This window comes from Methanobrevibacter sp., assembly GCF_045644645.1.
Lineage (GTDB): Archaea > Methanobacteriota > Methanobacteria > Methanobacteriales > Methanobacteriaceae > Methanocatella.
On the sequence record NZ_JAZRHE010000137.1, the window covers coordinates 1 to 57671 of the forward strand.

The 57671-nt window shown below is 38.6% G+C and carries 52 protein-coding genes, 1 tRNA gene and 1 pseudogene (1 of these 54 running past the window's edge); 32 read left to right on the forward strand and 22 right to left on the reverse strand.

Annotated elements, in window-relative coordinates; genetic code table 11:
- From ACKI4K_RS07925 to ACKI4K_RS07940, 4 genes are all read left to right on the forward strand, one after another.
- Nucleotides 1–1174: formylmethanofuran dehydrogenase subunit A (locus tag ACKI4K_RS07925; RefSeq protein WP_407423961.1), on the forward strand; the 1174-nt coding region annotated here is incomplete at its 5' end.
- 2 nt (nt 1175–1176) lie between these two features.
- Nucleotides 1177–2052, forward strand: a complete 876-nt coding sequence (locus ACKI4K_RS07930) for a formylmethanofuran dehydrogenase subunit C (protein ID WP_407423963.1) — start codon at nt 1177–1179, stop codon at nt 2050–2052.
- A gap of 43 nt (nt 2053–2095) precedes the next feature.
- Entirely contained in the window at nt 2096–2386 is a 291-nt protein-coding gene (locus ACKI4K_RS07935) for a DUF2097 domain-containing protein (protein ID WP_407423965.1), read from the forward strand.
- 123 nt (nt 2387–2509) lie between these two features.
- Entirely contained in the window at nt 2510–2800 is a 291-nt protein-coding gene (locus ACKI4K_RS07940; RefSeq protein ID WP_407423967.1) for a DUF2097 domain-containing protein, read from the forward strand.
- On the opposite strand, the gene ACKI4K_RS07945 is transcribed toward ACKI4K_RS07940, so the two are convergent.
- The 4 genes from ACKI4K_RS07945 to ACKI4K_RS07960 all read right to left on the reverse strand — a co-directional run bounded on the left by ACKI4K_RS07945 (nt 2801) and on the right by ACKI4K_RS07960 (nt 7612).
- Nucleotides 2801–4483: an NrpR regulatory domain-containing protein gene (locus tag ACKI4K_RS07945; RefSeq protein ID WP_407423969.1), complete on the reverse strand. Its 1683-nt coding sequence runs from the start codon at nt 4481–4483 to the stop codon at nt 2801–2803.
- Between the two features lie 85 nt (nt 4484–4568).
- A complete protein-coding gene (gene glnA / locus ACKI4K_RS07950) occupies nt 4569–5924 on the reverse strand; it encodes a type I glutamate--ammonia ligase (RefSeq protein WP_407423971.1) in 1356 nt (451 codons plus the stop codon).
- A gap of 292 nt (nt 5925–6216) precedes the next feature.
- Nucleotides 6217–7383, reverse strand: coding sequence for an aldo/keto reductase (locus ACKI4K_RS07955; RefSeq protein ID WP_407423973.1), 1167 nt, complete (start codon nt 7381–7383; stop codon nt 6217–6219).
- Nucleotides 7384–7502: 119 nt separating this feature from the next.
- Nucleotides 7503–7612 (reverse strand) — tRNA-Met (locus ACKI4K_RS07960).
- 144 nt (nt 7613–7756) lie between these two features.
- Between ACKI4K_RS07960 and ahcY the strand changes: the two genes are divergently transcribed.
- Together ahcY and ACKI4K_RS07970 are read left to right on the forward strand one after the other, a co-directional pair.
- Complete coding sequence (gene ahcY / locus ACKI4K_RS07965) at nt 7757–9007, forward strand: adenosylhomocysteinase (protein ID WP_407423975.1); 1251 nt, start codon at nt 7757–7759, stop codon at nt 9005–9007.
- 26 nt (nt 9008–9033) lie between these two features.
- Nucleotides 9034–9684 carry a DUF2119 domain-containing protein gene (locus ACKI4K_RS07970; protein ID WP_407423977.1) on the forward strand — a complete coding sequence of 217 codons (651 nt, stop codon included), beginning with the start codon at nt 9034–9036 and terminating at the stop codon, nt 9682–9684.
- 190 nt (nt 9685–9874) lie between these two features.
- Here the strand turns inward: ACKI4K_RS07970 and fen are convergent, their stop codons facing one another.
- From fen to cyaB, 7 genes are all read right to left on the reverse strand, one after another.
- Nucleotides 9875–10858: a flap endonuclease-1 gene (gene fen / locus ACKI4K_RS07975; protein ID WP_407423979.1), complete on the reverse strand. Its 984-nt coding sequence runs from the start codon at nt 10856–10858 to the stop codon at nt 9875–9877.
- A 10-nt stretch (nt 10859–10868) separates the two neighbouring features.
- Nucleotides 10869–11429 (reverse strand): chorismate pyruvate-lyase family protein, encoded by a 561-nt coding sequence (locus ACKI4K_RS07980; RefSeq protein ID WP_407423981.1) that lies wholly within the window; start codon nt 11427–11429, stop codon nt 10869–10871.
- 250 nt (nt 11430–11679) lie between these two features.
- Entirely contained in the window at nt 11680–12240 is a 561-nt protein-coding gene (locus tag ACKI4K_RS07985; RefSeq protein WP_407423983.1) for a chorismate pyruvate-lyase family protein, read from the reverse strand.
- Between the two features lie 9 nt (nt 12241–12249).
- Entirely contained in the window at nt 12250–12810 is a 561-nt protein-coding gene (locus ACKI4K_RS07990) for a chorismate--pyruvate lyase family protein (protein ID WP_407423985.1), read from the reverse strand.
- Between the two features lie 9 nt (nt 12811–12819).
- Nucleotides 12820–14073, reverse strand: coding sequence for a homoaconitase large subunit (hacA, locus tag ACKI4K_RS07995; protein WP_407423987.1), 1254 nt, complete (start codon nt 14071–14073; stop codon nt 12820–12822).
- A 9-nt stretch (nt 14074–14082) separates the two neighbouring features.
- Entirely contained in the window at nt 14083–15246 is a 1164-nt protein-coding gene (locus tag ACKI4K_RS08000) for a homocitrate synthase family protein (protein WP_407423989.1), read from the reverse strand.
- 56 nt (nt 15247–15302) lie between these two features.
- On the reverse strand, nt 15303–15845 hold the full coding sequence (cyaB, locus tag ACKI4K_RS08005) for a class IV adenylate cyclase (protein ID WP_407423991.1): 543 nt from the start codon (nt 15843–15845) through the stop codon (nt 15303–15305).
- A gap of 118 nt (nt 15846–15963) precedes the next feature.
- On the opposite strand from cyaB, the gene ACKI4K_RS08010 reads away from it, so the two are divergent.
- The 21 genes from ACKI4K_RS08010 (at nt 15964) to ftsY (ending at nt 43266) form a co-directional block, all read left to right on the forward strand.
- Entirely contained in the window at nt 15964–16989 is a 1026-nt protein-coding gene (locus ACKI4K_RS08010) for a glycosyltransferase family 2 protein (protein WP_407423993.1), read from the forward strand.
- Nucleotides 16990–17156: 167 nt separating this feature from the next.
- Nucleotides 17157–17702, forward strand: coding sequence for a TATA-box-binding protein (locus tag ACKI4K_RS08015; RefSeq protein ID WP_407423995.1), 546 nt, complete (start codon nt 17157–17159; stop codon nt 17700–17702).
- Nucleotides 17703–17715: 13 nt separating this feature from the next.
- Entirely contained in the window at nt 17716–19485 is a 1770-nt protein-coding gene (gene serB / locus ACKI4K_RS08020; protein ID WP_407423997.1) for a phosphoserine phosphatase SerB, read from the forward strand.
- A 42-nt stretch (nt 19486–19527) separates the two neighbouring features.
- Nucleotides 19528–19689, forward strand: a complete 162-nt coding sequence (locus tag ACKI4K_RS08025; protein ID WP_407423999.1) for a hypothetical protein — start codon at nt 19528–19530, stop codon at nt 19687–19689.
- Nucleotides 19690–19846: 157 nt separating this feature from the next.
- Complete coding sequence (locus ACKI4K_RS08030) at nt 19847–20767, forward strand: DUF2121 domain-containing protein (RefSeq protein ID WP_407424001.1); 921 nt, start codon at nt 19847–19849, stop codon at nt 20765–20767.
- A 233-nt stretch (nt 20768–21000) separates the two neighbouring features.
- Nucleotides 21001–23154, forward strand: a complete 2154-nt coding sequence (gene topA, locus ACKI4K_RS08035) for a DNA topoisomerase I (protein ID WP_407424003.1) — start codon at nt 21001–21003, stop codon at nt 23152–23154.
- Between the two features lie 194 nt (nt 23155–23348).
- On the forward strand, nt 23349–26075 hold the full coding sequence (locus tag ACKI4K_RS08040; RefSeq protein ID WP_407424005.1) for an STT3 domain-containing protein: 2727 nt from the start codon (nt 23349–23351) through the stop codon (nt 26073–26075).
- A gap of 49 nt (nt 26076–26124) precedes the next feature.
- Entirely contained in the window at nt 26125–27219 is a 1095-nt protein-coding gene (locus ACKI4K_RS08045; protein ID WP_407424007.1) for an OBG GTPase family GTP-binding protein, read from the forward strand.
- Nucleotides 27220–27239: 20 nt separating this feature from the next.
- Nucleotides 27240–27785 (forward strand): adenylate kinase family protein, encoded by a 546-nt coding sequence (locus ACKI4K_RS08050; protein WP_407424009.1) that lies wholly within the window; start codon nt 27240–27242, stop codon nt 27783–27785.
- A gap of 260 nt (nt 27786–28045) precedes the next feature.
- Nucleotides 28046–37315, forward strand: a complete 9270-nt coding sequence (locus ACKI4K_RS08055) for a right-handed parallel beta-helix repeat-containing protein (protein WP_407424011.1) — start codon at nt 28046–28048, stop codon at nt 37313–37315.
- Between the two features lie 396 nt (nt 37316–37711).
- Nucleotides 37712–38077, forward strand: a complete 366-nt coding sequence (locus tag ACKI4K_RS08060) for a ribonuclease P protein component 4 (RefSeq protein WP_407424013.1) — start codon at nt 37712–37714, stop codon at nt 38075–38077.
- Nucleotides 38046–38303: a YhbY family RNA-binding protein gene (locus tag ACKI4K_RS08065; protein ID WP_406532011.1), complete on the forward strand. Its 258-nt coding sequence runs from the start codon at nt 38046–38048 to the stop codon at nt 38301–38303. Before ACKI4K_RS08060 ends, ACKI4K_RS08065 begins: the two co-directional genes overlap by 32 nt.
- A 96-nt stretch (nt 38304–38399) precedes the next feature.
- Nucleotides 38400–38837: a 30S ribosomal protein S19e gene (locus ACKI4K_RS08070; RefSeq protein WP_407424015.1), complete on the forward strand. Its 438-nt coding sequence runs from the start codon at nt 38400–38402 to the stop codon at nt 38835–38837.
- Nucleotides 38838–38860: 23 nt separating this feature from the next.
- Nucleotides 38861–39217: a DNA-binding protein gene (locus ACKI4K_RS08075; protein ID WP_407424017.1), complete on the forward strand. Its 357-nt coding sequence runs from the start codon at nt 38861–38863 to the stop codon at nt 39215–39217.
- Between the two features lie 5 nt (nt 39218–39222).
- The gene (locus ACKI4K_RS08080) at nt 39223–39807 is read left to right on the forward strand and encodes a hypothetical protein (RefSeq protein WP_407424019.1); all 585 of its coding nucleotides are present in this window, start codon (nt 39223–39225) and stop codon (nt 39805–39807) included.
- 24 nt (nt 39808–39831) lie between these two features.
- Nucleotides 39832–39987, forward strand: a complete 156-nt coding sequence (locus tag ACKI4K_RS08085; RefSeq protein ID WP_004032463.1) for a 50S ribosomal protein L39e — start codon at nt 39832–39834, stop codon at nt 39985–39987.
- A gap of 12 nt (nt 39988–39999) precedes the next feature.
- Nucleotides 40000–40245: a 50S ribosomal protein L31e gene (locus ACKI4K_RS08090; RefSeq protein ID WP_297826196.1), complete on the forward strand. Its 246-nt coding sequence runs from the start codon at nt 40000–40002 to the stop codon at nt 40243–40245.
- Between the two features lie 43 nt (nt 40246–40288).
- Entirely contained in the window at nt 40289–40963 is a 675-nt protein-coding gene (locus tag ACKI4K_RS08095; protein WP_407424021.1) for a translation initiation factor IF-6, read from the forward strand.
- A gap of 25 nt (nt 40964–40988) precedes the next feature.
- Nucleotides 40989–41213, forward strand: a complete 225-nt coding sequence (gene rpl18a / locus ACKI4K_RS08100; protein WP_407424023.1) for a 50S ribosomal protein L18Ae — start codon at nt 40989–40991, stop codon at nt 41211–41213.
- 19 nt (nt 41214–41232) lie between these two features.
- Nucleotides 41233–41667 (forward strand): prefoldin subunit alpha, encoded by a 435-nt coding sequence (gene pfdA / locus ACKI4K_RS08105; RefSeq protein WP_407424025.1) that lies wholly within the window; start codon nt 41233–41235, stop codon nt 41665–41667.
- Nucleotides 41668–41775: 108 nt separating this feature from the next.
- Nucleotides 41776–43266 carry a signal recognition particle-docking protein FtsY gene (ftsY, locus tag ACKI4K_RS08110; protein ID WP_407424027.1) on the forward strand — a complete coding sequence of 497 codons (1491 nt, stop codon included), beginning with the start codon at nt 41776–41778 and terminating at the stop codon, nt 43264–43266.
- Between the two features lie 30 nt (nt 43267–43296).
- Here the strand turns inward: ftsY and ACKI4K_RS08115 are convergent, their stop codons facing one another.
- On the reverse strand, nt 43297–43674 hold the full coding sequence (locus ACKI4K_RS08115; RefSeq protein WP_407424029.1) for a hypothetical protein: 378 nt from the start codon (nt 43672–43674) through the stop codon (nt 43297–43299).
- Nucleotides 43675–43731: 57 nt separating this feature from the next.
- Between ACKI4K_RS08115 and ACKI4K_RS08120 the strand changes: the two genes are divergently transcribed.
- Nucleotides 43732–45186: a sodium-dependent transporter gene (locus ACKI4K_RS08120; RefSeq protein WP_407424031.1), complete on the forward strand. Its 1455-nt coding sequence runs from the start codon at nt 43732–43734 to the stop codon at nt 45184–45186.
- Nucleotides 45187–45371: 185 nt separating this feature from the next.
- Here the strand turns inward: ACKI4K_RS08120 and ACKI4K_RS08125 are convergent, their stop codons facing one another.
- The 3 genes from ACKI4K_RS08125 to ACKI4K_RS08135 all read right to left on the reverse strand — a co-directional run bounded on the left by ACKI4K_RS08125 (nt 45372) and on the right by ACKI4K_RS08135 (nt 47457).
- Nucleotides 45372–45587: a hypothetical protein gene (locus ACKI4K_RS08125; protein WP_407424033.1), complete on the reverse strand. Its 216-nt coding sequence runs from the start codon at nt 45585–45587 to the stop codon at nt 45372–45374.
- 45 nt (nt 45588–45632) lie between these two features.
- Complete coding sequence (locus tag ACKI4K_RS08130; protein WP_407424035.1) at nt 45633–46319, reverse strand: hypothetical protein; 687 nt, start codon at nt 46317–46319, stop codon at nt 45633–45635.
- A 112-nt stretch (nt 46320–46431) separates the two neighbouring features.
- Nucleotides 46432–47457: a hypothetical protein gene (locus tag ACKI4K_RS08135; RefSeq protein ID WP_407424037.1), complete on the reverse strand. Its 1026-nt coding sequence runs from the start codon at nt 47455–47457 to the stop codon at nt 46432–46434.
- A 122-nt stretch (nt 47458–47579) separates the two neighbouring features.
- Here ACKI4K_RS08135 and ACKI4K_RS08140 point away from each other — a divergent pair, with 122 nt between their 5' ends.
- Nucleotides 47580–47852 (forward strand): winged helix-turn-helix domain-containing protein, encoded by a 273-nt coding sequence (locus ACKI4K_RS08140; RefSeq protein ID WP_407424039.1) that lies wholly within the window; start codon nt 47580–47582, stop codon nt 47850–47852.
- A gap of 201 nt (nt 47853–48053) precedes the next feature.
- Here ACKI4K_RS08140 and ACKI4K_RS08145 read toward each other — a convergent pair whose 3' ends face one another.
- Nucleotides 48054–48539, reverse strand: coding sequence for a hypothetical protein (locus ACKI4K_RS08145; RefSeq protein ID WP_407424041.1), 486 nt, complete (start codon nt 48537–48539; stop codon nt 48054–48056).
- Nucleotides 48540–49025: 486 nt separating this feature from the next.
- On the opposite strand from ACKI4K_RS08145, the gene ACKI4K_RS08150 reads away from it, so the two are divergent.
- Entirely contained in the window at nt 49026–50612 is a 1587-nt protein-coding gene (locus ACKI4K_RS08150; protein WP_407424043.1) for a DUF2142 domain-containing protein, read from the forward strand.
- A 198-nt stretch (nt 50613–50810) separates the two neighbouring features.
- Entirely contained in the window at nt 50811–52217 is a 1407-nt protein-coding gene (locus tag ACKI4K_RS08155) for a DUF2142 domain-containing protein (protein WP_407424094.1), read from the forward strand.
- A gap of 239 nt (nt 52218–52456) precedes the next feature.
- On the opposite strand, the gene ACKI4K_RS08160 is transcribed toward ACKI4K_RS08155, so the two are convergent.
- Both ACKI4K_RS08160 and ACKI4K_RS08165 read right to left on the reverse strand, forming a co-directional pair.
- Entirely contained in the window at nt 52457–52705 is a 249-nt protein-coding gene (locus ACKI4K_RS08160) for a hypothetical protein (protein ID WP_407424045.1), read from the reverse strand.
- 753 nt (nt 52706–53458) lie between these two features.
- Nucleotides 53459–53671, reverse strand: a pseudogene (locus ACKI4K_RS08165) (CPBP family intramembrane glutamate endopeptidase); the annotation flags it as partial.
- Between ACKI4K_RS08165 and ACKI4K_RS08170 the strand changes: the two are divergent.
- Entirely contained in the window at nt 53634–53864 is a 231-nt protein-coding gene (locus tag ACKI4K_RS08170) for a hypothetical protein (RefSeq protein WP_407424096.1), read from the forward strand. The pseudogene ACKI4K_RS08165 and the gene ACKI4K_RS08170 sit on opposite strands and share 38 nt — an antisense overlap.
- Nucleotides 53865–54080: 216 nt before the next feature.
- On the opposite strand, the gene ACKI4K_RS08175 is transcribed toward ACKI4K_RS08170, so the two are convergent.
- From ACKI4K_RS08175 to ACKI4K_RS08190, 4 genes are all read right to left on the reverse strand, one after another.
- A complete protein-coding gene (locus ACKI4K_RS08175; RefSeq protein WP_407424047.1) occupies nt 54081–54695 on the reverse strand; it encodes a TetR/AcrR family transcriptional regulator in 615 nt (204 codons plus the stop codon).
- A 316-nt stretch (nt 54696–55011) separates the two neighbouring features.
- Nucleotides 55012–56763, reverse strand: a complete 1752-nt coding sequence (locus ACKI4K_RS08180) for a lectin like domain-containing protein (RefSeq protein WP_407424049.1) — start codon at nt 56761–56763, stop codon at nt 55012–55014.
- The gene (locus ACKI4K_RS08185; protein WP_407424051.1) at nt 56688–57527 is read right to left on the reverse strand and encodes a hypothetical protein; all 840 of its coding nucleotides are present in this window, start codon (nt 57525–57527) and stop codon (nt 56688–56690) included. The genes ACKI4K_RS08180 and ACKI4K_RS08185 overlap by 76 nt, the downstream gene beginning before the upstream one ends.
- On the reverse strand, nt 57524–57671 hold the 3' end of the coding sequence (locus tag ACKI4K_RS08190; protein WP_407424053.1) for a hypothetical protein. 278 nt of this gene lie beyond the right edge of the window; only the last 148 of its 426 coding nucleotides appear in the window; its start codon lies off the right edge, out of view — the gene reads right to left on this strand; its stop codon occupies nt 57524–57526. Before ACKI4K_RS08190 ends, ACKI4K_RS08185 begins: the two co-directional genes overlap by 4 nt.

Below are 57671 nucleotides of genomic sequence, written 5' to 3' on the forward strand. Positions count from 1 at the left end.
AAACCCATGTGGAAGTGAAGCATGGGGTTGGGGTATGAACGTACACGGTGTAAACGATAAAGCACCATACTTTGACGTAACTTCCAAAGAACTTATCATTGCTTTAGCAAAAGCTAATGAAATGTTGAACTTACCTCACTCTATCCACATTCACCCTAACGACTTAGGACACCCAGGTAACTACACTACCACTCTCGAAACTATGGACGCAGTAAAAGATGTTAAAAAAGGTTCCAAAGCAGCTGAAATCAGAGACCAAACTATGCACGTTTGTCACTTACAATTCCACTCCTACACTGGTAACAGTTGGAAAGATGCTGGATCTGCTGCACCAGAACTTGCTGATTACATCAACAAGCACAAGCACATTACTTGTGATGTAGGTCAAGTAACCTTGGATGAAACCACAACCATGACTGCAGACGCTCCAATGGAATACGACTTATTCAAATTATCCGGTCTTAAATGGACCAACAAGGACATTGAATGTGAAACCGCAGCAGGTATCATTCCATGTATCTACTCTGGTAAAAACCCTGTTAACACCTTACAATGGGCTATCGGTCTTGAATTATTCTTAGGAATTGAAAACCCATGGCAAGTATGTTTAACCACTGACCACCCTAACGCAGGTCCATACACCAGATATCCTAGAATCATATCCTGGTTGATGAGTAACCAAAGAAGGATGGAAATGATGGAAAACGGAGAAGTCCACAAATGGGCACAAAGAAGAACCACTCTCCCAACTCTCGAAAGAGAATACGATTTCTACGAAATCGCAACTATTTCCAGAGCTGCTCCAGCTAGAATCTACGGATTCACAGACAGAGGTGCACTTACCCCTGGTTACAGAGCAGACATTGCTGTATATGACATCAATCCTAATGATATTGACCCATCAAGAGAAGCTGCTGCAATCGAAGAAGGTTTCAATGTAGCTGAATACACTATTAAAGATGGTCAAATCTTAGTAAAAGATAAAGAAATCGTTAAAGTTAAAGAAAGTCAAAACATTTGGGTTAACGTAAAAGGATGGGAACAAAACGAACAAAAAGTTATCAACAACATCATGCCATTCTTTACTCAATACTACTCAGTTAAATGGGAAAACTACCCAGTACACGACCACTATGTATCTAACCCAATTAGAGTAGACGTTGATGGTAAATAGGGGTGTTAAGTTTGAAAACAATTACATTTGATCAAATCAAAACTTCATCAATCGCTTTAGAATTTGATGAATTAATTCCTGATGAAATTTATGCCTGGACTGAAGCAGATTTCGCTAAATATCAAGTTCCAATCGGAAACTCAAGATTCCCAATCACTGACTTCTTCGACATTACTGTAGAAGGAGAAGCTGACAGTCCTGCTGAAGTTGAAATGATTCTCAACGGAGATTTAAACAGGGTAAAATACATCGGTTGTAAAATGAGCGCTGGAAACATCGTATGTAACAGCAGTGTAGATTTACACGTTGGTGCTGAAATGTCCGGTGGATCCATTCTCGTTAAAGGTGATGCAGCTGCTCACGCTGGAAGAGAAATGTCCGGAGGATACCTTGAAATCGAAGGTAACACCAAAGAATTCACCGGTGCATCTTACATTGGTGAATGGAGAGGTATGACCGGAGGACAAATTGTTGTAGGCGGTAACGCCGGAAAACAATGTGGTGAATGTTTAACCGGTGGTAGAATCCACGTTAAAGGTGACTGTGATATCTTAGCTGGTATTCACATGACCAAAGGTATCATCGAAATCGACGGTAACGTAAACCGTTGGCCTGGTGGACAAATGAAAAACGGTAACATTGTCATTCACGGATTCCTCGGAAGATTACTCGAAGGATTTGTCCTTGACGGTATTGTAGTTGATCCTGAAGTTGACGGTGTCACTTTCGAAGGTAAATATATTAAATATACTGGAGATATTGGTCTTAACGGTAAAGGTAACCTTTACTTAGACGCTGAAGCTAACAAAGAAAAATTAGCTACTTACGGCGAATTGGACGACGAATATACTTCAATCAGAGAATACAGGAATTTATAATTCCTCTCTCTTTTTTCTTTTTTTAAATAAGCAAGGCGATAAAATGGTAAAAGAAGTTCAGATGACCTTTGATGAAGCAGTTGAATACGTTAGGAACAATGTTCATGTTAGGGACATTTTGGAAGTTTCATATAACCGTATTTTTGCTCCCGGCGAAGTGTTGGGAATAACTGAAGAAGATGAGGAAACCGGCGAAGGTCTTAGGGTAGCGATGCAGTTAAATGGCGAAATATTAAATCAATCCATTGAAATTGATTTTAATGATCTTGAAGAAGATTTAATTGAAATGCGCCATATTCATGATGATGAAGAATTGATTATCGAAATTCTTTAAACTCTATTTTTTATATTTATTTTATAATTTCTGATTTTTCACGGAAAAATTATTTTGTTTCATATTATACGAACAACTTTATATAGTAGAAAACATAATTAATGATATTGTGGAGTTGGTAACATGAAAGAGTTAGAGTTAACAACACAGGATGCTGTGAAATACTTAAAGGAAAATGTCAAAATCCATGATATTTTGGAGATATCCTACAATAGGATTTTTGCAGAAGGGGAAGTTTTAAATATGGACTTTTCAGAATACTTTGGAAAACCAGGATTTAAAATGCTAATTTCACTTGATGAAAGTGAATTGGGAGCTACAGTCGAAATAGATGTTTATGAAGTTGAAGATGATATAATAGAATTTGTTCATAAGCCTAAAAATGGTGAAGATGTGGTTGTGACTGTAATTTAGTTACAGCCTGTCCATATCCTCAAAAGGAATTAACTTTTCAATGGCCTTGACTTCAATGTCTATGCCCTTTTCCTTAATGGCGCCGATTGAATTAAGGCCGCCGCCAGCAATAACGCCGAAGTTATAGTTGTCTACTTTTGCGTTATATACCAGTTCTCTAGGTTTTCCGATTTTATAAATGGAAAATCCAATATTATTCAAAATATCCAATAAATAAACTGCATAATCACGTGCAATGTATGGAATTTCTTTTACACTGGCCAATATCTTGTTAGGGCCGATATTTCTACTGATTGAAGTAAAGTTTTTTGATAAAAATATTTTATGCGGATCCACTGTTGTACCGGTATAGGATATCAAATCGATAAACAATGGCGGTTCGGTCAGCTCCAGAAGACCACCATATTTTGGAGTACTTTTAATTCCGTTGTTGATTAAAAGTCCATCGATACTTAAACTGCATATTGTAGCTATTCCGATTTTTTCATCGTCGGTTGGATGATCTATTAATTTATAATATGGATTTATGTATTTTGGATTGTTGTTGTATGCTTCTTCCATAATGGATAATGCCGCATCAACATCGTCTTTATGTATGTATGAAATATTTGCTATGATGTCTCCTTTTCTTTTTTCAACATCAAAGTTAACTTGCTGGATTAAATTCCAGGATTTTGAAAGTAAAAATGGGAGTTTTGCATTGTTGCTGTCTTTCGGCGGTTTTAAACTATTGTGTATTGTTGATGTAAGTGGCGACAAGGTTTTAAAGTCCCTTATTTCTTCAGCTATTTTTATGTCGATTTCTTGTCCGATTTCTTTAAGCGCACAGAATGGTGTTATACCGCCGATGATTGCCATTCCAACAGTTCCATCCGGAACAGGCAATCCCAATATGTCCTTTCCTTCTTCAGAAATGGCTATCACTCCGCCGATTCCGATATTATTCAGTTTGTTAACAATGTCAATTGTCTTTTGCCTGCTGATTCCGGGAATCAATCTGAAGTTTGCAGGTATGATACCGTTGCCTTTGCTGATTACATCCAAAACGGATGTTAAATTGGAACTTGAAAATGCATCAAGGGGTGTTACAGATGTTTTTTTATAGGATATCAGTTCCGTAAATTCGACGGGGCTTGAATCTTCAATTTTTAGGAGCCCTCCATATTGCGGTTGTGTTGATATTCCTTCATTTAGGAGTATCCCATCAATGGTTGTTCCGCATAATGTTGTCACTTCGATTTCATCTTTGTTTGCAACCCTGTTTAAATTAACATAGGGGCTTACAGAAAGACCACTTTCAAAAATGCTTTTAAGTATATTAACGGATTCTTCGTTATAAATGGTCGAAGTATTAACAACCACATTCCCGCTTTGATTCATGTAGTTGAAGTCAGTCAAATAAATCATTTCTTCAAATTTTGAGTGGATGAAATCAACCTGATCATAAATCAATCCTTTCTCTAATTTTTCGCGGCCAAGGTCTGTGATTTGCCTTCCGGAATATCCCATTCTCTCGGTGTATCCTTTTTCATCTAAAATTTGCATGTGATATCTGACTGCACGTTCCCCTAAATTAAAACCTTTATTCTTTAATTCATTGGCTATTAATTTGGAACCTGTCGGCTTGTTTTGAGCACTCAATATCCTTAATATTTCAATCATTCGGTGTTCTGATTCTGACATAAAAACTCCCTTTATAAATTAAATTTAATCATAATTAACGAATTAGTTATAATTAAATTTAAAAAATAAAAAATAATATTTAGATTTAGATATCTAAATATTTTCTTTGTTCGTATCCGAATACTTGGACACGGTATTCGTCCCATTCCTGATATTTGAGTTCTAGGAATTTTTCACTGATGTGGTCACCTAAAGCCCCTAATATGAGTGGGTCTTCTTCAAGGGAATGGTAAGCTTCCCATAAACTGGATGGCAATACTTTAATTCCTTTTGCTTCCCTTTCCTCTTCGGTCATTGTGTAAATGTTATCTTCGATAGGGTCTCCCGGATCGATTTTGTTTTGAATACCGTCAATACCCGCTTCCAGCATCACTGCAAATGCAAGGTATGGGTTACATGCTGGGTCAGGGGATCTGTATTCAATACGTGTAGCTTTTCCACGGGCTGCTGGGACTCTGATTAAAGCGGATCTGTTTTTAAGACCGTATGCTCTGTATACTGGAGCTTCATAACCTGGTACCAAACGTTTGTATGAGTTTACAATAGGGTTTGTAATTGCAGTTACTGCAGGAGCGTGTTTAAGCAACCCTCCCATGAAGTGAAGCGCATCTTTTGATAGGCCGGTGTCTGAATCAGGATCAGAGAACAGGTTTTTGTCGCCTTTGAATATGGATTGGTGACAGTGCATACCACTTCCGTTCACGCCGAAGAATGGTTTTGGCATAAAGGTTACCCTGTAGTCCATTTGGTCAAAGGTTGCCATGTTATCTACAATAGCTTTAATAGCTTGTTTGAATGTAATTACAGCATCTGCAGTTTTTAATGCGTCTTTGAATTTGAATGCAATTTCGTTTTGACCAGGTGCCACTTCGTGGTGGGAAGCTTCCACTTCAAAGTCAAGTTCCTCTAGGTTTAAGGTCAGTTCTCTTCTGAAGTCAGGGCCTTTGTCGAGAGGTTCCACGTCAAAGTAGGTTGCATCATCGTATGGCATTGGATATCCGTTTTCATCAATGTCTACGATAAAGAATTCCGGTTCCGGACCGATGTTATATTTCAATCCCATTTTTCCGATTTTTGCTAGGGATTTTTTAAGCACGCTTCTTGGGTCTCCTACAAACGGTTCTTTTTCCGGAGTCCATACATCACAAATAAATCTGCATACGGCAGATTCTTCAGGTCTCCAGGATAATCTTGAGTATGTATTTATATCCGGTTTCAATACTAAATCACTTTCATTAATTCCAACGAATCCTGCAATTGAAGATCCGTCAAATAACATTCCTTCATTAAATAGGTCTTCTATGTCCTCTTTATTGAATGGAATGACAATATTTTTTACAGTACCATTAATGTCAACAAATTGTAAACGGATAAATTTAATATTGTCCTCTACCATTTGTTCAATTATTCTTTCCATTTTTTCTTCGTTAATGTCGCTCATTAAATCAGCTCCAATATTGCTGTGAATATTGAGTATAATAAAGTAGTCGGAAAATATCTTCCTACCTAGGAAATATATTTCCACCTCATTGTATATAAATGTTTTTGAAAAATAGGTAGATAATGGTAATTTATTTTTTTTGATATATTAATGTATAAGTTTTACATTTTTTAGTAAAAATAATGCTATAGATTTTAAATTTTAATAGCTATTTGTTCAAGCCATTATAAAAAACAAATAAAAAGTTGATTCAATGTTTAAATTTCATATCTGAAAAATGAATTGAATCAAATCAAAAGTGGTCAAATTCACTTCCAAAATATTCATGGACTTTAACGAGCTCTTCTGGGATATCTAACATTTGAGTGCAAAAGGGAATGCATTCTCCACATTGAATGCAGCTGTCCGCTCTTGAATCATCATCAATCAATGTGAAATATTGCATTGCACTGGCCTTAGGGTCATTCATCATATGGGCAATATTGTATTCAGTTAAACAGTTGATGATGTCCACCCCATGAGGGCAAGGCATACAGTAGCTGCATCTAGTACATTTGTTTCCTAAAAATGTCCTGTACTCTCTTGCAACTTCTCTTATGATTTCCTGGTCATGTTCATTAATCTTATCTGGAGTTGAAGCTATTTCGACATTTTGTTTAACCTGTTCAAGGCTTGTCATGCCGCTTAAGACACAGTCAACATCATCCCTGTTCCATAAGTATTGTAATGCCCATTCCAGAGGTGTTCTTTTTACTTCAGCCCTATTCCAAATATCTTGGACTGATGGGGGTATATTTTGAACAAGCCTTCCGCCTCTGAGGGGTTCCATAATCATGCTTCCAACGTTGACTTGTTTTAGATAGTCAAGCCCCATTACGCCGGATTGATAGTATTCGTCAAGATAATTCATTTGAGTTAAAACAACTTCCCATTTGGGATATTCATCAAGGATTTCAATCAAATAATCGACTTCGATATGCGAGGAGAATCCAACATGTCTTACAATGCCGCTTGAAAGGCAGTCATCTAGAAAATCTAAAACGCCTAAGTCATTTACTTTGTTCCAATCATGGACTGTAAGGGAGTGGAGCAGATAAATGTCTATATAATCGGTTTGAAGCTTTTTGAGCTGTTCGTCAAGGTAGTGGTCGAAGTCCTTTTTTCTTTCGATAGCCCATGAAGGCGATTTTGTGGAGATTAAGACATCTTCCCTATAGTTATTTTCCTTTAAAAATTTGCCTAAAAAAATTTCACTGTTTCCACTGCCTTCTAAAGTAGCGCTGTGGTATGGATAGGCTGTATCTATTAAATTAATTCCATTTTCTATTCCATAGGTTAACATTTCAGATGCTTCATCTTCAACAATCTGATCATTGGAACCTTTTGTCGGAAGTCTCATAGTTCCAAAACCCAGTCTTGAAACTTCTAAACCGGTCTTTCCAAGTGTATTGTATAACATTTTCAAATCCTCAATAGCTTAACATGACTATTTTGATTTGCAAAATATAAAATAGTTATGATTTGAAAAATGATGTTTAAAAAAAAGTGGTTAAGATGGAAAATTCCTGGGATATTGGATGCCGGGGGCGGGATTCGAACCCGCGATCTCACGGTATCCCAGGAATAAGCTAGAGCACTGCTTTATTACCCTATGAGCCGTGCGCTCTAACCAGCTGAGCCACCCCGGCATCTAACATATATACTTATCATTATCATTACATTTAAAGTTTTTGTTTTTAAGGGATTTTTTGGTTTTTTTGAGAAAAAACATTATATTTAAAAACTTATAATATAATATATTGTATTATAATATAATTTTTATAGTGATTACTATGAGTAAAGTTAAAGATATGTCATTGGCACCGGAAGGTGTTAGAAAGATTGAATGGGTTCAAAAGCATATGCCTGTTTTGGAATCCATTAAGAAAGAATATGAAGAAACTCAACCTTTCAAAGGAATTACCATCGGATCATGTTTACACTTGGAACCTAAAACAATTAATTTAGGTCTGACTTTAATGGCTGGTGGAGCAGAAGTCGCAATGACCGGCTGCAACCCATTATCCACACATGACGATGCAGTTGCGGGAGCAGCCGATCTGGGATTAAACGTTTACGGCTGGAGAGAACAGGATGATGAAGAGTATTATCAGACCATCAACATGGTTCTTGACCACAAACCGGACATAATCATCGACGATGGGGCAGACATGATTATGGTTCTTCATAACGAAAGAACAGAACTCTTAAGCCACATCAAAGGAGCTTGTGAAGAAACCACAACAGGAGTACACAGATTACAGGCAATGCATGCTGATGGAGCATTAAAATTCCCAGTCATCGCAGTAAACGATGCCTATACCAAATATTTATTTGATAACCGTTATGGAACCGGTCAGTCAAGCTTCGATGCAATCATGGGAACAACCAATATGGTAATTGCAGGAAAAACCGTAACAGTCTGCGGATACGGATGGTGCGGACGCGGATTAGCACTTCGTGCAGCAGGGCTTGGTGCCGATGTAATAGTCACCGAAGTGGATCCAATCCGTGCACTGGAAGCAAGGATGGACGGATACAGGGTGATGACCATCAGGGAAGCAGTAAAACAATCAGACCTAATCATTACAGTAACAGGCAATGCAGATATCATTTCCGGCGATGACTTCAAGTACATGAAGGATGGATGTATGCTTGCGAACTCCGGACACTTCAATGTGGAAATCAACCGTCCTGACTTGGAAGCAATTTCAACCGGAGTTAAAGAAGTGCGTGAAAGTATTGAAGAGTTCACCACCAATGACGGTCGTAAAATCTACCTTTTAGCTGACGGTCGTTTGGTAAACTTATCCGCAGCACGTGGACAAGGACACCCTGCAGAAATCATGGACATGAGCTTTGCCGTACAGGCATTGTCTGCAAAACATATCCTAGAAAACGATTTGCCGGTCGGCGTAACCAAAGCACCTGATGAAATCGACTACACTGTAGCAAGCATGAAATTAGACGCTATGGGAATCGAAATCGACTCATTAACAGATAAGCAAAAAGCTTACATGGCAAACTGGCAGGAAGGAACATAAAATTCCTTCAAATTCTTATTTTTTTCATGTCTTATTTCAGATACATAGATAATGGTGAAGGACCCGTTAAATTATTTATTGGAGGGGTCCATGGAAATGAAGGCGTAACGTCTTTGAAGTTCATTAAAAGAATTAAGGATGAAGATCTGTCGCCCGGCCAATTCTATTTTTATAATTTTGATAAAACACCTTACATTTCAACAATCAAAAAGGAATATTATGAATCTGATTTGGGTTTAAAGATACTGGACTTGATAAAATACTTTGAACCTGATTTTTACACTGAACTCCATTGTTATGACCTTCAGAATTACGATAAATTGACTTCAATGGAAAGATATGAAAAGACAGGCATTCCACCATTGATTAAAGTTGGAAATCATGTTTTGGTGTCATCTGTATCTCCGTTAATCAGAATGACTTATTTTTCAACCAGTACGGTTTGCAAAACTTTAGAATTTCCCTGTGCCGAGAAATTAAATCCTGTTGTTGTTGAAAAATATGGATTTGATGAGGATTTGGCTATTGACACTTATGAAAAACTTTTGAAGCTGATTTTAGGGTCTCCTTCAAGGCAATGTTTTGAGAGGGATATAATGAAAGATTATCCCCATCAGGTTAATTTGGCTATTCAATATGCAAAAAATGTCTTCGGTGAAGATTTTCCACCTTATTAGCTTGTCCAATAAAGCGTTAATCTTAAAAGGAAAAAATTTCTAAAAATTGCCGCAACTCAAATAGTTCTTTTTTCATATTCAGAAAAAACATATCGGCTGTTGCAGTTGTTTTGTTAAGTTCCGTTGGATTTGCAGAAATAAGACAATTCGGTTTTTTAATGGGTTGAAAATATCCATATCTTTTTTTTATTTAAAACCAGGCATCAAGGCTGCCTTGTGATGATTTGAGGTTTTTAAGTTTATCGGATGCCTTTATAACGCGGTCTTCGGAAAATCCGTGTTCATAGCATAAAAATTCAATAAGCTTATCCTGTTTTGGATTTTCCCATTTGATTTTATAGTCAGTGTTTACTTCATGATTCAGGAAAATTTCACGAACTTCATCTAAGTTGTGGGTTGATTCCTTTTGAAGTTCAGCTATTTTCTCTTTCAGTTGTCCCTTGTGGGCTAGTTTCAAAGCAGTTTTGGCACCTACTCCCTTAAGCCCTTCGCAGAAATCAGTTCCAATCAATATCCCCATGTCAATCAGTTCCTCACGGGTAATGTCCAGTTTTCTTAGAACTTTGTCCAATTCATAGAATTCCAGGTTTCCGAGGTTTGAGCTGACGGCCAGATTCCTGACAACCCTTTTGGCTCCAAACAGGAGACAGTCATAATCCTGGGAGGCCACTGCATATGCATCCCCTTTTGAAACAAGGTATGCTGCCTGCGCTTCACCTTCCCCTTTAGCTTCAATATAAGGAATTCCCATTAATGTCAACAGCTTTTTGGACGATTCAATAATTTCGGGGGATAGCTTTGATGATCTCATTGCATATTTGTGGGCTTTTTCAGTGTCCCCTTCAGCAAGCGCCTCTTTGAATATTTTTTCGGATTCTTCTCTAATCTCTCTTCTTTTTGCTTGAGTTTCGCTTTTAAGCTCGGGTGCGGTTCCATCAAAAATATAGATGGGCTTTATATCCTTTTCAATCATTGATGAGTTTCTGTATAATATTCCGCTAAGGTGTGATGTGACATTCCCGTTTTCATCGGTTAGGGGTCTTCCATCCCTTTGCCTTATGGTTGATAGGAATTGATAAAGAGTGTTAAATGCATCTATTGAAACGCTTCTCCCTTCCAGGTCTTTAAAGCTGATGGTTTTCGGTTCTACAATATCTTTTAGTTTAACACCCATGTTTTTTCACCTATTCTTTAAAGTAACTTAATGGATATGCTTCCTTAGACCAGATAACTACATTTTTCTTGTGTATCAATACATATTCGCGTGTTAATAGATTTTCATTAGTGTGGAAGAGATTTTTAAGGTGTTCATCTGGTTTTTCGATTGAAATATTTTCTATTTTTGTCAGTGTTTCTATTTCGCGCTCCAGAAGTATTCTGCCGGTAGTTATGTCTTCCCTAACTAATTTTTCAATGACAGTATCACTGCACCTGTCTTTTGGGATGTAAGATAATCCATAAACAAGCGGACGACCATATTTATGGATGATGACCTCTCTCAAATTTATTTCGTCGCCTACATTTATTTCAAGTTTTTCAGCAATGCTTTCATCCGCTTTTTCCATGTGCTGGTCTAATACGAATAAGTTGACATCGCCGTATAAGACATCCAGCATTGTAACAACGGGCCCTTCTATTGCACACAGTATCTTTTGTATGGTTGAAAGTTTTATGTCGTTTTCGTCTTCAACTTCCTTTATCTTTTCTCTAATTATGTTCGGTATGGGTTTGCTTTGCGTATTCATCTAATCACTTGAATTTGCGTATTGCTATTGTTTGCCATAATCTTTTTCAATCATAGCGGTTTCTGCACGGTATTTTTCTTAAGTGCATGTAATCATTTAATCAAAAATATATGTCCTATCCTTTTTTTCATGTGGTAGGAATTGATACGGGATGTAAAATACATCTATTGGAATGCTTTTTCCGTCAAAGTATTTATAGCTAATGGTTTTTGGCACTTCAGTATCCTTTAATTCAACGCCATTTAACCACTCATATTTTGAAATAGCTTAAAGGATATGATTCCTTAGTCCAAATAACTACATTTTTCTTGTTCATCAATACATATTCGCGGGTTAGCATGTCTTCAGTTGTTTTGAATAGTTCTGTAAGGATTGGTGTTGCTTTTTCAATTCTAATCTTATTTATTTTCCGCACGGTCTCGATATTATGTTTGTCTATTATTTTGCCGGTTGTTAGTTTTCCTTTAAGTAACTCATCAGCAATTTCATCAGTGCATCTTTCTTTTGGAATATATGACACCACATAGATTAATGGTTGTCTGCGCTTAAATACAATGGCATTTCTGTATAGCACGTCGTCCCCTTCATTTATTCCAACCAAATCAGCAACGGTCTTGTCTGCCTTTTCAAAATGCTGTTCCAACATGAATAATCTGACTTCGCCGTATAAAACATCCAAAATTGGTGTAACCGGTCCGTTTATTGTTAACAGTATTTTTTGGGTAGTTGATAGTTTAAGATTGTGTTCTTCTTCTAATTCTGTTATTGTTTCTCGAATTTCATTTTCTATGATGTTGCATTTGGGTTCCATTGTAATCACTTAAATTTCGGTAAAATGGCTTATCGGGAATACTTCCTTAATCCACATTAAAATTTCATCGCAGTTTATGATAACATAATCGCGAGCCAGCATCTCTTCATCAGTGCCGAATATCTCTTTCAATTTGTCGTCCGGCTCTTCTATGAATATGTTTCTAATTTCTCTTCTTGATTCGATGTCATGTGTTTTCAGAATCCTGCCAATGGGTATGTCTGCCCTGATTAGGTCTGAGCATATTTCGTAATTACATCTGGATAGCGGAATGTGGGATATGGCATATATTAATGGTTTGTCATCCTTGTGCATTATGACTTCCCTAAAGTTAATCTGCTCGCCAACTGGAACATTGACCAACCTTGCATGTTTTTCATCGGCCTCTTCAAAGTGCTGGTCCAAAGTGGTTAATGTAATCTTACCATATAACACATCTAAAATGGCTGTAATGGATCCGTCAGTTGTCAAAAGAATTTTTTGAGTGTTTGAAAAGGTTTTGTTGTTTTCTTGTTCTACTTCATTTATTTTATCGATTAGCGCCTTATTTGCTTCGTTTTTGTCTGTCATTTAAATCAACTATAAGTCTTTTGGATTTGTAATAACTCCAGTAATTGCTGAAGCAGCCACTACCTTTGAGTTGGATAGGTATACTGAGGAAGCTGGATCGCCCATTCTTCCCTTGAAGTTTCTGTTTGTTGTGGAAATGCATACTTCGCCTTCGGACAATACTCCCATATGTCCGCCGAGGCATGGTCCGCAGCCCGGATTGCATATTATGGCTCCGGCATCAATGAAAGTGTCGATATACCCTTCGTGCATTGCTTGCCTGTAGATTTCGCGGGAGGCAGGAAGTATCAATAATCTGGTGTCATCGTCAATTTCTTTATCTTTTAGGATTTCTGCAGCATCCTTAAGGTCGGATAATCTTCCGTTAGTGCATGAGCCGATTAGGCATTGGTCAACCGCAGTGCCTTCAACTTTTGATATGCCCTTGACATTATCCACATCATTTGGACATGCGATTTGAGGTTCCATGTCGGTTATATCAAAGTGCATTTCTTTTTCGTAATCGGAATCGCTATCCGATTTCATGATGTCTAATTCGGATTCGCTTTTACCGGTTCTTTTGCAGATATAATCAATAACTTCCCTGTTAGGTTCCATTATTCCGTTTTTTGCACCCATCTCAATGGCCATATTGCACATGGTTGCCCGTCCTTCGACACCCATGTTCTCTATTGTAGGTCCGCAGAACTCGGCAGTTTTATATGTGGCGCCGGCAATTCCGACTTCGCCGATAATGTTTAAGATCAAATCTTTTGGCGCAATATATGGATTAAATTCACCTTCAATTTCCATTTTAATGGCTTCAGGAACCATGAACCAACTTTTTCCAGTCGCCCAAACCATTGCAAGGTCTGTTGCACCCATTCCTGTAGAAAACGCTCCAAATGCACCATATGTACATGTATGTGAATCTGCACCAACAATGACCTTTCCGGGTTCGGCCAGGCCCATTTCAGGAACCACCTGATGGCAAATCCCTTCACCATGGATAAAGTTCTTAGTAATATTCTGAGTTTTAATGAATTCGCGGCAAACTTTTTGAAATTCGGCAGAGCCTATGGTGTTTGCAGGAACGTTATGGTCAAAAATAATGGCTATTTTACTTGAATCCCATACTTTATCAGCTATTTTTTCAAATGTTTTGATTGCAGGCGGGGAAGTTCCGTCATGTGACATTGCAAGGTCAACAGGAATTTCAATGATTTCCCCGGGTGTCACTTCATGGTCTACCTTTTTGGAAAGAATCTTTTCTGTAATGTTCATAATACAACCTTATTTTTTAGTATTCTTAACGATTTCTCTAAATACCTTATCATTAATGTATTTGCCTTCTTCTCTTTGCTTTTTAACCTGTCTTACGATTTCAATAAGTTCATCATCACTTACATCTAATTCGCATTCATTTAATTTGGCCCTTACTGCCCGGCATCCTGAATGCTTTCCCAAAACGAGCTGCCTTTTTTGGCCGACCAGTTCCGGGAGGTACGGTTCGTAGCACAGTGGCTCTTCGATCACTGCATCAACATGAATTCCTGATTCGTGTCTGAACACGTTGTTTCCAACGATTGGTTTGTTATAGGGGATTGGAAGCCCGCTTGCCTTTGATACGATGTCTGAAAGTTCCTTGATGTATTTGGTTTTGAATCCATAGTCCTTTCCGTACAGTATTCTCATTGCCATTATAAGTTCTTCAAGGGAGGCGTTTCCCGCCCTTTCTCCAATGCCGTTGACTGTTGTTGAAACGGCTTGGGCACCGGCCAACACTCCAGTGATTGAATTTATCACGGCCAATCCGAAATCGTTGTGCAGGTGAACTGCAAGGTCAATGTCAATGTCCTTTACAAGCTCCCTTACCATATAGTCAATACCTTGCGGTGTAATTGCTCCGGTGGTGTCGGCAATGTGGACTCTGTCTGCACCGCATTCCTGAGCCTTGCCGTAGATTCGCTTTAAAAACTCGATGTCTGTTCTTGTCGCGTCCTCTGCGGAAAATGCCACAAACAGTCCATGGTCCTTGGCATAGTCCACCGCGGTTTCGCATAGGTTGATTGCATCCTGTCGGGTAATGTGCATCTTATGGTCCAGGTGAATGTCGGAGGTTCCGACAAATGTGATGATGCCGTCAACATCACAGTCAAGTGCGGCGTCAATGTCCTGCGGCTTTGTCCTGGTCAATCCGAGAATTTTGGCATTCAGACCTTCGTTTGCTATTGCCTTCACGCTTTCCCTTTCCTTTTCGGAAACGATTGGAAAGCCCGCTTCAATTTGGTGTATCTTGAATTGGTCAAGCTTTCTTGCAATCTCCAGCTTTTCATCAAGGCTGAAGCAGACGCCAGGGGTCTGTTCCCCATCTCTTAATGTGGTATCATAAATTGTAATATCATCAGGAAATGTCAATTCACATTCTTTATTATAGTGACTTATGAAATATTGCAAAGTTAATCCCTTCTCAAAATTGCTTTAATTATTATTAATTTTATTATTAATTTATATTAATATATGTTTTCCAATAGCTCCAGATATGATGTTCTCTCAAAGCCATCTTCAATGCCCAATTTTGAAAACAACTCAAAAATGCTGTTTTGTGCATCACTGTAGTCGCTGCCGTCTTCAAGGGCAATTTCTATTTCCATATACGGATCAAGGCCTTCCACATCGTCCAGTGATATTTCAAAGTTTTCATAGGAGAAGTATTGCCTGTTTTTCCTCACGGCCCTCACCCTTTCAAAACCGATCGCTTCGAAAATGCCTGCGCATTTCTCGCTGTCGTCTATTCCCATTTCGATTTCCTTTCGGGTTTTGCTCTTTTTGTCGATTTTCGGACCCTTGTAGGTTATGAAAATTCTTTCATTACCTTCTTTTATTGTTGTCCTTATTCTCAGAGCTTCGTCGGTTTTTGCAAAGTCAACTACCGGACTGTTGAAGTATATGTCTTCCTGGAATTCCTTTTTGGTTTTCAAGGCTCCGAGTTCATTTAATCTTTTTTCAATATCTTCGAAACTGTCTATTCTTGCCTTAACTTCCACTTCTATCATACTATCAGCCATCGAATGTGTTTTAATTAATGTTTTGTTTGTCTTTTTTAATTTTTTAATTTTTTCATTTAAAATTTAAATAGGAATTAAAATAAAAAATCAACTAATGTCTGAATTCATGATATCTATAATAATTCCGGCCTACAATGCAGAGAAGTATCTGGCTCAGGCGCTGGATTCCGTTGTCAATCAAAGCATAGGCGTTGAGAATCTTGAGGTAATCATAGTAAATGACGCTTCAACCGACGGGACCCGTGAAATCATCGACAGATACTGCAGCAAACACCCTAATTTCAAGGCCATCCATCTGGAGGAAAACACCGGTGCGGCATGGGGACCCCGCAACATCGCCCTTGAGAAGGCAAGCTCAGATTACGTAATGTTTCTTGATGCTGACGATACATATGAGGAGGATGCATGTGAGGTGTTATACACAGAAATCGTTTCATCAGATGCAAACGTGGCGTTCGGAAGGTACTATAGGGTTTACGATGATTTGATGTTCAAATCATACTCCCCATATGGGGATAGCATTGATATGAAAAACGATCTGGAGTTCAATCCGAATTTTTCAGGAGCTGTCTCTTTTTTATGGAGCAATATTTTTTACAGGCTGTTTTACGGTTCGCCCGGAAAAGTAAGGGACAGGATATATATTTCAGATATCCGCCAGAATCCCGAAATCCTAAAGATTCTGCCTTCATTCTGGACAAAGATATTTAAGAGGTCAATTGTCGGTGAGTTTCCTGAGTTCGTTGCAGGCGAGGACTTGAACTTCATGCTGGATGCCTACAACAGGGGTGAAATTGTCCTTTTAAACGACAAGTTTATTACCAACTATTACATGCGTTTTGATGATGCTGAACTTTCAGTCACCAAAAATGTCAATTTCAAATTGGTTTTGGATTCAATCAGGGCATATAAATTGGCTATCGTAAAATGCAATGAGTACGGATTTGCAGAATACAATAAGATGATTAATCCTTTCCTTCTCAATTATCTAAGTCTTTTGAAAAAAGGGGACTTCACCAAATCCGAGATGAAACTACTTTTAAATGAGATAAGCGAAATCGATGATATCTATAAAAATAAAGGATTGCTCGGATTTTTGATTGTCAAGTTTATGAAGTTCTCAAGCCGATGATTATTTTATTTTTCGCGATTTTTTCTCAAAAAAATTTTTCTTATATAACATAAACATACCTTTATATACTATTTAAATTAAATATTTAATTAGTAAAAATTTAACTTACTTTTTTGTTTTCTTAAATTTTACTTACTAATTTTAATAACTTAAGTGGAGGTTTTAAATTGACCGATGTTGACATAAAAATTGAAAACATTGTTGCTTCTGCAAGCATTGGTAAAGACATAGTTCTTACTGAAGTGTCACAGGCTTTAGAAGGGGTTAATTTTAATCGTGAACAGTTTCCAGGATTAGTTTTTAAACTTAAAGATCCTAAAACCGCAGCATTAATTTTCAGCTCTGGTAAGCTTGTTTGTACTGGAGCAAAATCTATAGATGACTCAAAATTGGCAATCAAAAAGACTGTTGATTTAATGAGGACAATCGATACAGAAATTCCTGAGGAATTCGAAATTAAAATTCAAAACATTGTGGCTTCTGCAAACTTAGAATCCACATTAAACTTAGAAGCAGTAGCTTTAGAACTTGAAGATACTGAATATGAACCAGAACAATTCCCTGGTTTAGTATACAGATTATCTGACCCTAAAGTGGTTTTATTATTATTTGGTTCCGGAAAAGTTGTATGTACTGGTGCCAAAACCAAAAGCGACGCTAAACTTGGTGTCGAAAGAGCTTACGATAGATTAAGTGAGCTAGATTTAATATAATTTGGTGGTATTATTGATTAAACTTGTAGTATTTGACTTAGATAACGTTATTATTGATGGTGAAGCGATAGATGAGATAGGAAAATTAGCAAATGTTGAAGAGGACATAGCTAAAATTACTGAAAAAGCTATGCAAGGTGAAATTGACTTTGAAACTTCTATTAAGGATAGAGTACAACTTCTTGAAGGAACTTCTATTGAAGACATTGAAAAAGTTGCTTGTGATCTTCCATTAATGCCTGGCGCAGAAAAAACCATCAATTGTCTAAAAGATAAAGATGTAGATGTAGCTATCATTAGTGGAAGTTTTGATGTAGTGGGTGATAAAATTAAAGATAAACTCGGAGTTGACACAGTTTATACTAATAGTTTCACAGTCGAAGATGGTAAATTAACTGGTGAAGTGACTGGTCCTTTAGTATCCGGTTCCAAATTGGATGTATTAAAAGACCATGTCGAACAAGCAGGAATTACTTTAGATGAAGTAGTTGCTGTTGGGGATGGCGCAAACGACATTTCCATGATTGAATCAGCAGGTTGCGGAATAGCATTCAACGCAAAAGATTCTGTAAAAGAAATTGCTGATGTAGTAATAGAAGAAAAAGACTTATGCAAAGTCTTAGATGAAATCCTTAATCAATTAACCACTGATGATGCTGAAACTGAAACTGTAGAAGAAGAAATCGCTGAAGAAGCCGAAGCTGTTGAAACTGAAACTGAAGAAGTTGAAGAGGCTGAGGCTGAACCAGTTGAGGAAGACGATGCTGAGGAAGCTGAAGTTGCTGAAGAAGAAACTGAAGAAGTTGAAGAGGCTGAGGCTGAACCAGTTGAGGAAGATAATGCTGAGGAAGCTGAAGCTGTTGAAGAAGTTGAGGCTGAACCAGCTGAAGAAAAACCTAAAAAATCTAAATCTAAAAAAGATAAAGATCTTCCTAAATCCAATTTTGTTCTCGCTGACACCATGGAAGGTGTAAGAAAACAAAAAGACGAAAAAGAAGCTGAAATCTCCAAAGTTGCTGATGAAAGAGAAGAGTATAACAAAATAGCTAAGGAACAACGTAAAATTAGAGATGAGTTAAATGCATCTTTAAAAGAAAACTTAAACAAAGCTATTGAATTCAGAAACGAGCGTAATGAAATCAACAAAGCTGTTGAAGCTGCTAAAAAGGCTCGTAATGATGCAAACAATAAGATTAAAAATCTTGAATGGTCTTCTGGTAAACGTGATAAAATCAAAATAGAAAATGAAATCAAAAAGATTGATAAAATCATTGAAACTCGCGTTTTAGACATTAAAAAAGAAAATCAGCTTGTTAAAAATGCAAATGATTTAAGAAAACAATTAATGGAAATTCACGAAGACGAATCAGTTAAAAATGAAGCACAAGAGCTTAAAAAAGTATCTGAAGAAGAACACGAAAAGGTAATTGAACTTTCTGAAAAAGCTCAAGCGGCCCACGAAGAAATGCTCACCTACTTCAGAAAAACTGATGATATCAGAACTGCAGCCGACGAAGCTCACAAAAAATTCATCGAAGCTCGTAAGAATGCTTCAGCTAAACATGAAGAATTCAAAGCTATCTTAAGCGATATTCATGTTATCAACAAGAAGTTAGGTTCCAACAAACCTAAACGTAGAAAATCCGATAACAAATCTTCACCTGCTGCTAACAAAAACCGTGAAGAAAAGGAAAGGGCTGAAGAGATCTTTGAAAAATTCAAACAAGGTGGAAAAGTATCTACCGAAGAGATTTTACTCTTGCAAAAATACAACATAGGTTAAGTTATTTAACCTACTTTTTTTTACTTTTTTTAGGGTCATATTATGAGTGAAGAAAAAATTGAAACCTGTTTTATCTGCGGCAAGAAGTTTGACATGAACAAGGCAGAATTAGGTTATTATAGGAATGGCCAGTTTCCAATCTGTGATTTCTGTGCTGATTTTTATCGTTTTTATAATGAAGACCTGACCGCTAAAAAGGAATAGCTATTTTTTAATGTTGCTGTGCTTATTATTTTAATCACCAATTCGGCACAACATTTTTCTTATCAATTTTTCTTTAAACTTTATAATGTATGATTGATAGAGTAATACTAGGATTTAAAATATGTAATCATTTTAAAAAATATCAATCGGGGATATCATGAGTTTAATCATTGCATACATGGGTAAAAAGGGCTGTGTAATGGCGGCCGATAAGAGGAAAATCGCTTATTTTGGAGATAAGGAAGATTTGGATGCTTTAGAAGATGAATTGTATAATGGAACTATTCAAACCGACGATGAATTTTTGCAGAGAGCCGACGAATTAAACGTTTCAGTCAAAATCACCGACGGTGCAAGCAAACTGCTTGAGATTGGAGAGATTATTCGTGGTGAAGTAAGCTCCAAAGGAACTTTTCAAACAAAAAGAAGAAGAATTTACGGTACAACTAACGGCTTTCAGTTGGTTGAACTGTTGGGTTCCCAAACTCAATCCCGTAAAGCAGGCAATAATGGAATAATCATTTTCGGAAACAAATATGCAAAACAGTTAGCTCAGAAATTGATTTCCGCCAAATGGAAAGCTTCTCAAAATTTGATTACAATGAGGGAAGTCTTTGAGGAAATCTTAGGCGAGGTCTCTTCCAAAACACCTACCGTCGGAGATGATTTCGATATTATTGTTAAGCACCCCACCTATTCAGAGACAACCGCCCAATTGAATCTGAACAAGACAATTGACCATGACATTAAGTTGCTGGCCAGATTCCGGCAGGATCTGATTGAAAAGCTTGTCCAACAAAATTTGGAAATTGAAATGTCCTATAAAATCATCGACAACGGTGACATCGGTCGTGTTGTCGACATTGACGGCGGCGAGTTGAAGGTTCAGTTGAATGACAAGACACAGGCGGTGGATGAGAATTGGAAACAGGTAGTCGCACCAGGACAGGTTGCTGTAATGTACACTGATAATGACAACGTAAAGCTCAAGGACAAGGTCATCGTTAAGGATGAAAAGCTATGCCTCAAGAAGGACAAGTCCACTCTCAAATGTGATGTAATTTTGTGCACACTGTAATTAAAGTACCTATGAATGAATGCTCTTAAAGTGGTATTTATATCGATTTGGTAGTTTTCACCGGTATTCATTCATATCTGCTATTTCTTTCAATCCCATAATGAATTTTCGTTCAACTTCACTTTTTTTTAGCAATTTTTTCATGCTGGGGTATTACTAATTTCAGAATAGTAATATTTTTATATTAAAAATTTCATTAAAATATTCTATAAAAAAATTTTTGGGTAAATATAATGCATGAAGTAATAATTTGCGAAAAACCGAGTTCGGCGGAAAAAATAGCTAAAGCGCTTTCACCAAGCGCTAAAAAGAAAGTGTATAATAAGAAAGTTAAATATTGGGAACTTCAAAGGGATTCAAAGGATATTACAGTTTTATCCGGTGTTGGTCATTTGTATTCATTGGTTCCTGAAAAAAATAAAAGGTATAAGGTTGCCTTTGACCTTCACTGGGCTCCTTCCCATGAAGTCAGCAAAAGCAGTGCATTCACAAAAGATTACCTAAGGGCTATTAAAAAATTCGGTAAAAATGCTGATTCATACGTTCATGCTTGCGATTATGATGTTGAGGGGACATTGATTGGTTACAATGCCTTGAAATATGCATGTGGCCAGGATGCACTGAATAATGTTTCCAGAATGAAATTTTCGACATTAACTAAAAAGGATATTGTGGATGCTTATGAAAATAGGATAGACATTGACATGCATCAGGTCGATAACGGTATTGCCCGACATATCATAGATTATTACTTTGGCATGAACCTTTCCATTGCATTATCGGATTCCGTTAAGAAAACCAAGCACAGATTTTTAAAATTGTCCGTTGGTAGGGTTCAGACTCCAACATTGTCAATACTGGTAAAACGTGAAAAGGAAATCCGCGAATTTGTTCCTGAGCCCTATTGGATTATAAGGGCTATTCTTGATTTTGAGGGTATTGAAATCAAGCATGTTGAGAGGAATATATTTGACAAGGCCCGTGCTGATGAGATTTACAATAAATGTATGGGAAAAGATGCGGTCGTTGATGAAATCAAGTTTACAAAATCAAAAACAAGACCTCCTGTTCCTTTTGATTTGAGCGGTCTTCAGGCCGAAGCTTACAATGTCTTTGGTTTTTCACCAAAAAGAACTCAAAATGCAGCTCAAAATCTTTATAGTGCAGGTTACACTTCCTATCCACGTACTTCATCTCAAAAATTGCCTGAAAGTCTTGGATTTGAAAATATTTTCAGGCAACTGTCTGCAAATCCTGAGTTCAAAAAGCATATCTCCAAGCTCCCTTCCAAATTAAAACCTAACAACGGTAAAAAGGAAGATGCGGCTCACCCTCCTATTCACCCAACAGGAATACTTCCGAAATCCCTCAATAGCGATGAGAAAAAAATCTATGAGTTGATCGTTTACAGATTCATTGCAGTATTTTTTGAATCTGCCGAATTTGAGACCATGAGCGCTACTCTGGATATTGAGGATGAGAAGTTTAAGTTCAAACGCAGACGGGTTACTCATAAGGGGTGGATGGAGCATTATCCGTTTAAAAAGATAGATGATGAAAAATTCCCTGATGTTAGCGAAGGAGATTTGATGAGTGTTAAGGAACTTATTAAAGATGAAAAGGAAACCAAACCTCCCGCACGTTATAATCAGGCTTCATTAATCAAGGAACTCGAAAAGAAAAACCTGGGAACCAAGGCGACCAGGGCGGACATTGTCGATAAGTTGTATGACAGAAAGTACATTGAGGGAAGCAAAATAGAGGTTAATCAGTTAGGTGAAAACCTCATTGACACCTTGAATACCTACTGCAGTAATTTAACAAGCGAAAAGCTCACAAGAGATTTGGAAATCAAACTTGAGGGCATCAATCAAAACACATCTACTAAAGAAAGCGTTATTGATGAAGGTAAAAAGGATGTTGAAGATATTTTGGTGGACATTGATGAAAACCAAAAGGGCATCGGTTCCAAATTGTATGAGGCTTATCAGGCAACCAACATTGTTGGCGAGTGCAGCTGCGGAGGCAAGCTTGTCAAACGGGCAGGCCGTTATGGAAAATTTGTAGGATGCACTAATTATCCTGATTGTAATGTAACCTATTCCCTTCCGAGAAACGCTTCCGTAATTAAAAAGACCTGTGAAATTTGCGGTCTTCCTATGATTGCGGCCGGCAAAGGCAAAAATAGGCGTGAAATGTGTCTTGACCCTAATTGCGGCAAGGATACTTCAAAGGAATACAAACCTGAAGAGGTAGGGGCATGTCCTAAATGCGGCAAGCCACTTTTAAAAAGATCAGGCAGATTTGGCGAATTTGTTGGATGCAGCGGTTTTCCAAAATGCAAGTTCACTTGTTCACTTGAGGAACTGGAAAGCAAATTGAATTAAATTTTGCTTTTTTCTAATTTTTCAGATATACATAATATTTAATAATGGTGAATTAAATATATATTATTCAATAAAAATATTTTTTCAAGTCAAGTTTAAATATTTTTATTTGTTTCTTATAATTTTAATATAACTTGTTTAAAATTATTATTTTAGAGAATTTTAATTATTAACGAAATGAATAGAGGATTTCAATGAATAAACAAACAATTTTAACAATAGGCAAATCAATAGTCATTATTTTGATTTTACTTGCTGTTGTTTTCGCACTAAAAGCTCCCGCAGCCGATTTAAATTCTATCGGCGACAGTGTAAAAGGGGACTATATAGATTCATCAGGTCTTCCTTATTTTAGTGAAATGGATTCATATTATAACCTAAGGTTGACTGAGAATTATGTAGACTCCGGCATTTTCGGGGATGAAGTTATTAATGGAAGTGAGTGGGATATGCATAGGCTGGCCCCTGACGGTAATCAGGTTAATTATGAGGGCGCCATTGTGTATGTCACATCATGGTTACATGACATTGCGAATAGTATGCTTGGAGGAAATCATTCAGTAAAAGAAGTTGCTTTCTGGACTGGCGCATTAATTTCCACATTAGCTGTTATTCCGGTATTCATATTCGCAAGAAGAATTACTAACGATTATGGGGCAATTGTTGCAACATTACTTATAGTTCTTGCTCCGAACTACTTTGCACACACATTCCCTGGATTTTTCGATACAGATATGTTCTATTACATATTCCCGCTGTTCTTTATATTCTTCTTTATTGAGGCTTTGAGAACAGATAATATTATTTTAAAAGTTGTATATGCGATACTATCAATCATATCAATCGGATTGTTTTCGCAAGCATGGTCAGGTTACATCTTTTACATAGGTGTGATGGGCATATTTGCAGTGGTATATCTGATTGCAGGATACTTCTTTAAAATTTGGGATGACCCCGGAGATTATTCGAATAAGTTTGACTGGCTAATCCACAATAAGGATCTGCTCACTATCATAATCCTGGGGGTACTGGGTTTTATAGGACTTGTAGCTTTCAAAGGCTTTGATGGTGTCACATCATTATTCGGAAGTGTAACTTACTTGTTAAACTTACAATCCGCTTCACGTGTTGCTGGCGGTTTCCCTAATGTACTTATTTCTGTTGCAGAGATGCAGGCACCGGCATTGCTTGCGGGCGGAATGGTTTCAGCATTTATAGCAAGCACCAATGGAGTAATCAACGGTATTGGTGGAATTGCCATATTGTTTGCAGGCTTAATAGTAATGTATGTTTTAGTTTCAAGAGCATTTAAATTCCGTTCTGCAGCTCCTGTTAAAGATAGCTCCAATAAAAAACCTCAAAAAGGAAACAGATTGGCTGCTTCTAAAAAAATCGATGATGACCGTAAGTTCAAGATTGCTTTGGCCGATTTAAAGTTCGGCGGCAATAATGACATTTTGGCCGATAAACGTTTGACTGTAATGTATGCAGCACTGTTTGTTGTATGGGTAGTGGTTTCCGCAATTGCGGTAAGTAGAGGTTCAAGGTTCATCACCACTATTACAGTGCCATTCGGTTTACTTGCAGGTATTTTTGTAAGCTATGCAGGAGATTATGTTAAAAACAGATTAAATGATGACAGGTTGTTGGTTGTTGTTTTATTATTATGCGGATTTTTAGCAGCTATCCCATTGACCTTATTGAATAATGTCTATGCAATCGCATTGTTCATAGTAATTGCTGTTGCGGGTTTATTTACTATTTATGCTTTAAAACCTAAAGCATCAGTTAAGGTTCCGCTTAAGAAATACGTTGTGATTGCAGCGATTGTCATCGCACTTGTTTCTCCAACAGTTTGTGGTGCTTATCTGACTTCCTATTCTGTTGTTCCGGGTACAAGTGACCCGATGTGGAATGCAATGCAATGGATTGACGAAACTCAGCCTGAGGATACAGTCATCACATCCTGGTGGGACTTCGGTTACCTCTTTGAGATTGCTGCCGATAAACAGACAACATTCGACGGAGGTTCACAAACAGGATCAAGGGCATTCTGGCTGGGTAAGGCGATGTCTACGGATAATCTGGAACTGTCAGCGGGCATATTCAGAATGTTGGATACAACCGGTGAAAAGGCAGTCACCAAATTGGTTGAGGTTACAGGAGACACAGGCAAATCAGTTGATATATTGCTTGATATCTTACCGAAATCATCCAGTGACGCCAAGAAGACTTTAGTGGATACATATAAGTTATCCCCTGATAATGCTTCAGAGGTTATTGGATACACTCACCCTGATAATCCGCGTCCGGTAATATTTGTCGCATCTTCAGATATGCTTGTAAAAGCAGGATGGTGGAGTTACTTCGGTGGATGGGACTTTGAAAACCAATCTGCTAAAAACTTCAACTATTATGTTCCAAAAGCACAAGTGACAGTTGAACCAGGCTCCACCGGTAATTTGACCATAAATGAGGGTCAAGGAATGACTGTAAATGCAGTTATTGAAAGGGGAACTGGCAATAATACTACTTCAGCCCACATCGAATCAGTGTACACAGAGAATGGTGAAAAAATCATGATAAATGATACTGAGTATAATCCATTGAAGGCATCAAATATCATTGTAATTGAAAATGGATATCTCATGAAAAATGAGACCATCAAGGATGCGGATGATGGAAACTTCACACTATTATTAATAGGTAATGAGAATCAGTACACTCCATTCTTGATAAGCAACGAATTGGTTAACTCAATGTTCACTCGCTTGTACTTGTTCGGTGGAGCAGGCCAGGACATATTTTCCAATGTCCATACTGAGCCTGGAGTAATGTTGTTCAAAGTAAACTTTGAAAATACTGCTGCCGGCGGATCCAGTAACTCAACTAGTTCCAGCGGCAACTCAACTAATAAATAGATTAGGCCTTTCCTAATCTTTCTTTTTTTATTTATTTTTGGTGGTTTAATTGGGGATAGAAGAGAAAATAAAAGACATTGAAGAGGAGATTAAAAAGACACCATATAATAAAGCCACTTCTCACCACATTGGCAAACTTAAAGCCAAACTTTCAAAATTAAAAGAAGAATCCTTACAAAGAAGCAGTGGCGGGTCTAAAGGTCAAGGATTTCATGTTAAGAAATCTGGAGACGCAACTGTGGTTTTAGTGGGATTTCCATCTGTGGGTAAATCTACATTGCTAAATAACATTACAAATGCTGAAAGTAAAGTGGGGGCTTACCAGTTCACAACATTGGATATTGTCCCTGGTGTAATGGAGCATAAGAATGCCAAAATCCAAATCTTTGATATTCCTGGAATCATTACAGGTGCAAGCAGTGGTAAGGGAAGAGGTAAGGAAATTCTATCCGTTGCAAGAACTGCAGATTTAATATTAGTTGTTTTAGATACTTTCAATCCACAACACATTGATGTTATTGTAAAAGAGTTAAGAGCTATTGGAATCAGACCAAACGAACAGCCTCCTGACGTGACTGTCAAAAGGAAAAAGCTGGGTGGCGTAAAGGTATCCTCAACCTGCCCATTGTCTCACATGGATGAAAAGACAATAAGGTCCATCCTGAATGAATACGGTTACATCAATGCCGATGTCCTGTTTAGGGATGATGTGACAATGGACCAGTTCATTGACGTGCTTGATAGGAACAAATCCTATGTTCCAATGCTGATTTTACTGAACAAGGTTGACCTGGTTGATGATGAATATATTGAAGAATTGAAAAAATACATTCCGGATTTCATTCCGATTTCAGCGGATAAAAACACAAACATTGATGAGTTGAAGGACATCATATTTGACAATTTGGATCTTGTCCGCGTTTATTTGAAACCTCAAGGAAGAAAAGCGGATATGGAAGATCCGTTGGTAATCAAAAAAGGTTCTACTGTAATTGATGCATGCAGAAAGCTGCACAGGGAATTCGTTAAGAATTTCAGGCATGCAAAGGTTTGGGGAACTTCAGTCAAATTCCCTGGCCAAAAGGTCGGGCCGGACCATGTGCTTGAAGATGAAGATGTTTTAAGGATTATTTTGAAAAAATAATTCTTTTCTTTTTTGATATTATGAATAAAGCTATTTTTATTAGTGGAACTCCATGCACTGGAAAGACCACAGTCAGCGAACTGCTTTCGGATAAGTTAAACTGCAGACTTGTTAAAATTAATGATTTGGCAATTGAGAATGATTTTGTTTTAGGCATTGATGATGAGAAAGGCTACAAGGTCATAGATATTCCTGCACTTAATGAGAAAGTATCAGAGATTATTTCAGGCAATGATGGGATGCTCATTTTTGAAGGGCATCTTTCACATTTGTGTGATGGTGCCGATAGGGTCATTGTCTTAAGGGTCAGGCCTGAGATTTTGGAGCATCGCCTAAGGGCACGTGATTATTCCGAAGCAAAGATTCGTGAAAACCTGGAGGCGGAAGCGATGGGAATCTGCAGCGGCGAGGCTTATGAAATCCATGGTGAAAACGTATCGGAAATCGATGCAAGTGATTTGACTGTTGAAGAAATTGTTGATAATCTTATTTGTGTTATTTCCGGTGAGAAAACCTTTTCTTTTGGTGAAATTGATTTTATGGATTGGCTGATTTCAAATCATTAATATTATTTTTCAATTGTGCATTTTGAATAGGTTCATTTGTTGTATAATTATTTTGTCATTTTGTTTTCTTAAATCTTATTTTCAATGTTTATTTCTTTAATATTTTTTCTAAAATTTAGCAAAACCTAAAAAATTTTAAAATATATTTTATTTTTTTTCAAGTATGCTTAATATTTATATGCTTGTATTACATATATATCAGTTATAAAGTTAATTTTATTTTTTATTTTGTTGACTTTATAATTTGATGAAGTGATTTAATGAAGGTTAATAAAAAAATTTTTATTAGCGCGCTTCTTGTGCTTGTGATGCTAGCCGTCATGGGTACTGCAAGTGCAACTGATTCACTTGACAATGATAATATGACTGCTGAAGATGCGGTCAGCGTTGATGTGGGTGATTCTTTAGACGATTCGCTCAAATCAGCGGAAGGTGATTTGTTGAGTGAGGGGGAAGCTACTATCTATGTGGATGGTAGTTATGATGGAGACGAACAAGGAACGGAGGACAAACCTTATAAAACCATTTCTTCCGCTGTTAGTGCTGCAACTACCGGTGGAGAAACAATTTTTATAAAGGATGGTGAATATACTCAAGATACCAAATTCTCTTTCACAAAATCAATAAATTTCGTTGGTGAAAGCAGGGACGGTGTTATCATCAAGTCCACTGCAACCAATGGTGTCTTTGAGACAGTTGAAAATGGTGTTGTCCTTTCATTTAAAAATCTGAACTTTATAGATATCACTGCCGGAAGTATTGGAACATTAAATGTGGGCGGTGATAGCAATCTGGATGTAATCAACTGTACTTTTGATAACTGTAAATCAAAATACGGTGTAATGTGGATTAAAACAACAGGAACTGTAAACATAGAGGATGTTGATATATTAAATTCTGCAGCAACCACAAACAAAGGTGCAACTGCAATTTACTTCCAGGGCGCTGGAAATTACAATATTAAAAACACTCTGATTGACAATGCTCAAAATACCGTAACCGGATTCTCATATGCACCAATATATACTGTGAATGCGGAATCTAGTTTAACTGTTGACAATGTTAGAATATATAACTGCGGCGGAAATACATATGCTATGATTTATACAAATGGAATCGCTACAGTTACAAATTCACGCATTATTAACAATACAGTCCCTGGAGCTACAGGAAAATCAATTATCTATGCTGCACGAAATACATTAACCATTGAGCAAACAGTATTCGTAAACAACAGCGCTACAAATTATTTAGTATTTTGTAATACTGGTGGAACAGCTGTTTTAAACTACAATTATATTGCTAATAATACTATTACTACTTCTGGTGCTGATTTGCCTGTATATGGTGCAGGTACAAGTGGTACCAATTCAATCAATGCGGATTCCAACTACTGGGGAAGCAATGACCCGACCATTACCGGAACAACCGTAAACAATTATGTAATTGTAAATGATGCTGGCGATTATGTTTTGAACGATGGCAGTCCTTTGCCTGAAGGCAAAACAATTCCAAGTGTAGATGAACCTAGTGATGAACCTGTCGGCGATGAAAACTCTACATTCGTGTCTGTGGACGGGGATGACAGCAACACAGGTTCAGCAGACAGCCCTGTAGCTACAATCGCAAAAGCGGTTGAGCTTGCTAAAGGCAGAACTGGTGAAATCATTATCAATGAAGGTACCTATACTGAAAATGGCATTGAGATTGACAGCGATATTCCAATCTCAATCATTGGTGATGGAAATGTTGTGATTGATGGAAATGCAGATACAATCAGTATTTTCATATTAAGCAATAATCCGTCTGTCTCTTTTACTAACATTAAATTTAGAAACAGTAGAGCACAAAACGGTGGTGCTATAAAGGCTATGGGTAGTTCTAATTCCAATACTATTGTGATTAATGTAACTGTCGACCACTGTACCTTTGAGGATATGGCCGTTACAAAACAAGGTGGCGGCGGAGCAATATATCTGAAATATGCTAGTGGTTATTTACAGGTAACTGATTCCAGTTTCACTAACTTAAATGCTAGCGGTACTTGGGGTGGAGCTATTTCCGTTGGTTATTCCATCCGTGGTGGCGGTGGACTATATGTATTGATTAATGGTTCTACTTTTGAAGACTGTTCAGCAAACAATGGTGGAGCTTGTTATTTACAAGCAAGAACAGTTGATATTATGAATTCAATATTTAGTAATAACCATGCGACTGCTGACTCTGGTGCTATATACATTTACAATTCAACTGCAAGCATTGACAATTGTGAAATTTCCGATAATGATGCTGACAGATATGCTGCAGCTATTCAAGCATCATCACCTACCGGATACACATCCGAACTAACAATCACAAATTCAATCATTGAAAATAACGTAGGTGCTAGTTCAACATTGCCTGCAATTTATGTGGATAAGGTTAATTTGGATATTTCATATTCTTCAATCGTAAATGATTTGTCCGTTGGAACTTCTTCAGCAACAGCTACCGTAAACAACAACTGGTGGGGAACCAATGATCCGAGTTCAAAAACAACCGGTTCAGGCATTACTATGAACAATTGGGTCATAATGAATGTTGTTGCAGATGTAACCGAAGCAATCCCTGGGGATGAAGTAACATTAACTGTTGACTTTAATCATGTAAACACTACTGCTGGTGAAATCGAAGAATTGACTGGTGGAGTTATTCCTAAAACATACGAAGTTCAATTATCATCCAATGATGGAACAATCGTGCCTTCAACTCTCACTATTAGTGATGGCGCAACTAAAAGCGCGGTATATACTGTAGGCGACTTGTATGATATTGTTTCCGTTTCATGTGATGAAGCCCTTGTGGAATTGAGCTTTGTACCTGAAGTGCCACCATATTACGGCATCATCTATGTATCAAAAGATGGTAGCGATGACAACAACGGTTCCGAAGAGGCTCCTGTAGCAAGCATAGCCAAAGCTGTTGAACTTGCAACACTTGTCGGAGGATCACATCAAATCATCATTAATGAAGGTACATATAAGCCTGGCGCTTCAATTACCATTACTGACGATTTAACCATTACAGGTGACGGTGCTGTGGTTATCGATGCTGACGGAATCGAAAAACTAATCGACATGCCATATTCCAGTCCTGTAAAAGGATTCACTGTTGAATTGAATAATCTGGCATTAATCAATGGAAATGGAAACCAGTATGGTACCGTATACAATTATGCTGACGCTTACCTGTTCCTGAACAATGTGAACATCAGTGATTGTACCGGTTCATACCTTGGAGGCATAATCACCACTACAGGAAACACTACCATTACTGATTGTGTAATCTCTGACTGTACTGCAGGAAGAATTATCTATGCAAGTGTAGGATATAACAAGCCGATTGCCGTAACACTCGTCAATACAACATTGAAAGACAATGTCGCATTCATCGATGACGGATCAGACATCGGTCAGGGTTATGCCGCAATTGACGTATCAACCACAACAAAAAATACAGTACTCAACTTAATCGATTCCCATTTCATAAGCAACACAGGCAAATTGGGAACCGTATACACTACCAGCAATAATGTTGTAATGAATGTGGAAGGAACTGAATTCATTGACAACACTGTCCTTACCGGAAACGGCGGTGCAATCAATGGTTATTCAATGAACATCAACAATTCAACTTTCATTAACAACAGGGCTACTAAAGACTATGTAGGTAGCGTTGCAACAGGTGGCGCAATCAACATCGGAAGATTGGGAACTGCAGTCATAACCAACTCCAAGTTTGTAGGCAATTCAGCTACCGGAAACGGAAACACCATATATAACGGATGGAAACTCACAATAAACAACTGTGCAATAATAGACAATACTCAAGGCAATGTCATCTACCACAATGGTGAAGATAATGTGATGGATGCCAAATACAACTGGTGGGGAACCAATGACGACCCTAGCAGCTTAATAGGCACAGGCGAATATGAGGACGATTATGGCTATGGATATGAAGACTGCGAATTCGATGCATCCAAATGGGTTGTCATGAATGTCGTCAACAACTTGACTTCAGAAGATCCTTTAGACATCAACGATACAATCGTGTTTGCTGTTGACTTTGCTCATTATACCGATTCCACTGGCACCCTTTACGAATTAGCTGATAAGATTCCTGAAGTGGAAGTCAGTGCAGATGCAATAAAAGGATTCTTTGACAAGGATTCAGCCACTACCGAAGGCAATGCTGTCACTTTCGTATACACAGCAGACATTGGCGGCGTGGATGAAATCAACATCACATCAGCCAAAGCAGTAAATACAACTTTAATCAACATCAATGAACCTATTGTCGTTGAAGTTGTTTATGTAAGCCCTAATGGTGATGACAGCAATGTAGGTTATTTCGATGAGCCTGTAGCAACAATTGCTCATGCTATTGAAATAGCTGAAAGGGGAAAAATAGTCATCTTTGAAGGAACTTATGCTATTGATTCCACTTTAGCAATCAATAAGGACTTGGACATTCGCGGATATGAAAATGATGTTGTAACCATTGACGGTGGCTTGAAGAGAATAATCGAAAACAATGCAAACCTCAACCTGACAAATCTTGTATTTACCAATGCTAAAAATTCAAATGGAGCAGCAATTGCGAATTATGGTAATCTGACTATTGACGGTTGTACTTTCTATAACAACACTGCTACAAGCGGCACTGGTGGAAGCATTATTCTCAATTCCAAAGGCACCATGACTGTTGACAATTCCATATTCTATGATGATGTCGCTTCCAGAGGAGTTATCAATTCCGCATCAGGAACTGAGTTGACCGTCAATAATTCTGAGTTCTATGATAATGATATGACTCTTGTTGGAACTTTCACTAGCTCTACAACATTCTACGGAATTGTCTATGCAAATAGTGCGAATGCCGTCATTGAGAATACTGTATTTAGAAACAATAAGGTCAAAAATGGTGGGGCTATCTACGCCTCCAAAGCAACTTCAGCCACTACTGGCGATATAGAAGTTATTAATTGTACATTTGAAGATAACACTGCAGTCACTGGTACTGGTGGAGCATTATTCATTTCAGGTAAAACTCAAGCCAATATTGTGAACTCCACTTTCATCAATAACACAGCTTCCGGAACCACATATGCTGGTGGTGCAATTTACACAACCGGTACTTCCAAAGCGACAGTTGTCAGTTCTGTCTTCATTGACAACTACGGCTGCAACTATCAGGATGTTGAAGATGCAGGAATTTATGTAGGCGCCACTGCCACATCTTCCAGTTCACTCGACATCAGCAATTCAGTCATAATACCTAGAGAAGGTTTCACAGGCTATGCAGTAAATGCGGCAGATGGTGCAATTGTTTCTGCAGAAAACAACTTCTGGGGTGACAACTCCAAAGCAAACACCAATGCCAATGTTGAAAAATGGGTAATCATGACTGCCGATTATGACCAGGAAAAAGGCATTCTCACAGTTGCATTCAACTCAACCAACTCAACCGACGGCACCATAGCCGATTACGATGACGTATTGCCTGACGGATTCAATGTGTCCGTAAGCTCTTCATCCGGCGGATTGGATGAAACTTTACCTGTGATTGCAGGTCAGGCTTCCACTAGATACACTGCAGTTGTAGCTGACACTTTCATTGCTGTTGAATGCGCTGATGCTGAAGTAATCATTCCTGTTGTTGTGGAACCACATATCATTTATGTTGCCGTTGACGGTGACGATAACAATGACGGTTCCAAAGACGCTCCTGTAGCCACTATTGCAAAAGCAATTGAACTTGCTGATGAAGGATTAATCGTTATTCAGGAAGGTACCTACACAACTACTGATTTGGGAATCATTTCAGACGATTTGAACATTACCGGTAACGGCACTGTCGTTATTGATGCTCAAAACAGCGACCGTATCCTTTACGTTGGCAGTGATGCCAGTGTAGTATTGAAAAACTTAATCATGGTTAACGGTGCTTCCCTTGTTGACAGTGGGGCACTACTCGGCAACGCTAACGAATTGACATTAATCAACTGTACTTTAGCCAACTCATCTGCAGGTCAAAATAACGGTGGTGCAATCTATAATGTCGGTAAATTGACTATTATAAATTCAACTATCGCAAACAACACTGCAAAAATGGGAGGAGCAATATTCACTAATTCCTATGCTGAATTAACCATAATCAATTCAACATTTGAAAATAACAAAGCATTAGGCAATGACAATTCCGGCGGTGGAGCAATTTTCGCTCAGCAACTTGCTGGTTTATTCATAGACAATTCAAGCTTCATCGAAAATGAGGCATTGGATGAATCATCCGGTGGTGCAATATTTGTTTCTCATTCAGACGCTGAATACACAATCACCAATTCCAGATTCATTGCAAACCATGCTAACGGAAAAGACAATACTGGTGGTGGAGCAATCTACATGGTAGGTCTTTCAAACACCCAAAAATCCGGTAAATTGTCCATTTCAAACACCTTGTTTGAAGAAAACACTGCGGATACATGTGGTGCGGCAATCTATGCAAGGGCTACGACTGTGGATGTTTCCAATTCAGTAATATTTGCAAACAAAGACCCAAGCGGATTTGCAGTTTACGGATACAAGACAGACACTGTCACTCCTACCATAACTCTCAACGACAATTGGTGGGGTTCCAACGATGATCCTAATGACTTTGTTGGAGGATACAACTATAAACCGACACTAACAAGATGGGTTATCCTGACTGCAACCAATGACACTCCATTTGTTGAAGGCAATACCGTTAAAATCACAGTCGACCTGAACACATGGACCGATGGTGAAGAAAACGGCACTTTAGCAACTCCAATAACAATCCCAAGAGATGTTGTTATTGACACCACATCCGGCTCCATTGAAGGTGTAATGGAAAACGGTGAATTCACAACAGATTATGTTGTTCCTGAAGATTTAAAACTTGTAGCTGTAAACGTTGATATTCAATACATTGAATTATTAAAAGTTAAAACAGGAACAGTTGTTGAAATTGATAACATCACTGCATACAAAGGCGATACAGTAAACATCACTGCAACCGTCAAGTCTGAATTCGGATTTATTGTCTTCGAGGGTGAAGTGGAAGTTTACTTTGACGACGAACTGGTTGCAACCATTCCGGTTGTCACAGGCACTGCAATGCAGGAAGTTGTTATTGATAAGGAAGTAGGAGAATATAATATTTTAGCTAAATTCATTGATTTAAGCGGTGACCTTAAAGATAGTGAAGCTAATGCCACCTTAAAGGTAATTAGGGATGAAGCTACTTTAAGCATCGCAGACATTATAGTCGATGAATTCAATTTCGTAACAATCATTGTAGAAATGGAGGAAGTTCCTGAAGGCGAAATAACTTTCACTGTTGAAGGAAATGATGTCAGTTACAATGGCACTGTCCCTATTAAAGAATTCCAGGCAATTTATGATGTCCCTGAAGCTTTAGTTAGTGGTGACTACACTGTAACAGCTTCATTTGCAGGCGATAATCACTATTATCCTGCTGAAGACAGTGAAATCTTTACTGTAGAATTAATACCTGTAACCGTTGAAGTTGCAGATATCACAGCAATCAAAGACGATGTAGTCAATGTTTCCGTAACCGTCCAAACCAGTGAAGGTTTCATGAATATCGATTCCGGTGAAGTTAAAGTCTACTTCGGTGATGATCTGGTTGCAACTATTCCGGTTGTTGAAGGTGTGGCAATCCAGGAAGTCATGATCGATAAGGATAGCGGCGTATATGATATCTTAGCCGTCTACACAGATTCATCCGCCATGTATGACAGTAGCAGCGGTAGCGCTGTTTTAAATGTAACCAAAATGGATGCTAACTTAAAAATCACTGAAATTGCTGTTGATGAATTTAATAATGTAGTGATCACTGTTGAAATTGATGATAATGTTGTAGGCAGTGTGACTTTCACTGTCAGCGGTGAAGGCGCTAGCTACACTCAGGACGTTCCTATCGATGAAGGCTATGTCTTTTATGAAGTTCCTGAGGCTTTAACCAGCGGCAACTACACTGTAACAGCTTCATTTAAAGGTGATGAGTACTATTATCCTGCTGAAGACAGTGAAGTCATTTATATGTCCAGGATTGACACCAGCCTATCTGCTAAGGATATTGCTGCTGTTCATAATGTCAGCTCCAGATTCTATGTTACCCTGATGGATGTTAAGGGCAATCCTATTGTCGGTGCTAAGGTTAACCTGGTCTTAGGCCATATCAACAAGACTGTAAGAACCGATGCCAGCGGTAGAATTTCCGCATCCACTGTAAACTTGGATTCCGGTAATTACACTGCTGTTGTTTCATTTGCAGGTAATGAGATGTATAATCCTTCCAATACTACAGCTAACGTATTTGTAAAATATGATTCTGTTTTATCTGCTAATGATATTGTAGCTGTTTATAATGTCAGCTCCAGATTCTATGTTACCCTGATGGATACAGAAGGCAATCCTATTTCAGGCGCTAGGGTTAACCTGGTTTTAGGTCCTATCAATAAGACTGTAAGAACCGATGCTAAAGGTAGAATTTCCGCATCCACCAAGAATTTGGATCAGGGCAATTACACAGCACTTGTTTCATTTGCAGGTAATGAGATATATGGTCCTTCAAATACAACTGCAAACGTATTTGTAGATAAGATTGCTACAGAGTTATCCGCTGATGATGTTGTTGCACTTTATAATGTAAGTTCCAGATTGTATGTTACCCTGAAAGATGCCAACGGCAATCCTATTGTCGGTGCTAAGGTTAACCTGGTCTTAGGTCCTATCAACAAGACTGTTAAGACTGATGCTAAAGGTAGAATTTCCGCATCCACCAAGAATTTGGATCTCGGAGATTATACAGCTATGGTTTCATTTGCTGGTGATGACATATACAAACCTTCAAGCATGACAGCCAAGGTTCAAGTAAAAGCAGGAACTGTTCTATCCGCTGATGACGTTGTCGGAGTTTATAATGAAAGTTCCAAATTGTATGTCTATCTAAAGGACACAGACGGCAATGCTATTGCTGGAGCTAAAGTCAAAGTGGTTTTAGGAAGCATTACCAAGACTGTAAAAACCAATGCTAACGGTAGAATTTCCGTATCCACTAAAGCTTTAGAGCCGGGCGATTACACAGCCAAGATTTCATATGCAGGTGATGACACTTACTACAAATCAGAAACTACAGCCAATGTGTTTATAGATAAGATTGACACTACATTATCTGCCAATGATGTTGTTGCTGTTCATAATGTCGGCTCCAGGCTATATGCCACCTTAAAAGATGCTGACGGTAATGTCATTTCCGGTGCCAAAGTCAATATGGTCTTAGGCAACATCAACAAAACCGTAAAAACCGATGCAAAAGGTAGGGTTAGTGCATCTACCAAGAATTTGGATCCTGGTAGTTATACTGCTGTTGTTTCATTTGCAGGTAATGAAATATACAAACCTTCAAGCACAACAGCAAATGTAGTGGTATCCGAATAGATAAAAAGCATAAATTTGAAATTAGGAGATTATCTTATCTCTCCTACTTTTTTTATTTTTTACGATACGGCTATTGTCGTATGGATTTTTCGTTTTGATTATATCGTTTGTGATTTTTACTTTTTTTTGAAATAATCGCCTTGATGATTGCTGTTTGATTGTGTGGATTGGATTTTTATCCGATCGGGGATTTTGAAAGTGTTATTTATTTTTTTATTTTTGTTTTTTTCGAAAGATTTTTCCCAAAATCCACAACCTTTATAAATACCAATAAACATATTTATTCTTAATATTCATATTAACCTAAGGTTAACTTTAACTATGGTTTTTGTTTTAATTTGCGCAAATCATTTTAATTCAATTTTGAATATTATATCCTACAAAGGGAGGATATTTTTGAGTAGAGGAAAAAGACCGAAGTGGATGATTGATATAGCAACCGAAAGGATGGATATTCTTTTCAAGCGTGCTGAGATGGAATTCATCACCCATCCCGAGCGCTCCAACCGCTATGTTGAGCTTGCCTTAAAGCTGTCCACCAAGTACAATACCAAAGTCCCTGAAAGATGGAGGCGGAGATATTGTCGCAAATGCAAGAAATTCCTTTACCCTGGTCACAATTGCACCGTCCGGCTGGTTAACTCGGAAGTTAACATTTTTTGTGGTGAATGTGGCCATGTCATAAAGATTCCTTATCACAAGGAAAAGAAGATTAAGAGGAGAGCTAAATATGAGTCAATCAAAAAAAGAAATGATGAATAGAGCTCTTTCCGCGATGACAATTAACATTGGTAAAGGCGGCGTTAATGATAATGTCATTGAAGAAATCAAACGTCAGCTGAAGGCTAATGAAATTGTTAAACTTAAATTTGCAAAAAATATCGCTAGAGATAAAGATGATTACATCGACGAAATCGTCACAAAAACAAGAGCTCAGCTCATTGATGTAAGAGGACACGTTGCTGTAATCTATAAGAAAAAGCCTTAAACATTATAAATTTAGAGTTACAGGCCCTATTTTTTTAGGTCTTAAATTTACAGTGGATTAAGCTACAATTATTTAATAAAATATTGGAGAATTAATATGACTACTGTATTTGATGTACCTGCAGATTTATTAATTGAAAAAGTCGCAGAAGAATTTAAAAATAATGATAAAATCAATTCCCCTGCATGGTCCAATTTTGTTAAGACTGGTGTTCACAAGGAAAGAAAACCGGAAAACACAGATTGGTGGTATATAAGAACTGCTTCCATTATCAGAAGAGTTTATATGGATGGTCCTGTGGGAGTTATTAGTTTAAGAACTTTTTACGGTGGTAAAAAAGACCGTGGTGTACGTCCTGAAGTTTTCAGAAAAGGCAGCGGATCCATTATCAGAACCGCACTTCACCAATTGGAAGACGCAGGATATGTTGAAAAAGTCGAAGGTGGAAGAGTTGTTTCCCCAGCAGGAAGATCATTCTTGGATAAAATTTCTGCTGAAATTATTAAAGATATTCCTGAACTTGCAAAATACTAATTAGTTTATTTGGAGAGTTTGATATGAGCGATTTAGATGAAATCCGTCAAAAAAGAATGGCTGAACTGCAAGCTCAACAAGCCGCTATGCAAAATCAGGCACAGCAACAGGCTGCTGCACAAGCTCAACAGGCTGCAGCACAGGAGCAATTCGAAGCTCAAAAGAAACAGATTTTGGGTCAGATCATGACTCCCGAAGCCCGTGCCAGATTGGCTAATCTCAAATTGACCAAACCGGAACTTGTTAATCAAATTGAACTTCAATTGATTCAATCCGCTCAAGCCGGAAGTTTAAGAGGAAAAGTCACTGACGATCAGTTAAAAGTGCTCTTAAGAAATATTGCAGGTCAAAAGAGAGAAATCAAAATTACAAGGAAATAATATCGATGAAAGCTGGTGTATTATATAGTGGTGGCAAGGACTCATCCTTCATGGCTGTCATGCTTAAAAGATTGGGTCTTGATGTGGAATTATGCACTGCTAACTTTGGTGTTTACAAATCATACATTCCAGCGGCAAAATCCGCAGAGGCATTGGGTTTCAATCATAAGGTCATTGACTTGGACATTGACATACTGGATAAAACCTGTGATATGATATTGGATGATGGATTTCCAAACGACGGAATTAAATTTATTCACGAAAATGTCATAGAAAATGTTGCCTGTGAGTACGATATTATTGCAGACGGAACAAGACGTGATGACAGAACTCCTAAACTCAACATCAATCAGATAAGAAGCCTTGAAGATAGAAAAGATGTGCAGTATATAAATATGGACAGTTTTGGTCACAAATCTGTTAGATTAATAACATCAAACCTATTCGAAATATCCCATGAAAAGTCAAACAGGGATAACAGTTCGGATTATGAGGTTGAAATCAGGACTTTGATTGATGAGAAGGGAGGAAATTCACTGGATATATTCCCAGAACATTATCAAACTCGTGTTATCGGATATAAAAAATAATTATTATATGTTACAGGTGAGAAAATGAGTAGAAATAAACCATTAGCTAAAAAATTAAGAATGGCAAAAGCAAACAAACAAAATAGGAGAATTCCAATCTGGGCTTATGCTAAAACTAACCGTAAACTTAGATACAGACCAAAACCTAGACATTGGAGAAGGAACAGTCTTAAATTATAATGAGGGGTTATTATGGAAAGAGTTTACACAATTCCACTTAGAAATGTTAAAAATGTTAAAAGGACTATCAGAGCTCCTAGAGCTATCAGAGAAGTCAAAAACTTTTTAACCAAACACATGAAAGCTGAAGAAGTAAAAATTGATGAATCTATTAATCATGCTATTTGGGAAAGAGGTATTCAAAAAATACCTTCTAAGATTACTGTAAAAGCAGTCAAAGATGATGATGGTGTTGTACAAGCTACTTTAGCAGAATAGCTGCAGTACACTACCATACTATTGAGTGATGTGAGGTAACAATATGTTAAAAAGAGTAGATATTGTAGGAAATCCTAATGTAGGAGTGTTTATTTTGGCAACTGATGATTTGGCTATTGTTCCTTATACCCTTTTGGATGAAAAAGCGGAAATAATTAAGGAAACCTTGGATGTCGATGTTGTCAAGTCTTCTATTTCAGGAAGCAGTCTCATAGGATCTTTAGCTGTAGCCAATTCAAATGGTATCGTTGTTTCCCCACATGTTTTGGATAGAGAAATTGAACAGTTTGAAAAGCTTGGCTTAAATGTCGCTACAATTCCGGGTCAATATACTGCTGTTGGAAATATCATTGCGGCAAACGACACCGGAGCTATTGTAAGCCCATTTTTAGGCGAAGAAGCTATTCAAGTAGTTGAAGAAACCTTGGATGTAAATGTCGAAGCAACCTCAATGGTTGGAAGCGACATTATCGGTTCTTTAATCACTGTTACTAATAAAGGATTCTTGATTAGTAGCAAAGCTGTTAAAAGTGAAATCAATTTTGCTCAAGAGGTATTTGGTGTAGAAGGCGATATTGGTACTGTTGGCAGAGGCATACCATTGGTTGGAGCATGTATCATTTCCAACTCAAATGGTGCGATTGTGGCTAAAGACAGTACCGGTCCTGAAATGGCTAGAGTTGAAGAAGCATTAGGCTTTTTAGATGATGATTTTTAATTGATATAATCATGAGGGATTTAATATGATAACAAAAATTTACAGAGTTAAAGGCACTTTTGTAATGGGCGATGAATATCATGAGTTTACTAAAGAATACAAAGCTACTTGTGAAGCTGATGTAGAACAAAAAATTTACGACCGTTTCGGAAGTAAACATGGTATCAACAGGAACCAAATTTCTATTGCAGAAATTAAAGAAATTTCTCCAGAAGAAGTTCTTGACCCAATCGTGAAAGAAATTTTATAGATGCATTTAAGGTGTAAATATGGAAGATCAACAAAGACTTAACAATCTTCTTAATGAAATTAATGCATATTCTCAACAGGCTGAATTAATCAAACAGCAAATCGAATTGATTCAAGCTTCTATTTCAGAAATCGATGCATTAACCAACACTTTAGATGACATTGAAGGAAAAGATTCCGTTGAAGCTTTCGTTCCTGTAGGTGCTGGTTCTTTCATTAAAGGAGAACTTAAAAGTACTGATGAAATTATTGTAAGTATTGGTTCAGGCATTGCCATCAAAAAAGATGCAGATGGCGCTCGCGAAATCATGGCTGGGCAAAAAGAAGACTTAAAGGATAGCTTAGATAAAATGTTAGCTAACTTACAGCAGGTCACTGATGTTGTAGGCAATCTTCAAGCTCAGGCAGAGCAAATCGCAGCTGCTGCACAGGGCAACATGACTCAAATGGGATGATTATCCCAACTTTTTTTCTTTTTTTTAAGCATTTTTTTTAAATATTATGAGGATAATAAATAGTATCATTATTGATTATTTTTAACTAACTTATAAGGTTGGATTATTTTGTTTGAATCTTTAAAAAAGAAGTTTTCACGCACTAGTGAAAAGTTGGAAGAGGAGCTCATTGAAGAAGCTGAAAAAGAAGACAACCTCCAGGAAGAATCAGGTCAAAGGTTTTCATTCTTTTCATTCGGACGTAAGAATGATAAGAAAGATGATGAAGATTCACTTCCGGAATCAACAGAGGATGCAGAAGGCGGAGAAGTAGAAGAGGAAGTTGTTGAGGAGAAGAAGTCTCACTTCTGGAGCAGAAGCAAGGATGAATCTGAGGATGAGGAAGAAGTAGAGGAAGAGTCTGAGGATGATGAGGAAGGTGTTGAGGAGAAGAAGTCTCACTTCTGGAGCAGAAGCAAGGATGAATCTGAGGATGAGGAAGAAGTAGAGGAAGAGTCTGAGGATGATGAGGAAGTTGTTGAGGAGAAGAAGTCTCACTTCTGGAGCAGAAGAAAAGACAAATCCGAAGATAAGGATGCTGTTGAGGAGGACTCAGAAGAGGAAGTTGAAAAAGAAGGTGAAGGTAAAAAACACTTCTGGAGCAGAAGCAAAGATAAAAAAGAAGATGTTTCTGTTGATGGTGAGGCTAAAGGCGGATTATTCTCATTTGTTCGTGAAAAAACCATTTCCGAAAAGCATGTGGAAGACATCTTATGGGAACTTGAAATGGAACTCCTTCAGGGCGATGTGGCAATGGAAGTGGCTAACGCTGTTGTAGAAAGCGTTAAGGATGATTTGGTAGGTAAAAAAATCAAGAGAAGCAACGACATTACAGAATACACATACCTCGCTTTGAGAAACGCGGTTGCCGAAATCATTGACATCCCGGGAAAATCCATGACTGAAATGATTGAGGAGAAAAAGGCCCAGGGAGAACCTCTTGTAGTGATGTTTGTCGGAATCAACGGAACAGGTAAGACAACCACAATTGGTAAGTTGGCCAATTACTATCTTAAAAAAGGTTACACTCCAGTAATAGCCGCATCAGACACATTTAGGGCAGGAGCCATTGAACAGGTTACTTATCATGCCGACAATGTTGGCGTTAAAATCATCAAGCACAAAAAGGGCTCAGACCCTGCAGCTGTTGCATTTGATGCAGTTGAACATGCAAAGGCTCAGGGAAAAGAGCTGGTTTTAATAGACACTGCTGGAAGAATGCAGACCAATGTTAACCTTATGGATGAGATGAAAAAGATCAAAAGGGTTGCAAAACCTGATTTGGTCATATTTGTAGGTGACGCATTGACAGGCAACGATGCAACCGAACAGGCCGTCAAGTTCAATGAGGCCATCGACATTGACGGGGTTATTTTAACCAAGGCGGATGCTGACAGTAAAGGCGGAGCTTCACTTTCAATCGGCTATGTAATCAAGAAGCCTATCATGTTTTTGGGTGTTGGCCAGGGATATGACGACATCATGGAATACGATGCCGAATGGATGCTTGACCAGCTATTCAGTGAAAATGAAGATGGGGCTGAAGCGCTGGCCGAATAAAATTAATTCAGGCTTTAATCTATTTGAGGATCAGTATCTTCTTTTAGATAAAGCTTTCAATCTCTTTTTTTCTATATTCTTGTCTTTATCGGATTGATATTGTCTTTTTTGGCGATTGGTTGTTGTTTCATTATTTCTCATGATGGTTACAAGGTCAATTGAATTTCCCTTGCAGGCAAGCAGAATCCTGATTTCCTTATAGTCCTTTGTGGATGGCGCATCATAGACTACAGCATACTTGTTTCCTTCAACGTGTTGCCAGCTATTCGGCTCCTCGTTCATTAGGCAGTCATAAACATAGCTTTGAGTAAGTCCATTATCAGACAGTCTCTGCTGGAAGTGTCTGTTTTCAAAACACCAGTCAATACTTTCAGTTTCACCAATCATAAATTTGTCAAAAACATTCATTTTTTTCACTAATATTATTATATGTTGGGTTTAATATATTATACATGAGGATATATTATGGATGAAAGAGCACAATGGGATTCGTCGATTGCATTTATCTTTGCAATGGTCGGGGCGGCAGTCGGTCTTGGAAACATCTGGCGTTTTAGTTATGTGGTCTATTCAAACGGTGGAGGTTCATTTTTCATTCCATACTTTACTGCAATCGCCATCATGGGAATTCCGTTTTTAATATTGGAATATGGTGTAGGTTTCACGTTCAAGGATTCCTTTTCGAACATCGTTAGAAAGATCAAGCCGAAGTTTGAAATCATAGCCTGGATGCTTGTTCTTTTTGTTTTTGTAGTCACTATTTATTATATGGTAATTCTAAGCTGGGATCTGGTGTATCTGTTAAGCAGTTTCACTTTTAGCTGGGGAACTGATGCGGCAGCCTACTTTACTCAAACCGTTGGTGGAAGTTCAAACTTATCAAATGCAAGCTTTTTACTTATTCCCACAACAATATGCGTATTCTTACTTTGGATTGTATTGTGGTTCATCGCCCATAGGAATGTCGATAAGGGTATTGGAAAAGTTTCAAAAATACTCATTCCTGCCTTGTTTGTAATAATGGGAATAATCGTCATCTATTCGTTAACACTGCCCGGTGCGGAAATCGGAATCAGCACCCTGCTCACTCCAAATTGGGCAATGCTCTTGGATGTTAACATATGGCTTGCGGCATTTGCACAAATAATATTTTCATTAAGTATGGGCCAGGCCATTGCACTTACATATGCAAGCTATTTGCCTGAAAACTCAAAATTAATCGATAATGTGCTGATTGTGGTAGCATCCAACTCAGCCTTTGAAATATTTACCGCATTTGGTGTATTTTCAATCTTGGGCTATATGTCAGCCACTTCCGGAACCCCGATGGTTCAGCTGATTACCGAGGGCACAGGTTTAATCTTCATTGTTTTCCCTATGATATTTAATATAATGGGTCCTATCGGACGTATTTTGGCTCCGTTACTGTTCCTGGCCATTTTATTTGCCGGCATCACTTCAGCTTTGGGATTTTTCGAGCCGATGCTGAATTCAACTTCAGCCAAGTTGGGATGGTCCCGTAAAAAGACAGCAACAGTTTTGGCCATTGTTGGCTGTGCCTTTTCATTGATTTTAACAACCGGAATCAGCAGCTATCTGGTTAAGATAATCGATTCATTTGTCAATGAGTTTGGAATATTGCTTTTGATAGGAGTCCAGTGTATCATATTTGCGTGGGTCTATGGTGCGGAGCACTTTTTGCCTGCCCTGAACGAATATTCAACATTCAAGGTTGGCAGGACTTGGACTTTCATCATCAAATACCTGCTTCCTGTTGTTTTAATAGTGATGTGGGCAATTGGTATTGTAACACTGTTCAGCACCGCCAAAAGATTTGAGATCATAATTGACCTTATCATCATTGTCGGCGTTTTTGTTGCGGCATTCGCATTTACAAAAATCAGGGCTCATGGCGAATAATCGTTTCATTCGCACTTTTTTTATTTTTTCATCTATACGATGCTTTGACAAACATTGCATTTCACTATCAGATTCAATATAATTGAAAGTTCAATTAATTATTTTGCATGGCTCATAACAATTGCATTAAATAAGCTAAGCTATATTTAATTATTGGCAATAGTTTTTTTAGGGAGTTTTTTTTTTTAAAAGTTGGTGTATGCATCATAGGCGGCATAGGCGGCATAGGCCAAACTTACAAGATGGCCAAGGGGATTGTTCACAAAGAAGTATATGAAAAGATTGAGCAAAATCAAAATTCCAAACATTCCCGCTCCCTTTTTGACATCTCCATTGAGGGCCTGGCCAACACCAGGAATGATGAATGATGCAACTGTGTTTACCAAAGGATTCTTCTGCATGTAATATATTTTGTATATTCATGCTTTAAAATCTTTTGATGCTTGTCAGCCCACCCCTAAAAATATCATAATGAAGATAATGCCGTCCGTTAGCAGGTGTGAGATATAAGGGACAAGAACGTTTTTGGTTCTTATGTATCCATATAGCTCAAATATGGTTCCGAAACCCTGCAGGGCCAGCACCGATATCAGTGTGGAGTATGGGGGAGCATAATGGAGCAGTCCGAAAAATATTATGATGATTGCTGATGAAAGAGCTATGGATAGTTTCCGGTTGTCTGTGTATTTGTAGAAGAGTCTTAGGAAAAACATCAGCGGAATGAATTTTATCAGCTCTTCCGCCATAATCGAAAATAGCAACGCCGCTGTACTTTCAAAATCGATAGTGAGGAGTTCATCAAATCCGGTACCGATCAGACCAAGATTTTCTAAAAGGGTGGCCACGATAAATGAGTATGCTATATATCCCGCAAACATTAATACTGCAAGTATTATCTCATTTCTTGTCGGTTTTTTGAACAGCAGATTATAATCCCAGTTTGAAACGTATAACAGGGGTATTAAAAGCATTAAACAAAATATGCTGCTTCCTATAAGCTCTGATGTTTGTGCTATTGCGGCGTAAACCATCATTGAAACCGGTATTAAAAGCAGCAGTATTATCCACCACTTTTTAGGTATTCTCGGATTGTGTCTGTAGTATGGAAAATCCCTTGTGTCGTCGAATTTCATGCTTATCGGTTAAGATTTTTTTAGTGGACCACATGTTGCAGTCAGCTATTCGGGCTGGCTTTTCATTCAGTGTTTATGATTCGTTCTGTTTTAAAAAAGAGAGTTGTGGTACTCAGAAGTATTGAGTACCGCTAGTAGGGTTTAAGTGGATTCCTTGAGTTGCCACCAGGTTTCCATCAGCATCATAAAGCTCAACTTTGGCAAAATCAGGGTATCTGGAATATGCATCTGCACTGGCAATTTCCACATAACCGTCTGATTTGATGGTGGCGGGAACGTAGTTTCCATGGTTTAAACTTGTTCCGTCACGGGAATAGAATATCTTAATGCCCACATCCTCGCCGGCATGGTCTGCGCCTATGTAAAGTCTGGCATAGGTCTTGTCTTCATCCGCGCTGCCTGTTGTAAAGGATCCCCCTCCAATCATAATAGGGTCAATTGATTTTTGGATTGTGGTCTCAGGTTTGGAAGTGTCGTCCGGTTTTTTATCGTCTTCAGATTTTTTTTCAATTACTTTTTGAACTGGAGTTTTATCCTCTGTCTTTTTGACTGTCGTATTGTTGTTGACAGTTTTTTTTACTGTTGTATTGTTTCCCGCTGTTTTATTGTCGGTTGTGTTGTTGGCTTGAGTTTTTTCAACGCCTTGTCCAAATGTTATTTTGGATGTGTCCTTGACTTTGGTAGTGTTAATCATTTTTTCAAGCAGATCCAAATTGTGGCCTGAAAGAATGATGTCTGTGTCATTAACGGTTTTTACAATTCTGTAGTAGTTTCCATCATAATTTTCACTCATATAAATCTTTTGAGAATTACTGTCTGAAATCAATTTCATTTTATCAGGTATTAGTCTGTCAGTGAAATTTTTGGAAATGATGATCAAATCGATATCCTTTGAAAAATTGCCCTTGTTCTGCCAGGCAATCATTCCCTTTGAGTTTTCACTTTGGTTGGTTTTGATTGTGAAATTGGAATCGACTGGTGTTTCCATATCAAAAAAATTAAAAGCCTGAGTTTTAAGTGGAATTTCATAAGCAGTCTGGTTTTGGTTTTGATTGTTTGGAGCTATAATCATAATTCCGGCCAAAATAATAACGACAACTGCTATCCCTGCGATAATTATCTTTTTATCCATGTTCATTTTGACAACCTCTGATTAGTATTTATTGCCGATTGTAATATTTAATCTTTTTTTAGCCCCTTGACTGAAATATTTATATATCCTCTTGGGATAAACTTCTAAACAAAAAAAGATTGATTTTTATGGATGATGAACTATTGAAAAAATACGCTTATGTTATCTCTTCGACTCACCGCGTAAGGGTCATGAACGGGCTTGATGGGGACGTCATCACCCCAACCCAAATTTCAAAAAAGGTAGGCCTTGAACCAAAGTATGTATCGAAAGTCCTGAGGGAACTCAAAGAAAAGGAACTTGTGGAATGCATCAACGAGGAATATAGGAAAGGGAGGTTGTATAGGCTGACCGATGGCGGAGAGGGCGTCATGGAACTCCTTGAAAATCTTGACTGGTAATCATTTTAGTTAGGGTTTGAATGGCTTTGCCGCATGCATGGGAATCTCAATATCATGACTTGTTTTAAGAAGATGGCATGGTGCAGTGTGGGCTGTCACTAAAAATAATCTAATATTATGAAAAAATCAGGAAATAATTAAAAAATGAGTTTGGGTGGGGAGGATGAACCTCCTCCCTAGGGAGAATAAATACTTTTGATTTTAGAATTTTATTGATTCAACCTTATTGTTTTTGTTGAATTCGTTTAAGGTTGAAATTAATTTGGCTGTGTCGGTGTTGCTTGAATCTTTTGCCCAGCACACTACAACGTATTCCTGGCCGTCAACTTTTATGACTTCTGAAACACCGTGGGTTGCATGATCATAATCGGTGAAGTTTGCAGTGTTGTCTGAGTTTTTGCCGATTTTCATATCATCATCCGGAGTGATGTACTCTCTGCCATCATGGTGAATTGTATTATCTAAGATATCGTCATTAACCTTATCATCGTAAGCATCGTCGTCTACATTTTTGAAGATTAAAATTCCGCTGTCCTGATTGCCGTTTGCGTATGCTGAATAATAGTCACTACTGTATATGTTTTTGTATGCACTGTCTACATTAAAGTCATTTACGGATGCAGCGCATGCGCTGCCAATTAGAAGTGCTGAAAATAATAACGCGAATAATATTTTTTTAATATCCATAATTATCACCTATTTTTTTGGACCTGAGAGAAAGATTTACAGTTCGGTTCTCTTCAAGGCACAATTAGATATATGAAACTGGCCATATATAAGCTTTTTCGAATGTAAGTGCCCACTTACATTTTTATTTGCTAAAAAAATGATTATTAATGGCTATAATCTTTTATTGGTGGTTGAGGCGCTTCGATTCTTTTTTAATCTCATATTCTGCATTGCTTTTTAAGATAATCTGCTGAGTTTTGTGATGCTCACATTTTGGATTTGGAATTTTCATGGTGCCGTCCTTCAAACCTATGGATTTTATTAGGAGTATTATCTGATGTAATGTTTTTTTAACATAATGTTTATTAATATTTTATTAGAAAAATAGAATATGTGTTTTAATAAAATTTGGCTTTTATTTCAAGGTTAATTCAACTGTTTATGGGTTTTGTCAGTAAATGGCAACGTTTTTTCATAAAAAGGCTGATGGAAATTGGGGTGTAAATGTTGGGGAGTATTACTGAGGTGTTTGTCAGTTCCAAAAAATATTGGATTGTCTATCTGATATTCATTGCTGTCACCTGCATGTCCACCCTTTCGGCTAAAAACTTCGCAAAACCCCAGTTCGTGGTAGCGGCATTTGTCATTGTTGCGGTTTTGGGGATACTCTGCATCGTTTATTATTTCATGCATGACTCTGAAAGCGAACTGTATAAGGTTGCCTTTGTCATCATAGTCTGCTTCGGCCTAATGTCAGCATTTGTCGTGCCGATTGTGGATGTCAGTGATGAATTGGAGCATCTCACACGGGCGGAAATCACCTCTCAGGGAGTGATGTTTCCTCATTGGGAGGGAGGACCTAATAATCTCACCCAATTATACAATCGCACCGAAGGAAAATATAGTGATGCACTTAATACTGATGTTGGTTTCAGGACATCCCAAAGCCACATGTTTTTTTTAAACAACCGGGAAAAAACGGTTTTTGACACGCCCGGGGACATGGATAAGATCAGCAACGAGACAATACTTGACGGGTCTGCCTTTGAACAGAATCCGTTCTATGGATACATACCACAGGGAATCGGCGTATTTTTGGCCAAATTATTTGACATGAACGTTATCTGGATGTTATGGCTTGGAAGAATATTCAATCTGTTTTCCTATGCATTTCTGATATCGCTGGCCATTAAGAAGGCTCCTGTGCTGAAAATCCCGCTTTTGGCGGTGGCCTGCATACCCCTTTCGATTTATCAGGCGGCTTCGGTCAGCATAGACTCGATGATAATCGGTCTGGGGATACTTGCGATTGCATACTTCATCCATCTCTACAGGGCGGAATCCGGATCCCTTGACACCAGGCATGTTGCAATATTCTGCGGGCTTTCATTGCTTTTGGGACTTTGCAAGCTGCCTTACCTTGCGTTCGTGTTTCTGATATTGTTCGTCCCTCGCGAAAACTTCAGGAATAAAAATATCATAAGATATATGCTTCTGGGCATTCTCATCGTTGCCGTTGCAGGCGTATTGTGGAGCACATATTCGGAACCGGCACTGATGCATTCATGGAGATCAAAGCTCAATTACATGGACCCTGCACTGCAGGCGAACTATTTGATAGACAACCCGATTTTCGTTTTAAGATTCATAAGGATGATTTTCACATATACATTGGGAATCACAGTAAACGGGCTGTTCAACTTCTTTGGGGCAGGCAGCGCCAACCATTATTCTGATCATTATACTCTCATTACGATATTCCTGTGGATATTCCTGTCTCTCACATTGCTGTTCTATCCGAACAAGCCTAAATTCAATTCCAGGGCAAGGATAGGCTCTCTTCTGGTATTGCTGATGGTATATGTTGGAACATGCTTCATTCAGCTCCTGACCTGGGCGAATGTTGGTGGAACGAATATCGGCGTCAGCACCAGGTACTTCCTGCCGCTCTTTGCCCTGCTTCCAATCATCGTGCCGTTTAGGATAAGGCAGCTGGACAGGTTCAAGGAAAGTTATGACAGGTATGCAATGATTTTCATCATAGGATTCATGGCAACCTTGATTTTGGCCTTTGCAACGAAATATTACTGATTTGGGGAGAATATGAATTTAAATGAATTTAAGGATGTGCTTGTCTCATCGAAAAAATATTGGCTGTGCTATTTGGTTTTGATAGTCGTTCTGGGTCTTTCAACAGCCACATATAAAAATCTGGCGCATCCCGGATTTGAGCTCAAGACATTATTGATTGTTGCGGTTCTGGGCGTTCTATGCATTGCCTATTATTTCATGCACGATTCGGATAGGGAATTGCATAAGGTTGCTTTTGTAGTCATACTGTGCTTCGGAATCATCACCTCATTCATCGTGCCGATCTGTGATGTCAGCGATGAGACCGAACATCTTGCAAGGGCGGAGCTGACTTCAAGAGGAATAATCATCCCCCACTGGACAGGAGAGGACATGGGCCTCAATAGGAGCTACAATGTATCCTCGTCACATAAAAGTGTGGTGTACAATAAGGGTGCGGGATTCGAATCCATCGATGCGGTGAACTATCTGACGGGGGAGCTGGGAAAAACGGTATACAACACCCCTTACGATACGCAAAAGATCGACAACACGTCAGTAATGATAGTCTCCGCATTTGAGCAGAATCCGTTTTATGGATACCTGCCTCAGGCGCTCGGAATGTTTGTTGCCAAGCTGCTGGACTTGAATGTAATCTGGCTTTTGTGGCTTGGGCGGATTTTCAATCTGATCTTTTATGCAGGATTGATATCGCTGGCTATTAAAAAAGCCCCTGTTTTGAAGATGCCTCTGCTTGCCGTTGCCTGCATACCGATTTCAATATATCAGGCCGCTTCGCTGAGCATTGACGCCATGATAATCGGACTTGCAATACTTGCCGTCGGATACTTCCTGCAGCTGTACAAGGCCGAGAAGAATTCCCTCGGCGTCAGGGAAGTGGTGATGTTTTCCGCATTGTGCCTGATTTTGGGCCTTTGCAAACTGCCGTATCTGGCATTCGTGTTCCTGCTGCTTCTGATTCCATTTGACAACTTCGAAAAGGGCAGGAAAATCATTCCATACATGCTCATATGCATAGCTATTGTTGGAATAATCGGTTTCATGTGGAGCAGATATTCCCAGCCCGCATTAATGCATTCCTGGAGGTCCAGACTCAAATATCTCGATCCGGAAGGGCAGATGCAGTATATCACTTCACACCCTATCTTCATGGGACGGTTCGTTGCCCAGCTATTTACACATAACCTCTCCAAAATTCTCTATGGCACATTCAATTTCTTCGGGGTGGCACAGAAGGTACATTACGCGGACAGCTATCATTTGGTGGTTGTCACACTGTTGCTGTTTTTGGCTGCCGTGTTGCTTGCCTATCCAAAAAACACAAAATTCGATTTGAAGACAAGAATCGGAACGTTATTGATTGTATTGATGATATATGTCGGAACAAGCTTCATACAATTGTTGACCTGGGCAAGTGTGGGGCGTTTAAATCTAGGCCTTTCAGCGCGTTATTTCGTGCCTCTGTTTGCCCTGTTCCCAATCATCGGCACATTCAGGATAGACAGGCTGAAGCGGCTGGGTGATGATTTCGACAGGTACGCGATGGTTTTCATAGTCGCATTCATGGCGGTGATGATCCTGTCATTTGCCACCAAATACTACTGACATTCTAAATCTGTGAATGTCCGGGACAGGCATATGCTATGGGGCATTCATCTTCATGCCGGATGGATTACAGTTTGCTGAAGTTGCATCCGCTACTGCAGTTGGATTTCTGTTAATCTCCCTTTAACCATTACCAAAACCCTTATACGTCATGTTTAATGGCTACAATTTTTTAAAATGTCTGTAATTTTACAAAATGGCTTCAACAAGCCTTAAATAAGGTTTAAGCCATATATTTTCTAGTAAAAGGCCTCAAAACATAGGTATGGTAGGAGGTAGATAAACATGAAATTGTTATTTTTAAGTAATGTTTGTTTATTAATCAGTTCAGTCTTTCCCCATGCTGCATTGGTGTTCTTTCCATGCATCTCCACGGAGGTGAGAACGGTGGAGTTAATTATCTTCACGATTGGAACATATTGGTTTAATATTGCTTCAGTTATTAGATCATTAATGATTCTAATTAAATGTAGAAGATAATAGCTCACGTTTTCACCTCCATTTAACGGGTAATTAAATATAAACAATTCAATGATGGGTTTTGAAAACCAAGTTTTCGTGAGGCCTTTTTCCCGGAGAGAACACTGTTTAATTACCTCATTTTACAAAAATAGTTAAGTTTATATAATAATTGGATAATATGATTATACAAGAGAATTACTTTTAAAGTAAACCTCTGTGGAGATGCAAATCTATAGTTTTTAATGTCTATGGGGAATATTGTAGGGATTTGTCTCTGCAATAAGACATTAAATTTGACTTTTTTTATCACTGATTTTCGGATATTTATTTAAACAATAATGGTAGGATTATCACTCATAAATAATTTCAGCGTTATATTGGCCAGTGTAAGCGGCATCATCTTTTTTTCAGCTCCCGATATGGATTGCCTGCAGGTCCCATCCGGTCATCTAATTGCCGGCGCCGGTTATTGTGATGACTTTGATTTTGCTCGCCGCTGGCCTTCATCTAATCCATGGCATTAAAAAAGCACAGGTTGTCTTGCCGATACCCCGTTTGTCTGATTATTGCTGCTGGCTGTTGCTGTATTCAAGCAGCCTTCCGACATGGCGGGTTTCAAAGAACATGTCCTTTTTAGCCATGACTATGATGACTGTAATCACCGTTATCACTATTGTCTCCAGGCACTTTGTCTCCGGGGTCAACGCTATTTTCTCCTGCATGAAATTGACGAAGAAATGGAATATCATGCAGGCCAGTATCGAACGGTCGCTTTCAAGATAGACCCATGTGATGACGAATCCCATGGGGATTCCGCTTATAAAAAAGTTAATCACATAAAGTGGATTCACCATAAGTCCCGCCTGATAGGTTCCGGAAATAAAGACCAAAGGAAAATGCCAGAAGGACCATAGCACTCCGAAAATCATGGATTCCCAAAACCAGTTCATATAGTTGCCGATTGAATCCTCACAGTATCCTTTCCATCCCACTTCCTCGATTATCGAAGCAATCGTAATGGTAATGAATGCTCCGGCTATTCCAACGCCGGTAAAGGAAAAGTCTTCAGTAAGGGAAAACTGGCTAAGCGGCTGTCCGAAGAGCAGGGACAGCAGGATGGATGCGACTATCACAATCGCAAATACAATAACTGCCCAGACCACATTCATCCATTTTACCTTGTAAAAGCCGACGATCTTATTCTTGAAGTCTTGCTTAAGCAGGTCTGAGTCTGACACCATAAAACCGTGAACACAATGGCTGGAGCCATAAGGCCTATCAGCATAAGCAACGGACTGATGTCTTCTGATGTAAAGATTGCAGGAATCCAGAATATCCAGGTAAAAAGATACGCCAGGGCAAAAAAGAGAACCGGTCTGTAGTGGTAGCTTTCAGTACTGTTCACTCGACCGCCTCCATGTCAGTCTTGTCAATCAAGTCGTTGATGAAGCTCATGGTTCCGCTTTGCGCTCCGAGAAGCTTTTCGGTCATGTCAATAAAGACTGAAATGTCTTTTTCGCTGAATTTACCTTCATTGAATGTGCTGTCGCTGATGATAAGAAGCATCTTGACGCGCTCGGATATATTGTCGCATTCAAAGACGCCTTCATCCACTCCCTCTTGTATGACTTCGGATAAAAGCGGAGTGAGAACGTCAATCAGTTTTTCCCTGACCTTATGGTGCATCAGCACATTCTCCGGCTGGAAAAGGGTGTTCTTTATGGGCTGTTCCGCTTCGGCGGGTTTCATCGATGCAATTATTCCGACTATCTTTTGCGGCACGGGAATATCGGTTGCGATAACCTGCTTTGCCGCCTCGGATTCGCTTGCAATCATCATGTCAATGACCTCTTTGAGCATCTGCTCCTTGCTTTTGAAATGGTAGTAGTATGTGCCTTTGGCAATCTGTGCCTTTTCTATTATTTCGTCAACGCTGGTGTTCTCATATCCCTTTGTGAGAAACATGTCATATGCAATCTTTAAAAGTTCCTGTTTTCTTTTTTCACCTTTTTTCATGCTTGCCTCCAGAATAGGGTCTTAATCGGTTTTTAAATTATGATTGGCCTAATATTATTGTCAATCATTTTTCGACTATTAGTCGGTTTTTTGTTTTCAATTCTAATATGAGCATCATACTATATAAATATTTTCACGAAATTAAATATAAAGAAACTGAACAGGGGCTTTGAAAACTTTGTTTTCTTGATATACTTTCCCTAAAATGGTAAATGCTTATTTACATTCTTTTAAAATATAGTTGGGTTCATATGGTGTTCAATATTTGTATAAATGGTGTTGTCCGCAAAGCTTAAGTGCAGTGTTCATGTGCTTTTTATTTTCCATTTCTTCTTGCAAGGACCAGACCTAAAAGCACGATTATAAATGCCAATATAGGACTTCCGGTTGTCTTGCTGTCAATATGGGCCGCTTCTTCGGATACGGTTTTGGCCGGTTCGTCGGAGGCATCCGGAATCACTGTGATAGTCCCGGTTCCATTTGATGCCAGATAGGTGTCATCACCCTCAAAGCCGACTGTTGCATTGTAGGTGCCGGGCTCCAGATTCACCATGATGTAGGCCTCTCCGTTTTCATCGGTCCTGGCATAATAGGTCCTGCCGTTCACGGTGATTGAAACGGTTCTTCCTGCAATCGGCTTGCTTTTGCTGTCCCATAATGTAACCTTGACTTGCTTTGCCTCTGAGTCATAGAAGATTGCACTGTGCAGGCATATTCCGGTTTCCTCTTTCATGACGTTGACTGTTGCGGATGCATTTGACGGGTTGTAGATGTTGTCTCCTTCAAATCTCATGTCCAAGGCATATTTTCCCGCTTTGACCTGTGGGATTTCAAAGAAAACCGCACCATTTTCATCCGTGATGCAGTATTCGGTTTTGCCGTTGAATGTGATTGACACCCTTTTGTTTTTCAAGGCTTCGCCATCGGATATGAGAGTCAAAGCGAAACGGGAAGTGCCTTTGGCCAGATCGGTAGTCAGGAATGTCGCGGATTTGTCTGATATGATGCTTGTGTTCAATCTCGAATCTACAATGTAGACCTTAAGGCAGACCGTCATGTTCAGGCCCGCATAGTCAATCCATGTTTCGCCGTCACCGCTTACGTATGACCTTTCATTTTTGATGGGATATCTTGACCATTCCTGGCCTGGAACATTATTGCTTTTGAATTCCACCCTGAATCTGTCGTCTGCATTGACCGCAATGTATCTGTTCAGGACAATTGTCTTAAAGCCTCCGTATTCGCTCACGCCGCTTTGGGTGTGCTTCAGCTCATCATTGACATACACCTTCAGCTCATAGTCGATGCCGCTTTCATTGAAGTATGTGCCAACAGCTCCAATCAGCCCGTCTTCCAGTGCGGCAAATGCGTTTGAATAATGGGTGTAGTTTCGATTGAATCCAGTCAATCTTGTGAAATCCGTCTGATAATTGGCAACATACGGAATGGTGTTTTCAAATATGTATCCGACAATGGAAGTTTCTGGGGTGCCATTATCCGGTGTCATGAAGGATTTGTCATAATATGACAAGTAGAAATATCCGTTGTCGTCGAATTCAGTCCCATAGCTATTTTTAATAATCCATGTGCCGTCAGAGGGTGGTGCAATTAAGAAATTGTCTTTTGAGAAGGTGTCGTCCCATCCGACAACGGCAACATCATGATTCGCTTCATCCGTTTCGTTTGCATAATATGCATAGGTCTCCTCATTGTAGTTGGAGTCGTCATGATAATATGCGATGGCCAGGGCACCATATTTCATCAGCGCCTCCTTCATCTGTCTGGTTGTCCGGTCGGCTTCGGTTTTCAGTATGATTATTGCGTCCTGCACATGAATTCTCCTGTCGCTTTCCATCATCATCGAAACCTTGCCGAATTCATCATAGGCATCCTCCTCCTCGGGTATGATGCCTTGCCAGCTTAAGGCATAACCTAAGGGATTTACATTATATCCCGATTCGACCAATCCTTTTTCTCCATAAACGGAATATGTCAGTTCGTTGTTTTGGATATTGTTTTCGGAAATGTCTGCTTCAATGCCTGTTGCTTTAAACAATGCAGATTCCATGGCGGCAACGTTGCTGAATACCCAGCATGCACCGTTTTGCCTCTGGTCCTTAACCGGGTGACCCAGCCAAAATCGCGCAGGTCGAATTTGGAGGGCAGGCTGTCGATGACAATGCTGTTGTTTGTCAAATTGAGTGTGACTCCAATGTTTGCTATGGCAATCGTGTCTTCAGTATTGTTCAGAAGCACAATGTCATAGGTGTTGTTTGAAAACACTGCCCTTTTTGTATAAACGCCATAGACGCTTGTTTTGCTGCTGTTGAATCTGGAATGTCTGATGTTTGCATCCGCTTCATAAAGATAAACGGCACTGGCCACATCATCTCCGCTCAAATCAACTTTGTTTTTTGTGAAATTCGAGTTTAGAATGTTCAGTTCACCGTAATCAAAGTATAATGCTCCTGCCTGTTTTCCTGCACTGTTGTCGTCGAATTCGGAGTCCGTAATCGTCAACTTGGTCAGGGATGTATAGACCGCACCGCCTTTGTATTTTGCAGCATTGCTCATGAAGTCGGAATTGTCCACCGTCAGATTGCCGTTCAATTGAAGGATTGCGCCGCCGAATTGGGATTCACAATCCTTGAATGTGGAATTTCGGACGGCCATTATTCGAGGAGGCCCCTCATAATACTCCCAACCTCCCGCATCATAATATATCGCGCCGCCGTTATGCAGGGATGTTGAATTTTCGAACACGCAATTCTCAATCGATATGCTGTGGGGGTCTTCCTCAAAAAATTTTGCGGCTATCGCTCCGCCGGTCATGTCTGCATGGTGTTTTTGAATGATGAGCTTTTAACGGTCACTGATGAGTCGAAAATGGTGATTGCACTGTCATATGTGGAATTTAAGTCTATGAATTGGGTGTTTTCAATATTAAGGACATTATCAGACATTGCAGCAATGGCA

Coding starts and splice junctions, on each gene's coding strand:
- ahcY (WP_407423975.1), top strand. CDS start 7,757: ATGAGTAAAGTTAAAGATATGTCATTGGCACCGGAAGGTGTTAGAAAG.
- ACKI4K_RS08025 (WP_407423999.1), top strand. CDS start 19,528: ATGAGTGAAGAAAAAATTGAAACCTGTTTTATCTGCGGCAAGAAGTTT.
- ACKI4K_RS08185 (WP_407424051.1), bottom strand. CDS start 57,527: ATGACCGGCGGAGCGATAGCCGCAAAATTTTTTGAGGAAGACCCCCAC.
- ACKI4K_RS08080 (WP_407424019.1), top strand. CDS start 39,223: ATGAAAGCTGGTGTATTATATAGTGGTGGCAAGGACTCATCCTTCATG.
- glnA (WP_407423971.1), bottom strand. CDS start 5,924: ATGAGCGACATTAACGAAGAAAAAATGGAAAGAATAATTGAACAAATG.
- ACKI4K_RS07945 (WP_407423969.1), bottom strand. CDS start 4,483: ATGTCAGAATCAGAACACCGAATGATTGAAATATTAAGGATATTGAGT.
- ACKI4K_RS07940 (WP_407423967.1), top strand. CDS start 2,510: ATGAAAGAGTTAGAGTTAACAACACAGGATGCTGTGAAATACTTAAAG.
- ACKI4K_RS08150 (WP_407424043.1), top strand. CDS start 49,026: ATGTTGGGGAGTATTACTGAGGTGTTTGTCAGTTCCAAAAAATATTGG.
- cyaB (WP_407423991.1), bottom strand. CDS start 15,845: ATGATAGAAGTGGAAGTTAAGGCAAGAATAGACAGTTTCGAAGATATT.
- ACKI4K_RS08065 (WP_406532011.1), top strand. CDS start 38,046: ATGAGTCAATCAAAAAAAGAAATGATGAATAGAGCTCTTTCCGCGATG.
- ACKI4K_RS08075 (WP_407424017.1), top strand. CDS start 38,861: ATGAGCGATTTAGATGAAATCCGTCAAAAAAGAATGGCTGAACTGCAA.
- ACKI4K_RS08120 (WP_407424031.1), top strand. CDS start 43,732: ATGGATGAAAGAGCACAATGGGATTCGTCGATTGCATTTATCTTTGCA.
- ACKI4K_RS08090 (WP_297826196.1), top strand. CDS start 40,000: ATGGAAAGAGTTTACACAATTCCACTTAGAAATGTTAAAAATGTTAAA.
- ACKI4K_RS07935 (WP_407423965.1), top strand. CDS start 2,096: ATGGTAAAAGAAGTTCAGATGACCTTTGATGAAGCAGTTGAATACGTT.
- ACKI4K_RS08140 (WP_407424039.1), top strand. CDS start 47,580: ATGGATGATGAACTATTGAAAAAATACGCTTATGTTATCTCTTCGACT.
- ACKI4K_RS08085 (WP_004032463.1), top strand. CDS start 39,832: ATGAGTAGAAATAAACCATTAGCTAAAAAATTAAGAATGGCAAAAGCA.
- ACKI4K_RS08010 (WP_407423993.1), top strand. CDS start 15,964: ATGATATCTATAATAATTCCGGCCTACAATGCAGAGAAGTATCTGGCT.
- ACKI4K_RS07990 (WP_407423985.1), bottom strand. CDS start 12,810: ATGACAGACAAAAACGAAGCAAATAAGGCGCTAATCGATAAAATAAAT.
- ACKI4K_RS08095 (WP_407424021.1), top strand. CDS start 40,289: ATGTTAAAAAGAGTAGATATTGTAGGAAATCCTAATGTAGGAGTGTTT.
- ACKI4K_RS07970 (WP_407423977.1), top strand. CDS start 9,034: ATGTCTTATTTCAGATACATAGATAATGGTGAAGGACCCGTTAAATTA.
- ACKI4K_RS08070 (WP_407424015.1), top strand. CDS start 38,400: ATGACTACTGTATTTGATGTACCTGCAGATTTATTAATTGAAAAAGTC.
- ACKI4K_RS08135 (WP_407424037.1), bottom strand. CDS start 47,457: ATGAACATGGATAAAAAGATAATTATCGCAGGGATAGCAGTTGTCGTT.
- ACKI4K_RS08030 (WP_407424001.1), top strand. CDS start 19,847: ATGAGTTTAATCATTGCATACATGGGTAAAAAGGGCTGTGTAATGGCG.
- ACKI4K_RS08050 (WP_407424009.1), top strand. CDS start 27,240: ATGAATAAAGCTATTTTTATTAGTGGAACTCCATGCACTGGAAAGACC.
- ACKI4K_RS08180 (WP_407424049.1), bottom strand. CDS start 56,763: ATGGAATCTGCATTGTTTAAAGCAACAGGCATTGAAGCAGACATTTCC.
- ACKI4K_RS08040 (WP_407424005.1), top strand. CDS start 23,349: ATGAATAAACAAACAATTTTAACAATAGGCAAATCAATAGTCATTATT.
- ACKI4K_RS07985 (WP_407423983.1), bottom strand. CDS start 12,240: ATGGAACCCAAATGCAACATCATAGAAAATGAAATTCGAGAAACAATA.
- fen (WP_407423979.1), bottom strand. CDS start 10,858: ATGGGTGTTAAACTAAAAGATATTGTAGAACCGAAAACCATCAGCTTT.
- topA (WP_407424003.1), top strand. CDS start 21,001: ATGCATGAAGTAATAATTTGCGAAAAACCGAGTTCGGCGGAAAAAATA.
- ACKI4K_RS08175 (WP_407424047.1), bottom strand. CDS start 54,695: ATGAAAAAAGGTGAAAAAAGAAAACAGGAACTTTTAAAGATTGCATAT.
- ACKI4K_RS08130 (WP_407424035.1), bottom strand. CDS start 46,319: ATGAAATTCGACGACACAAGGGATTTTCCATACTACAGACACAATCCG.
- rpl18a (WP_407424023.1), top strand. CDS start 40,989: ATGATAACAAAAATTTACAGAGTTAAAGGCACTTTTGTAATGGGCGAT.
- ACKI4K_RS07980 (WP_407423981.1), bottom strand. CDS start 11,429: ATGAATACGCAAAGCAAACCCATACCGAACATAATTAGAGAAAAGATA.
- pfdA (WP_407424025.1), top strand. CDS start 41,233: ATGGAAGATCAACAAAGACTTAACAATCTTCTTAATGAAATTAATGCA.
- ACKI4K_RS08055 (WP_407424011.1), top strand. CDS start 28,046: ATGAAGGTTAATAAAAAAATTTTTATTAGCGCGCTTCTTGTGCTTGTG.
- ACKI4K_RS08125 (WP_407424033.1), bottom strand. CDS start 45,587: ATGCAGAAGAATCCTTTGGTAAACACAGTTGCATCATTCATCATTCCT.
- ACKI4K_RS08115 (WP_407424029.1), bottom strand. CDS start 43,674: ATGAATGTTTTTGACAAATTTATGATTGGTGAAACTGAAAGTATTGAC.
- ACKI4K_RS08145 (WP_407424041.1), bottom strand. CDS start 48,539: ATGGATATTAAAAAAATATTATTCGCGTTATTATTTTCAGCACTTCTA.
- ACKI4K_RS08155 (WP_407424094.1), top strand. CDS start 50,811: ATGCACGATTCGGATAGGGAATTGCATAAGGTTGCTTTTGTAGTCATA.
- hacA (WP_407423987.1), bottom strand. CDS start 14,073: ATGAACATTACAGAAAAGATTCTTTCCAAAAAGGTAGACCATGAAGTG.
- ACKI4K_RS07955 (WP_407423973.1), bottom strand. CDS start 7,383: ATGTTATACAATACACTTGGAAAGACCGGTTTAGAAGTTTCAAGACTG.